Below are 57,671 nucleotides of genomic sequence, written 5' to 3'. Positions count from 1 at the left end.
TGTCACTTTCCAGCAGGGCGTAGAACAACGCGGTGCTGTCGTCGACGCGGTAACTGGCGTCGGCGTCCGGCGCGCTCAGCACCTGGCGATACAGGGGTTCGGCTTTTTCCGGCTGGCGCTGGTCGAGGTAGGAGGCGGCCACCCAACGCAACGCGTAAGTGGGCAATTGCACACCTTCAGCGTTGAAGGCCTGGTACTCGCGGATCACCTCGGCGGTACGTGCCCTGGCCTTCAGCGCGCCCAGGCGGTCGATGCGCCAGCGCACCACGTCGTCATGGGCGCTGGCGTCCGGGATCCAGCGTGCGATCAGTCGGTCGTAGTCACTGAGGGCGCGGTCGGCGACCACGTAGCGTTCTTTTTCGGTGCGCGTGGCGAACTCGGCGATGCGCACGCGCTCGGCGGCCAGATCGCCTTCCAGGCGGCGCTGGGTCACCGCGTTCACCAGGCCCGGGCGCTTGGCCGACAGGCGCAGCGCGGCTTCCGGCAGGCGGGCCTTTTGCAGGGCGACGAGGTATTCACGCGCCACGTCGGGTTTGTCGCCGGCACGGATGAACGCCTGGTCGAACTCGAACAATGCGTCGTAGTTCAGGCCGGCGCGGGTCAGCGCGTAGCCCAGCGCCATGCGGCGGTTGGGGTCATTCGGTTGCGCCGCCACCAGCGCGCGCAAGCGTTGCACCGCCTCGCCGGCTTTGCCGCCATCGGCCTGGGTGAGCGCCAGGCCCAGTTGCAGGTCGATATTATTCGGCTCACGCAGCAGCGCCTGGCGATAGACCGCCTCGGCCTGGGCCCACTGCTTTTGATTGCGATAGGTGCGCGCCACCGTGGCCAGTGCCTGGGTGGTGAGGTTGCGATGCTTGCCCTGTGCCTCATACACCTTCAACACTTCCGTGTCCTGCCCGGCCCAACCGGCAATCACCAGATGATCGCTGACCTGGCCTGGGCTCTGGCGCTCGGCGGACAGCTGGCGCAACTGAGTCAGTGCCGGCGTGAAGTGACCGTTGCGCGCCTGGATGATCAGGGCGTCATAGGCGGGATCGGCCACGGCATAGGCAGGCATCAGCAATTGGCTGCACAGGGCTGCTGCGATGAGCAGCCGCAACCGGCCTGAAGCGCTGAGTGGAGGGATTGGCAACATGTCGTCGGCTTCCTTACAAGGAAAGCCGCAACGATGGGTGATCCTGAGCGATGTGCATCAGGGTGTCGGCGTCTCGGGCCCCGACCTAGCTTTCCTGGGCGAACTATCCCTTAGCCAGGCAGGGGCAAGGGCAATTCAGAACAATTGTTCAGAATTGACCGGCAAGGATCTTTCGCCAGTCACAAAACAAAATGTGGGAGGGGGCTTGCCCCCGATAGCGGTGGGTCAGTTATAAATATACTGACTGACAATCCGCCATCGGGGGCAAGCCCCCTCCCACAGTTTTAACTGTATTCCAGGGTTACTGCGCGCCGCCCATTGCACCGGCTTTGGACATCACGAAGCTGATGAATTGCTCGACGGTCATCTTATGGCCGTTGAAGGTCACTTCGTTGTTGGCGTAGTGCAGCTTGGACACTACGTCGGTGCCCACCAAGGTTGCCAGTTGCGTACCCACGGCCACACCGCTGACCATCTCGGCCGCCATTTGCGATTGCTGTTCGATGGCTTTCGGGTCGGTCACGCCGCCGACCTGGGCTTGCAGCGTGGCCACGTCGCTGATCATGGGTTTGGACAGGGTGAGGTTGGCGTCCAGCAGCGCAATCATCTGCTTGCCCAGCTCAACGGGTGGCAGTTCCATGGAGGCCGGCTTGGCCAGGTCCAGGACAAGGTTGAACTTGCTCTCGCCATGGGTGGTTTTCAGCGACAGGTTTTCCACGGCCACTTGCGGCTTGGCGGCCAGCACCTGGTTGACGTTGGCTTCGGCCAGGGTCTGCTCGGCTTCGGTCAGTTGCAGCTCGGGCGCGGGTTGGCCGGCAGCGGCGGCGGCTTGCACCGGCTGCATCTTGTCCTGGTAGAGCTTGGTCAGCACCAGCATCGCCGGGATGTCGACGTTTTTCATGCTGACGGCCATGGCGGCCGAGCCGACAGGCTTACCCTGGTAACCGATTTCGTCGATCTTGTAGTCGACGCGGCCGGCCAGGTTGTTGTCCTGGGTCTCACTGGAGTCTTTCTGCTCGAAACCCTTGAGGGTCAGCACCGATTTCTGCGGGCCGAAGGTGACCTTGGTGTCGGTCAGTTCGATGGTGTTCTGACCGGTGTAGAAACCGAACGTGGATTTGGCCAGATTGCTGGCGACGGTCAGGCCGGCCAGTTGGGCTTCGAACGCGTCGCCATTGGCGTCGACGGCCGCAACCTTGAGGCTGTTCATGTAGCCGTCAGCCTTGACCTTCTGGCCCTCGGCGCTGCTGTCGAATTCCAGGTTGGCGCCGGAGAAGCTCACCGAGGACTTGTCGTCCTTGAACTCCAGGGGCAGCAGTTCGACGTTGCCGTTGACCGAACGGCTGTAACCGATATTGGCCACGCCTTTGAGCGGCGACACGTCTTTGGCGGCAGCGAACCATGGTTCGGTGGTGGCGTTCTTTTCCAGTGCGTAGTGACTGGTGGCCATCACCGGCAGCCATTTCAGGCTGACCAGGCGCGAGAACGGCAGCGGGCCGTGTTCGATATGGTCGACGAACAGCAGCTCGGGGTTCGGGTTTTGCTCGCCGAACACACTGCCCTGGCCCTTGAGACGGTAATGGGCAGTGCTGCTGAACACGCCACGGTCCAGGGAGACCAGCTCCAGGGAGACGGTACCGTCCACGCCGGCCATGGAGGTCTGCAGTTCCTTGTTGGCGTTCTGGATCGCGGTTTGCAGCACCGGCTCCAGTTGTTTACCGGTGTACCAGGCGCCGCCTGCACTGACGACGCCTACGGCGACAACGAAACCCAAAAGAACGACTGCTGGCTTATTCATGAAGTGACCTGATCAAATCCTGTGAGAAGTGGGCTGTCTTCCTTGAACCCCGGAGGGGTCCTTGTAGGAGCGAGCTTGCTCGCGAAGAACTCATAGGCACCGCGTTTATTCAGAATGCACGCGTTATCGTTGACGTTTTTCGCGAGCAAGCTCGCTCCTACAGTAGTGGCCCGTGTGGCCGAAAGGCTGGGGAAGATTAGCACTGGCGGGCGCAAACGGCCCAGCCTTTCAGAGGTATCAGTTGCGCAGGAGTTCAGGAGTTCAGGAGTACTCCAGTTCGATTTCATCCAACTGGTGATCGAAACTCTTCAGGCGTGCCGTCCAGGTGTAGACCAGCACCTCGAACTCGCGGTGTATCACCGCGTTGCCGGGGGTGTCGGCCTTGGAGTCGCAGAAGTCCAGCTGGTAGCGCTCACGGGCCATTTGCGTGGCGACATCGGACAATTCCCGCGCATTATTCAGCCAGTGCCTGCCGTCAGCGACCTGCCGGTCGAGCACGACACATTGCTTCTTCAGCACCTCGAGGCTTTTTTCCAGGGGCGTGCCGGTGAGGTCGCCCATGACTTCCTGGAACGTGCGGCCGGGTTGCCAGTAGCTGCCCCAGAAATAGCGGTCGAACACGGTTTCGACACGGCGCAGGGCCACCTTGGTGTCCCAGATCGCGACGCGGGTCTTGCCTTGTTCCAGCAATTTTCGCTTCACCCGTTGGTTTTGATAGGAGGCCCAGGCCACCACGCCGATGGACAAGGTGCCGATCACCAGACAGGCGCTGTCGAGAAACACCATGGCCTTGTCGAGTGGGTGGGCGAGCATGACCCCGTAGAAATACGCGGCCGATAACAGCACCAGTGCGAAGAGCACGCACCAGAAAGCGGGAGCATAAGGGTTTTTCATTATTCGAATCCCCATGAGCAAACGCGAGCAGTGTCGAGTAAGGCGTCACCACGCCTCACCTGACAAAGCATAGCCATAACCTCACGGTTTGCCGGGTTTTACCCCTTGCGTTCGTCCGCTTTCCCAGCCGCCGCCCAGGGCCAGGAACAGGTCGATCTGGCTCATCGCAACCTGGGTGTTGGCCGCCGCCAATTGCGCGCGCATGGTGGTGTAGGTGCGGGTCGCCTGCAGGTCTGCCAGGAACGACTCGCGCCCGGCCTGGAAGAAGCGATGGGTCTGGTCCGCCGCCTCGCGAGCAGAGCGCTCGGCGTCGGCCAACGCTTCACGGCGTTGCAACATGGCGGTGTACTGCGCCAGGCCGGTCTGGGTTTCGCGGATAGCATTGAGCACCACCCCGTCGAAATGCGCCAGGGCGCCCTGGGTCGCGGCCTCGGCTTCATGGATGCGGGCGCGGGCGCCGTTGGTCGGCACCGTCCAGCTGATCATCGGGCCAAAGCCCCAGCGATTGGTCGCCGGCTGGCCGAGGTTGTCGAGCAGGCCCACCGTGCCCACCGTGGCGCCGATGGCGATGTCCGGGTACAAGGCGCCGGTGGCCACGCCGATGCGCGCGGTCGCAGCGGCCAGTTGGCGTTCGGCCTGGCGCACATCCGGGCGGCGCTTGAGCAACGTCGCACCGTCACCCACCGGCAACAGCTGGGCGATGTGCGGCAACTCGGCGCAACTGGCGGTGCCGGCCGGCAGTTGATCGAGGGGTTTGGCCAGCAGCATCGACAGACGGAACAACCCCGCCTGGCGCGCCGCTTCATAGCGCGGCATATCGGCGCGCAGGGATTTGTACTGGGTCTGCGAGCGCGTGACCTGGGTTTCATCGCCACGGCCGGCGTCGCGCAGGCGTTGGGTCAGTTTGGTGCTCTGGGCTTGCAGGTCGAGGGACTCGTTGGCGATTGCCAGCTCTTCGTTGGCGGCGCAGACCTGGGTGTAGGCGCGCACCACGTCGGCCACCAGGGTAATGCGCGCGATATCGGCGGCCGCCTGGGCCGCGTCGGCGCTGGCCTGGGCGCTTTCGATGCCGCGTTGCAAGGTGCCGAACAGATCGAATTGATAGGAGGTGGTGATGCCCACGCTGCCGATGTTGTCCACCGGGACTTTGTCCGCCAGCAAAAAGGCTTCGCCGGATTCCTGCAACCGCTGCGCTTCAGCCTTGGCCCCGGCACTCCAGCCGCCGGCGGATTCGGCCTGCTGTGTCTGATAGCGCGCACGTTGCAAGTTGGCGGCGGCCACGCGCAGGTCGGTGTTGGAAGTCATGGCCTGGCGCACCAGTTCATCCAGGCGCGGGTCTTTGTACAGTTTCCACCAGTCGGTCGGCACGGGCGCCGACACCACGTTATTACCCTCCCCCGCGATAGTCCCTTGCAGGTCGTCACGGTTGACGGCGGCCGTGTCCGGCAGCTTGTAGTCAGGGCCTACCGCCTGGCAGGCCGACAGCAAGAACCCCAGCGCAGCGGTGGCCAGCAGTTGCTTCATGGCGGGTCTCCGGCGCCGGCCTTGTCATCGATGATCGACACCGTTGCAGTACGCCCGGCGATCATGCGGAAGTCCGCCGGCACGTCATCGAAGGCAATACGCACCGGAATCCGCTGGGCCAGACGCACCCAGCTGAACGCCGGGTTGACGTTGGGCAGCAGGTTGGAACCGCTGCTGCGGTCGCGGTCTTCGATACCGGCGACGATGCTCTGCACGTGGCCGTGCAGGCGGGCGTTGTCGCCGATCACGCGGATGTCCACGCCCATTCCGACGCGGATACCGTCCAGTTTGGTCTCTTCGAAATAGCCGTCGATATGGAAGGAGTTGCTGTCTACCACCGACAGCACCGGACGCCCGGCGGTGACGAATTCCTGGGCGCGCGGCGCGCGGTCGTTGACGTAGCCGTCCACCGGGCTGCGGATCACCGAACGGTCGAGGTTGAGCTGGGCGGAATCCACCGTCACTTGCGCCTCCGCCAGGGCCGATTGGGCACGGGCCACGCGGGACTGGCTCTCTTCCAGTTGCTCGCTGGGCACCAGGTTGCCCAGGCCACGGTTACGCTTGTACTCGCGCTGGGCCTGGGCCAGGGTTTCCTGGCGGTCGGCCACGGCGGCCCGGGCCTGGCGCAGCGCCAGCTTGAAACGGTCCTGGTCGACGGCGAACAGCACCTGGCCTTTGCTCACCAATTGGTTGTCGCGCACGTCCACGCGCTGGATCAGCCCGGACACGTCCGGAGCGATCTGCACGATATCGGCGCGGATGTGGCCGTCACGGGTCCAGGGCGCAAACATGTAGTACATGACCATGCGCCACACCACGACGACCGCGAAGCTCACGATCAACAGCGTCAGGACGACACGGCCGATAGTCAAAAAAGGTTTTTTCATGTCATCAGATATCGACTGAGTGAGTCCACCGCGCCCAGCAACAGCGCGTAGAGCCCCACATTGAACAATGCCCGGTGCCAGACCAGGCGATAGAAGTGCATGCGCGTCAACAGCCCGTGCACCACCAGAAACAACACATAGGTAATGCCCATCAGCACCAGCAGCGTGGGCAAAAATACCCCGCTGATATCCAGGTCACCGATCATAAAGGCGCTCCATCAGGTAACGGCGCTTCGATTTCCGTGCCGCCAATGAACTCCACGCCGGGCAACAGCGCCAGGCGCAGGCCGGCCAGGGCATGCAGCAGGTGCAGGCGCGTGTCATCGGCGTCTTGCAGGCCCTGGCCGTTGAGGGCGCGGCGCGTGCGGTCCAGGGTCATCAGCAGACCGCTGGGCGCGGGCAAGCGTTCACCGGCCTTGAGGCATGCCTTGAAGTAACCGCCCACCCCTTCCACCACCTGGTTGAGCAGCACACGCGGCACGCCGAGGATGCGTGGCGAATAGGCGAGCAGATCGAGCAGGTTCAGCGCCACGCGCAGGTCGCGCAGGGCGGTGCCGGTGTCCTGGCCGGTGAGTGCCAGGCGCGGCAGGTGCTGCATCAGACGGTCGAGCATTTGCGCGGCCATGTGCCGGTGTTCGGCCAGGGTGGCGGGTTCGGTGAGGCTGACGATGTCGCGCCAGCTGAAACGGGTCAGGCGCTTGGCCGCCAGTTCGGCGCCGAAGGGCCGGGCGATCAGGGTCCATACGAAGGCAAACAGCAGGCCCACGGGCCCGGCCAGGTTGACGTTGGCGAAGTTGAGAAAGTCCGCGTCATAGGCGCCCTGGATGCTGATGAACGACGAGGTGTTGACCAGCGTCAGCAGCATGCCCAGGTAGAAGCGTGGCTGTACGGTAAGGGTGCCGATGCAGATGAACGGCACGGCGAACGCCAGCACCAGCATGGGAAAATCGTGCAGGTTGGGCAGCACCAGGAACAGATAGAGACTGGCGAACAGCACCGACATGGCGGTCCAGAAAAAGAACCGGTAGATCTGCGGTGCCGGGTCGTCCATGGAGGCGAAAAAGCTGCACGCCACCGCCGCCAGGATCACCGCGCTGCCGCCGTCGGTCCAGCCCAGCAGAATCCACAATACCGAGGCGACGATGATCGCGGTGACGGTGGAAAACGCCGAGTAGAACATCAGGCCACGATCAAGGAATGGCGTGAGCCGGCCCAGGCGCCAATGGCGGTAGACGGCGCGCCAGGTGTCTTGGCTTTCACATTGAATGGCGGCTTGCAGGCTGCGGCAGTCCTGCCACAGGTCGACCCACTCACCGAGGCGATACAGGGCATTGGAGAACAGCAGCGTGTGACGGTCGTCCAGCGCTTCGCCTTGAGGTTGCGCGGCGTCGATCGTGTCACGCAGCACGCGCCAGCGTTCCAGGGGGGCGGTTTCGGTGGTGCTTTGCAGCCAGGCGTTGGCCTCATGCAGCAATGGCGTGAGCCGATCGAGAAACTCCGGTGCGCGATGTTCGATGGCGTACACCGCATCGTCCAGGGCATCGATGACCGGCAACAGGTGAATCATGCGTCCGCGCAATTCCTTGGTGTTGCGCACCGTCTGCGGCCGCGCGCCTTCGTGGGGCAACTGGCCGATCATCAACTCGAGGGTATTGAAGGTGGCGACCATGCCGCCGCGCAGGCCGCTGATGGCTTCAGGCTCCACATCGCGGGTGAGAAAGCGCTGGCTGTAGACCTGGGCGTCGCTGAACCACTTGGCAACCGAGCCATCGAACACCGGCATCAGGCGACGCGGCCAGAACATCGCACCCACCACGGCCGCCACGGCGATGCCGAGGAAGATTTCCTCGGTACGCGCCTCGGCCACATCCCACACCGCCAGGGGGTTATCCACCACCGGCAGGGCAATCAGCGGCAAGGTGTAGCCGGCCAGCATCAGGGCATAGCTGTTGGCTGTGCGCAGATGCAGGGAAAGGAACAGCAAGGTGCCCGTCCACAGAGCGATCACCACCACCAGAATGTAGGGTGACTGCACGAACATCGGTACAAAAAACACCGCCGCCGCCGCGCCCATCAAGGTGCCGATCGCGCGGTACAACGCTTTGGAACTGGTGGGGCCGACAAACGGGCTGGAGACGATATACACCGTGGCCATCGCCCAATACGGACGCGGCATTTGCATGAGCATGGCGATGTACAGCGCGATCATCGACGCGGCGAAGGTACGCACCCCGTAGAACCAGTCGCGAGCAGGTGGAAAGCCGGTAAGGAATCCGTTCAAGGCGACACTGCCTCGGCCGCTTCGAAGGCCCGCAGCACCCGCAGCGCGGCTTCCAGATCCGGCGTGGCAATATCCGCCAGGACTTCGTTACGCAGGCGCACCAGTTGCGCCTCCACCGCCTGCACCAGCTCACGGCCACGCTCGGTGAGGCTAAGGGCCTTGGCACGGCGGTCGTGGATGTCTTCGGTGCGGCAGACGTAACCGTCACCGCACAGCCGGTCGAGCAGGCGCACCAGTGATGGGCTTTCCATACCGGAAGCCTGGGCTACTTTGACTTGATGCACACCGTCGCCCAAGCGACCGATCATCAATAACGGCACGGCGCAGGCTTCGGAGATGCCATAGCTCACCAGCGTGGTCTGGCAGATCTTGCGCCAGTTACGGGCGCCCACCACCATGCTGCTGCTGAGGTTCATCTGGAGTTGCTCGAGGGATTGAGGCATTGGATAGCTTGCATACAGTTAGTTTGCTAACTATTAATATGATGGAGGGACGAGTCGTCGTCAAGTTTTGAAACAGTTTCTCGATGGATGGAGCGATTCAGTGGCACACCACAGCCTCCTCCCACATTTAGATCTGTGAGCAATCGCCCTTTTACTCGCCAATCAACCTCATGGTCTCCTCTTCAATAAACCCGAACACCTCTTCCGCCACGCTGTACTGAAACTGCTTACGCCGGTGCTTCGAGACCTTCCCCTCGTTATCCAGGCACATCATCACCAGCTTCGACAAATCACTCCCACGAACGTCGTAGCGTTGGTTCACCGCCTTGATCACACGGTCGTAGCGATCGAGGAATTCGGTTTCTTCGCGCAGTTCCACTTCCAAGGCACGGCGGGCCATTTGCAGGGTGAATTCGACGCAGCGGGTCGCATCCCAGTAGCGGTAGATCGAGGGATGGCCGATGAAGTCAAAGGCCATATGCTCCGCCTCCAGCCAGGTGACGTTCCAGAATTCACGGGTTGGCTGGGAAAAGGTTTTCAGCGCCTCCAGGTAGGCTTGCTCTTCGTGCTTCATGGCGACGGAGACCGGTAACAACAAGCCGTTTTCCAATGCACCGTAGTGGCAAAGCGTCTGGTGAATCAGGAAGCGAGACAGGCGCCCATTACCGTCCATGAACGGGTGCAGGAAGACGAAGCCGAAAGCGGTGACCGCCGCCGCAACCAAAGGATCGACGTCTCGCACGGGCTGGTTGGCGAAGGCCATCAGCTCCTCCATCAATTCCTGGCAAAGCGCGGGGGCGGGCGGTACGTAGCTCACACCGGCTGCGCCGCGCAGCCCGTTGTGCAGATGGTTCTGTTCGTGGCGAAACGCGACGGCTTTGTCGAAGGGGTTGGAGACGGTGCTGTTTTGCAGCTCGACCAAGTAGTCCTCGGTGAGCAAACGGCCTTCGTGGGCCTGGCGCAGGAGTTGAACGAAGCGACGGGATTTTTCTTCGCTGGGTTGTTCTTTTTCGATGGCAAATGAATCGCGGGTTTCGTGCAGGTACGCCCACTGGATGGCGCGGTCCATCATTTCGGGTGGGAGGGTGGCCATGAAGGATTTGGCGCGAGCCAATACATCAAGCGCCAACAACGCTTCCAGCTCAGGCGTTCGCTCTACGGTGGCGCAATAATGCAAAGAGCCCAAACCATTGAAATCCACTCGCCAACGACTGTTGCGAATACTGGGGCCAGTCACATAGCGCTGGGGGTCGAACAAGGGAACGACGCGCCCACGAACAGGAAGGGCGTGATCAAGCATTTTCCCGGTAAAGCCTTCCCAAAGAAAACAGGCTTTTCGGATAAACGCACCGTTGGGCGAGTCGGCCAGCGCCTCTAGGAACGGCTCTGGGCCGAGCTGTTCGAACACTTGGGCAAGTATCGCCAGATTCACCCCTTCATGCTTAAGTGCAAACAGTACGTGCTCAAACAGCGCATGCTGGGCAGGCGCCACCGAATGGGGCACCGCCAGGCAGCCACCGATCAGAGAAATCCTAGTCACCGGCTTGATCATCGCAGCCCGCAGCGGTGCGATCACTTTTAGATCCAGCGCCTCACACAGATGAGCGTATCCGACTGTCGGCATGGCGAGCCCTTCCAGAAAAAATTCACTTGAGCGATTAAAGCCCAGTTTTTTTTACCGCTCACCATTTTTTTTTTTATCCCTGCATTTCTTTGGATATTTTTTTACACCGCTCGCCCACCCTGGGACTTCAGATTCAACTCGCTGCACAGGGCGACTCCATGGAATGTTCCTCACAAGCCTGTTCAAGAGCGAGCCCTTTCAGGAGCGTCTAGCGACAGCCTTCAGGCTGCGGCGCCGGTACGTTGCATAACACGAACAACCGCGCCCTGGCGCCTCCGCCGTCCTGGCGACTGAGTTCGCGCCAGCCGTTCGGCAGCGGCGCGAATTCATCCGGCGCTTCGTTGCTGCTGATCAACCATACCCGCCGAGTTTGGACAGGCAGTGCTGACAGGCGATCCAGATAGATGCGTCCGCCGTCCTGGTCCACCAGCGTGCCGAAGCCATAGGCATTCGGTCGCGTCGAGGTGCCGTCGGGTTTGGGCGGGGTGTAAAGCTGCAACTGCGCGTCGGTCTGGTCGTAATACACGTAGCTGAGGTACCACATCATGTCGCTGAGGACGATGCGGTCGTCTTCCTGGTAATTACGATTGACGAACTCCACCGGCACGTTGAATTGATCCTGCTCATCCACCTCGAAGTTGTTCTTCAGGCCCAGCAGTTCCATGCCAACAAACAGCACCAACTGCGCTGCGCCCAACCATGACAGGCGTGACGGCAAGCGGTCGATGGCCATTGCCAGGACGATCGGCAAGCCCAGGGCGTACACCGTGAGATAGCGCTCGATAAAGACCGGCGAGATAAACGACACGCCGTACACCAACAGCAACGGCAGCAGGAAAAACAATGCAGGCAAATGAGCCCCGGGGTTGCGCCATGCCGTCACCAGGACCACCGCGACCAACCACAGCGGAAACATCCAGAACAGCGGCGCCCAGAGATCAACGCCTTCATCCTGCAACACGAACTGCCAGATCATCGAGGGCAGGGACAGCAGGCTGACCGGCTCTTCCCAACCAATGTCCCCGCCTACCTTGAGTTGTTCGACGTGCTGCACCAGGTCCAGGAGGTTCGGCAGCCAGGGCAGGTACAACACCACAATCGCGGCGTTGGCCACCCACCATGCCGGGCGCGTGATCAAACGCTGGCCGGGCGGCTGCAGCCCCAGGTATGTCCAGTGCACCAGCACGCACAGCGCCGTGAAGTAATGGGTGTAGAAACCGGCGCTCATCAACAGCACATAGGCGGCCAGATAACGTGTGCGCTCGGGTTGGCGCGTCCAGTAGACCAGCGCCAGCGTCGCCCCCAACAGCCATACACCGAGCAGCGAATACATGCGCACTTCCTGGCTGTAGCGCACCGCCGTCGGCAGCAGTGCCAGCAGGATGCCCGCCAGCACTGCGGCGCGACGGGTGGACAGTTGCCGCGTCAGCCAGATACCCAGGCCCACCACGACGGCACCGGGGATGGCGCTCATGCTTCTGATCGACCAGATGCTGTCGCCAAACATTTCGATCCAGCCGCGCAGCAGCAGAAAATACAGCGGCGGGTGCACATCGTGAGCGGCGTGAAACCACAGGTCGCTCACCGCGTATTCGCTGAGCAAGAGGCTTGAGCCTTCGTCACCCCAGATCGCCGCCGACGTCAGGTGATAAAAGCGCAAGACCATGGCCAGCGCCAGGATCGGCACCCACCAGAGGCGGCCAAGCCAGCCGGCGCCTTCCCAGGTCAGGCGATTGAGCGCAGGCAAGGCCCGGCTTTTTCCATTTTGCTCTACCACAGACCGACGCATATCGACTCCGTTACAACTGCCCTCTACAGGACAAACACTGCCCATGCGCAAACACCGCCACTTTAGGCCAAAAGCCCAGGGGCCGTTGCTGGAATCGGACAAATCAACAATTTGCGTAGGCCTTCACCGAAGCACTCGTAGGATCAGGCTATGATTGCCCTCCTCCACGGACTCAGGATCAAGGAAACGTTATGCGTATCGGTTTGCTGTCACCTCTGGCTCTGGCTCTGCTGGCCGGTATTCCCCTGGCGGCCCAGGCCAGTTCCGACGATTCGTGCTACCCCGACTGGCGGGTGTCGCGTGACAGTCTTGAACCCTGCAGCAACCAGCCTTTTCTCAGCCCGGGCAACGATAGCCGGGTCAACCTGCGCCTGTTGCTGGCCGATAAAAAAGCCGCGCCGCTGACCCCCAATGCCCTGGGCGAAGACGACTTGGCCCAAGGCTTCGGCCCGGTGCCGTTTCCGGTATACCGCCTGGTGCCGATCCCGGCCGCAAATGATGAGCCCGACAACCAGGCGGACGACTCACGCACCGCCGAGCTCGACACCCTGCTCCAGCCGCTGGGCATCAAGCGTGAGGAATACAAGACCGCCGGCGAAGCCTTCCTCAATGGTGAAGGCAGCCGCTGCCGCAGCAATGATGATGACAGCGCCATGGCGTTTATCAGCCAGGTGATCAAGGCCGATATGCCACCGGCAGAGCGGGATGTGTTGGTCAAAGCACGTTTACAGCTGCTGACAACCTGTGACTGGGACGGCCAGGTAGTGGACGCGCAATTGACCCCCTCGGCCAACGCCCAGGTGTTCCGCACTTATTTGCAGGCCGCCGCTGACTTCTACAGTGGCCGCTTCGGTGATGCCGAGCGCGGTTTCGCCGCCGCGACGACCAGCGATGTGCCCTGGCTGAAGGAAACCGCGCTGTACATGACCGCGCGCACCTCGCTGAACCAGGCCCAGGCCCAGGCCTTCGACGAATACGGCATGCCGCAGCGCGAGCAGGTGGATAAGCCCGCGTTGAACGACGCCGAACAAGGCTTTCTCGGTTACCTGAAAACGTATCCGCAAGGCGATTACGTGGCGTCCGCCCGTGGCCTGCTGCGTCGGGTGCACTGGCTGGCGAACGACGATGCCAGGCTTGCCGAAGACTTTACCTGGCAATTCACCGAGGCCAACGACGCCCAGCGCAATGTCAGCGTGGATGAACTGGTGGAAGAGGCCGACCTCAAGCTGCTGATGGTCGGCAACAAAGCGGCGAACAGCCCGATGCTGCAAGGCGTCAGCGACCTGATGGCGATGCGCGCCCACACCACGCCCCTGTTGAGCCGCGAAGACCTCGACAAGCAAAAGAGCACCTTCGCCAACGAGCCGGCCTTGTTCGACTACCTGCAAGCGGCGTATGCGCTGTACGTCGAGCATCAGCCCGACGCTGCTCTCAAGTATCTGCCCGCAGATGTACCATCGAATCTAAATTACCTCGCCTTCAGCCAACAAACCCTTCGCGCCCTTGCGTTGGAGGCCAAACAAGACTGGGCAGGTGCGCAAGCCCTGTGGCTGCAACTGCTGCCCCTGGCCAAGCAGCCGCTGCAACGCGACCAGCTGGAGCTGGCCCTGGCGATGAATTACGAGCGCAGCGGCCAATTGGCCAAGGTATTCGCCGCCGACTCGCCGATCAGCGCCAAACAGGTGCGCTACATCCTGCTGCGCAACGTCGCCGGTCCCGACCTGCTGCGCCAGCAGATCGCCAATGCCAGCGACCCGACGGAACGCCAGAGCGCGCAATTCGTGCTGCTCTATAAAGACCTGCTGCACAGCCAGTTCGCGACCTTCGCCGACGACCTCAAGCACGCCTCGTTCTCCGAAGACAAGCTCGGCACCAGCCTGGGCTACACCTACACCAGCGGCCAGACCTTGAAGCTGTTCCAGTGGAACGGCGACAAGGCCGAATCCGGCTACGCCTGCCCAAGCATCGCGCAAACCGCCGCGACCTTGCAGGACGACGCCAAAAACCCGCACGCCTTGAACTGCTTCGGTGAGTTCATCCTGCGCAACGGCCTGGACGGCATGCCCCTGGAACAACCCCGCGCCGCCGGCAGCCTGGGCAGCACCGCCTCGGACTTCAAGGGTGAAACCTTCTCGCGCCTGGACGGCTACAAGCAGGTGATCGCCAACGCCAAGGCATCGAAAACCGACAAGGCTTATGCGCTGTTCCGCGCCATCAATTGCTACGCGCCGGCCGGCTACAACAGTTGCGGCGGCGAAGACGTTGCGCCGGCCGTGCGCAAGGGCTGGTTCCGCCAGCTCAAGAGCGGCTACGCCGACACCCATTGGGGCAAATCGCTGCAGTACTACTGGTGAAAACCCTATGGCTGGGCTTGCTGTTGCTGGCAAACCCGGCCTTCGGCACCGTCGACGCCCGCGACTATGACGCCTTCTGGCTGTGGAGCGGTGTCACGCCCCAGCCGGTGATCAAGCAGGCCAGAACCCTGTACATCCTGCAAGGCCAGATCAACTCCACCCGCCGCGCGCCACAGCGCGGCGTGCAATTGATCGCTCAGGGCATCAGCGTACCGCGCCTCACCCAAGGCGAAGTCTGGGTGGTCTACCGCGCCCACACCCTGCGCTGGCCGGAACGGGTATACACCCAGGTGCTCGGCCAGGTGCAACGCTGGCGTGACGCGGGCAATCCCGTCATCGGCATCCAGATCGACTTCGACGCCCGCACACAATATCTGCATGAATACGCCGCCTTCCTGCGCGACCTGCGCCAACGCCTGCCCGCCGACCTGCGCCTGAGCATCACCGGCCTGATGGATTGGAGCAGCAACGCCGACCCGGCCGCCATCGCCCAGCTCAAAGGTATGGTGGATGAAGTGGTGGTGCAGACCTATCAAGGACGTCAAAGCATCCCGGATTACGCGGCGTATTTGCCGCGGATGAATCGGCTCGGCGTGCCGTTCAAGATCGGCTTGATTCAAGGGGGTGAGTGGCAAGCGCCGGGGTATTTGCAGGGGAGTGAGTGGTTTCGGGGATATGTAGTGTTTTTGCAGAACCGTTGACACGCTGGCTGATTGTATGCAAGAAAGTGTCCTCTGTCCGCGGACAGAGGACACTAACCTTTTGGGGCCATATGAAAAGTCAAGACATCCTAGTCCTCTTCAAACTGATCAGCCTCGAACTACAGGCAAAAGGGGAGCGCGTAAAAAAACGGGCGTTTTCTGTGGAAAAAGAGACCGCGGCCCTCGGTTTTCAAAGTCTTCCGGCCTATATTGAGAACTTCGAAACCGTTCAACTTTCAACCATGGAGGACTGGCGCGGCTGGGATGACGCAGACGAGGATTCTGAAGAACACGCTTCGCAAAACTACTCTGTGAGAGCTCTGTCCTCAGCTTTGGGTCTGAGCAAAACCGAAGTGTCTTCATCCCTGAATCGTTGCAGGGAAATCGGCTTGATTTATACAAGGCACATCGATGGAGTCCCGTTGGTAAGAAGCACAGCGCTGCTCGATTTAGTTACGCACAGCATTCGCTATATTTTTCCGGTTAAGCCTGGCGCTATCGTCCGAGGCATTCCAACGGCCTTTGCCGCACCGGTATTGGCAGGCAAAGTGATGAGCGGAGGCGACCTTATTCCCGTCTGGCCAGATGCCTACGGAAAAAGCAAAGGGCAGGCAATTACACCGTTGTACAAAACCGTTCCCGGCGCCGTGAAGAAAGACGAGCTTCTCTATCATTTCCTGGCCCTCGTTGATGCCATCCGCATCGGCGGACCGCGTGAGACCAAAGTCGCCGACGCCATGCTGCGGGAGTGGATACTGTGACGTCCAACCGAACAATGATGCTGCAAATGCTTGAGGAGGTTGCCGGGGCTCTGGGCGAAGAGTTATGCGAGCAAGTTGCCTTTGTCGGTGGATGCACCACTGTCTTGCTTATCACTGACGAATACACACTGGAGTCAATTCGTGGTACCGATGATGTGGACTTGGTCATTCATCTGACAGGCACCGCTGATTGGTATCGGCTGGAAGAAAAACTCAAACCTCGAGGTTTCAAAAACACTGGCCAAGACTCGGTAACCTGCCGTTTACGACTGGGCCAGTTGAAAGTCGATTTCATGCCGACGCAGGCAAACGTCCTGGGCTTCGCCAATACTTGGTTCGTGGGCGGGTTAGAACGCGCCATTGGCTACACCTTGCCCAACGGAACGCGGATCAGATTGTTCGCAGCACCTTGGTTCCTCGCAGCCAAATTGCAGGCTTATCAGGGACGCGGTCGTGGCGATGTACTGATGTCCAACGACATTGAAGACATCATCGCCCTGGTCGATGGCAGGGAAGAACTCATCGAAGAAGTGAAACTAGCGCCTATCGAACTGCGGCATTTCGTGAGCGAACAATTTACGGCACTGCTTGCGTTACCCGCATTTGAGGACGTGATCCAAAGCACCGCCCAGGATCCAGCTCGTGCGGCGTTGATTCACGAACGACTGACCGCGTTGATTGGATTTGGAGCGGCCGCTTGATCCTGCAGTTGAGCTTGAGTCGGCAAGGAACCGATAGGGTAGAGAACCGCGATGTCAGCGGCTCGGCACACAATGCTGGCACAGACCTGTATGTAATTGCCGACGGCACTTCAAAACCAAAGAGTGGCGAATTGGCAAGCGCTTTGAGTCACCACCTGCTTGAGTGTTTTCGCCATGCGCAACCCATTGTGGTGTCTCGTCCTGAACACGCCCTGATGCTAGTGCTGACTTCCCTCGACGAAGTGCATTCAAACATTTGTCCAGACTTTCCCTTCGCATCCACCAGCTACCTTGTATTGCTGGTAGTTGGTCACACAGCGATCTCCATTCACGCAGGTGATTGCTGCCTGGGCCATCTGGAGAAGTCTCAACGCCTGAACTGGGTGAATTCACCCCACTGTGGTCCAAATTGGAAAGGCGATCTGAGCCATTCGTTCATCGCCAATTCTCCAGCCCGCAAAAAACTGCTCAACTGCATGAGCCATCGACGGGCTCACGAGCCTCACATTCAATCCATGCAGATTGCCCAAGACACGACATGGATCATGGCGACAGATGGATTCTGGGCCGAACTCTCAGCCGAGGACCAGTTCAAGGCCATCGTAGAACGTACCCTTGACGGGTGCGCAACCGAAGACGACGTCACGTTCATGTTATTGCGTACGTAAAAAAGCTATTACCAATCGTAGATCACGCTCGACACCACCTTCGGCCATTCTGCGTAGCAGCAATCCAAATTACTGGTGCACAGCGAGACGTAGGCCTTGTTGGTACGCCCGGCTTCCTCCGATCATTTCTGAACGACTTGCAACGGATACACCGACTCCCACCCTCCTCCCAGCGCCTTGTACAAGCCGACCATGGCCAACGACACACCCGTGGAGCTTTCCACCCACTGCTTCTGGGTCGCCAGCAGCGCGCTTTGCACGGTGAGCACATTGACAAAATCGGCCACGCCTTCGACGTACTGGTGTTGTGCGGTGGTCAGTGCGATCTGGTTCTGGCGCACGGCTTCAGCCAGGCTGTCGCGGCGCAGTTGGCTGGCATTGTAGCGGGTCAGTTGGTCGTCGATTTCATGCCAGGCGCGCAGCACGGTTTGCTGGTAGGAAATCGCCGCCTCCTGTTGCTGGGCTTCACGTAAATCGACCATGCCTTGCAGGCGCCCGCCGTTGAACAGCGGCAGGCTCAGCTGTGGACCGAAGGCAAAGGCGCGGGAACCCCAGGAGCCGAAATCCGAGAGTTGCATGGCTTGGGAGCCCAGGCTGCCGGACAGGGTGATGCGTGGGTAAAAGTCGCCCTTGGCCACGCCGATGCTGGCAGTGGCGGCGTGCAGGCGGGCTTCGGCCTGGCGGATGTCGGGGCGGCGCTCGGCGAGTTCCGATGGCAGGCCGATCGCGACCTGGCGTTGGGTTTGCAGCACGGGAGCGTCTTTGGACAACTGCGCGTGCAGGGCCTGAGGCGGCTCGCCCATCAGCAGGCTCAGGGCGTTGATCAACTGGTCCTGGCGTTGCTGCAGATCCGGCAGGCGCGCTTCGATGGCGGCGACCTGGGCGGCGGCTTCGGCCACGTCCAGGTCAGTCGCCACGCCGTCGGCCAGGCGCAGTTGCGAGAGCTTGAGGCTGTGGCGGGCGACGTCGAGGTTTTGCTCGGTGACGGCGCGGGTGTTCTGTACGCCGCGCAGCTGGATGTAGTCCTGCGCGGTCTCGGCCAGCACCGACAGCAACACGGCGCGGCGGTCGTTTTCGGCGACTTCCAGGGTGGCGTCGGCGGCTTCGGTCTCACGCTTGACCCGACCCCAGAAATCCAGCTCCCAGGCAGCGGAAAAGCCCATGTCCCATTGGCTGAAGGCCGAGCGGCCGTTCTCGCCGGAAGGGTCGTTCAAGCCTTTGCCGCTGTTGCGCTTGCGCTGGTAACCACCGCCCGCATCGACGTCGGGGTAGCGCTCGGCGGTGGTCACCTGGCGCACGGCGCGGCTCTGTTGCAGGCGGCTGCCCGCCAGTTTCAGGTCGAGGTTATCGTTGAGGGCGCGGCGTGTCAGCGCTGACAACTGTTCGTCGTGGAACACGTCCCACCAGCGCTCCTGCAACGGGTCGCTGCTGACACGGCTGGCCGCCTGACGCCCCTGGGGCTCACTCCATTGGGCGACTTGCGGGCCTTGCGGCCGCTGGAAATCCGGGCCGACGGTGCAGGCACTCAGGCTGATGAGGCTCAAGGTGAGCCAGGCGAGCTGTCTCATTGCTGGGCCACCTCAGGGTGTGGCGCGACCGCCTGGGTGTCGACGCTGGCCTCCACCGACATACCGACGCGCAAGCGCTCGGTCAGCGGCTGATTGGGCTCCAGCACGATCTTCACCGGAATGCGCTGTACCACCTTGGTGAAGTTGCCGGTGGCGTTGTCCGGCTTGACCGAGGCGAACGTCACGCCTGTGGCCGGCGCCAGGCTTTCCAGGTGACCGTTGAGCGTCTCGCCGTCGAGGCTGTCGACGCGCACTTGCACGGCTTGACCGGCATGCATATGGGACAGTTGCGTCTCCTGGAAATTGGCCACGACATAGGCTTCGGCCAGCGGCACGACCGCGAGGATCTTGCTGCCCGGTGTCACATAGGCGCCGACCCGTACCGCCCGCTCACCGACCATGCCGTCGACCGGCGCGACAATGCGCGTGTAGGACAGCTGATAACTGGCCATTTCCAGCGCGGCCTGGGCGCGCTTGAGCCCACCTTCGGCGGCGTCGCGCTGGGCCGTGAGGATTTCCACTTGCTTGCGTTCGGCGGCCAGCACTGCGGTGGACTTGGCCAGGCGCGCGGTGGCCTGGTCGATGCGGGTCTTGGCTTGCTGGGCGTTCTGCACAGTGCCTGCGCCGACGCCGGCGAGGTGGTTGTAGCGGTTCAGTTCGTGTTCGGCAAACGCCACTTCGGCACGGTCCGCCGCCACGGTGGCCTGGGCCTGGGCGATCACCGAGCTTTGGCGCTCCAGGGTCGCGCTGGCGTTTTTCAGTTGCGCCTGGGCGACCAGGGTGTCGGCGTCGGCGGCCTGGGCGGCGGCGCGAAAGTCGCGGTCGTCGATCAGCGCCAGCAGTTGCCCGGCCTTGACACGCTGGTTGTCTTCCACCAGCACTTCCTTGATGAAGCCGGCAACGCGGGGAGCGACCAGGGTGAAATCAGCCGCGACGAAGGCGTCGTTGGTGGTCTGGTGCTTGCTGCCCAGTACGCCCGGCGCAACCAGGTAAACCAGCACACCGACGGCAAATACAGTAATAACGGAGACGGCAATTTTGTCTTTGCGTTTCATGGAAAGTCCTTGTGGTCAGGCCGGAGCGCGAGGCGGATAGATCCGCGTGGGCATCCAGAAAATCAGTAGGATCAACGCCACCGCGACACCGGCCATGACGACGTAAAGATCCGAAGAGGTCAGCACCACGGTCTGTTCGTGCAAGCGGTGGGCGAGGCCCGGCGCGTCAGCGTCGGCAAGGGGCGAGTTGCCCAGGCGGTCCACCAGCATGGTCGAGTGAAAATGCCCGCGCCGGGTGGTCAACGTATCCAGCACGGCGGTGGCGATCACGGCGGACAGGCCCTTGACGGTGTTGAACCAGGCCGAGGCGAACGGCCCTTCGATGGGCTGGATACTGCCGGTGGACAACATCAGCAACGGCAACACGGCCATCGGCTGACCGAAAATCTGCAGCAGGTACCAGCCATAAAAATCATCGCGGATCCACGCCGAGGTCAGGTGCGAACTGCCGATACAGCACAGCACCAGCATGCCCAGGCCTGTCCCCAGTACCCAGCGGCAATCGACCCAGCGCAGGTTGCACAGCGCCGCCACCAGCGGCAGCGCGATCAACTGTGGCAGCGCCATCAGCAGCATCACCGGCGCGGTTTGCAGGGGGCGGTAACCCTGGACCTGGGCGAGAAAACTCGACGGGATGATGATGACCGAGGTCAACACCATCAACACGCCGGCCAGCACGATCAACGCGAACGACAGGTTGCGCAGGCCGAGCATCTGCAACTTGAAGAACGGCAGCGGCTGCGACCATTCATTGAGCATGAACAGCACCATCAGCAGCGTGCCGCCACTGAGCAGGAAGGTGATCAGGCCCGACTCGAACCAGTCCAGGCGATTGCCTTGCAACAGGCCGATCACCAGCATGCAGATTGCCGGAAAGCCCAGCAGCAGGCCGCGCCAGTTGAAGTGTTTGAAACGCTCCAGGCGCAGCGGGTCCTGCGGCAAGCCGTAGGCCACGGCGGCCATCGCCAGCAGGCAGGGCCCGACGATCTGCCAGAACGCCCATTGCCAGCCGACATATTCGGTCCACAGCGCCGCCAGCGGCGTGCCCAGGCTCGGGCCGAAGGTGGCCGTCAGGGCATAACCGGCCAGGCCGTATAACTTGACGTTGGCCGGCAGGAACCGCAGCGCCACGGTCATCAGCATCGGCGGCAACGCGCCACCGGCCAGGCCTTGCACGGTGCGCAGGAGCAGCAGGCTTTCGTAGTTCGGTGCGAACGGGCACAGGATGCCGAGCAGGGTAAACAGGCCGATGGCACACAGGGTGAAACGGCGCAGCGAGAGCGTCACCGCACACCACGGCGCGAACGCCATCGCCGCCACGGAGGTGGCGGTGTAGGCCGCGACCAGCCAGGTACCTTCGTCAAAGCCGATGTACAGCGCACCACGGATATCGGCGAGGGCGACCTTGGTGACCATCTCGTTGAGGCCGGACACCAGCACCGCCAGCAACACACCGACCAGGCCGATGATGATGCGCGGGCCGAATACCGGTGGGCTGGGCGCAGTAGGTTTGGCTGCGGCCTCGAAGGCGGGGGCAGCGAGCGATGTCATGGACAGGTAACTCGGAATAGGAATACCCGAGCAGTTTAATCAGGCAAATGCATGACAAAAAGTGACTTGTTGGCAGGTTATAAGTGCGCCAGGCGCAATCCACCGGGTAATGCAGAGCTTTTAATGTGGGAGGGGGCTTGCCCCCGATTGCGGTGTTTCAGTTTCACATCAGGTGACTGTCACACCGCTATCGGGGGCAAGCCCCCTCCCACATTTTGATCGCGCATGGCTTGAGATTTCAGCCCGGTTGGGCTTCCAGCCAGGTGGCGTGGCAGCTCTCGCGCATGGTTTCGCGCAGCCATTTGTGCGCCGGGTCCTTGTCGAAGCGCGGGTGCCAGGATTGCGCCAATACCAGGGTCGGCAGCGAAATCGGCAAGGCGAACGAGCGCAGCGGCAGTTTCAGGCGCCGAGCACTCAGGAGGGCTTCCTTGGGCACCGGTAAAAGCAGGTCGGAGTCGGGCAGCATGAACATCGCACCGTGAAAGCCCGGGGCGATCATTGCCACGCGGCGCTCCAGGCCCTGGGCATTCAACGCAGTATCGATGGGCCCACGGGCGATGCCGCGCCGCGAGATGCTGATGTGGGAATAGCTGGCAAAGCGTGCGGCGGTGATATCTTCGTCGAACAGCGGGTGGTCTTGCCGCGCCAGCCCGACAAAGGTGGTCGAGAACAGATTCTGCACCTTCGCTTCCGGGCTGGCGGGCATGGTGTTGCTCACCCGCAAGTCTAATCGCCCCTCGCGCAGGGCTTCGTCGTCGGTGTCGCCTTCGGGCACGAAGCGCAGTTCGCAGAACGGCGCCGCGCGCTGCAGGGTGTCGAACAAGCGACCGCCATACACGCCGATGAAAAAGTCATTGGCGCGCACGCTGAAGCGGCGGCGCAGGGTGCTCAGGTCCACTTGATCGGCGGAGCGAAACAGCAACGCCGCCTGCTCCACCACATTGCGCACCTGGCCTTGCAGTTCCAGCGCCTTGGGCGTCGGTACCAGGCCGCGACCGGCGCGTACCAGGATCGGATCGCCCACTGCTTCGCGGATACGCGTGAGGGTGCGGCTCATGGCCGCCGGGCTCAGGTTCATCCGCCGCGCCGCGCCCACCACACTGCCCTCATCGAGCAAGGCGTCGAGGGCGACGAGCAGGTTCATGTCCGGTAGTTGCATGCCAAGCACTCTTGATTGATCGGGAGTGAACTGGACGCAATCCTAGCAGGCTTTATCGGTTCAGAACGGCGCGTCGCCCTGGATGGTGGTGCGGAATAACTTACGCCGCAGGTGGCTCGGGCAACCGGCGGCCAGGTGGATCAGTGAGCGGTTGTCCCAGAACAGCAGGTCGTGGGGCTGCCACTGATGGCGGTAGATATTTTCCGGCCGGACGCTGTGGGCATAGAGCTGGGCCAGCAGGTCGCGGCTTTCGTCATCCGGCAGGCCGACGATGCGGGTGGTGAAGCCTTCGCTGACGAACAGCGCCTTGCGGCCGTTTTCAGGATGGGTGCGCACGATGGGGTGTACCACTTCGGTCACCTGGGCAAGCTGCTCCGGGGTCAGGGTCGGCCGCCAGTTGCCTTCGAATTTGGTTTCGCTGTAACGCGCGGTGTAGGAATGCGCGGCGCAGCGCCCTTCGACGGCGTTGCGCAGGTGCTCGGGCAGTTGCTCCCAGGCTTTGTGCATGTCGGCAAACAGGGTGTCGCCGCCTTCGGACGGCAGTTCCTGGGCATGCAGCATCGAGCCCAGGCTGGGCAGTTCCTTGTACGACAGGTCCGAGTGCCAGAACTTGCCCGCATCGCCCAGGCCGATGGATTGGCCGTTTTCGATGATGTTGGAGACGATCAGGATTTCCGGGTGGTTGGCCAGCAGGAACTGCTTGAGTACATGAATTTGCAGCACGCCGAAGCGGCGGCTGAAGGCGATTTGTTGTTTAGGGGTGATGTGCTGGTCGCGGAACACGATGACGTGATGGTCCAGGTGCGCGCGGTGAATGCGGACGAAGTCTTGTTCGTTGACGGGTTGGGACAGATCCAGGCCGACGATTTCGGCACCGACACTGCCGGGGAAGGGGCGGATGTCGAAGGTTTGAAGGGTGGCGGGCATTGGGTTCACTTCCGGCGGACAGGGGAGTGAATTTATAGGCCTGAGAGAGGAAGTTTAAATACTGTTAGGGCATATCCATATGCATGGGGTGATGCTGATGGCCCTATCGGGGGCAAGCCCCCTCCCACACTTGATTGTGAACACATTCAAATGTGGGAGGGGGCTTGCCCCCGATAGGGCCGGAGCAGGCGATAGAGATCAACGCTCGTGCAACGCCTCCGCCCGCGCCTTGATGATCGGCTTGAGCAGGTAGCTGAGGATGCTTTTCTTGCCGGTGATGATGTCCACCGAAGCGACCATGCCGGGGATGATCAGCAGCGGCTTCTCATCGGTGCCCAGGTGGCTGCGGTCGGTGCGCAGGGTGATCATGTAGTAGGTGGTTTTCTTGTCTTCATCGGTGATGGTGTCGGCGCCGATGCGTTCGAGCTTGGCCTTCAGGCCACCGTAGATGGTGTAGTCATAGGCGGTGAATTTGACCACCGCTTCTTGCCCAGGGTGCAGGAAGGCGATGTCTTGCGGACGGATCTTGGCTTCCACCAGCAGGGTGTCGTCCAGCGGCACGATTTCCACCATGTCGCTGCCCGGCTGGATCACGCCGCCGACGGTGTTGACCAGCAACTGCTTGACGATGCCGCGCACCGGCGAGGTGACCAGGGTACGGCTGACGCGGTCTTCCAGGGCGCGGCCAGTGGATTCGGCCTTGTTCAGTTCGGTGCGCGCCTCGTTGAGCTGGGTCAGGGCTTCGCTGCGGAATTTGCCACGGGTCTCGTCGATCTTGCGCTGCACTTCCTTGATCGCCGATTCGGCGCGCGGGATCGCCAGGGTGGTGGCGTCCAGCTGGCCGCGGGTTTCCATTTCGGCGCGCTTGAGGCGCAGCACTTCCACCGGCGATACCGCGCCCTGGGCCACCAGCGGCTCGGACATGTTGATTTCCTGACGTTGCAGGGACAACTGGCTGCGGTACTGGCTCTGCTTGGAGGTGAACTCACGCAACTCCTGTTGGCGCTGCACCAGCTGCTCCTGCAAACCGCCGACTTCGTCTTTCAACTGCTGGCGGCGGCTCTCATACAGTGAGCGCTCGTTGGCGGCCTGGCTGGGTGCGGCCTTGAGTACATCGTCGGGAATATTCAGCGGGCGGTCGTCCACCTGCGCACTCAGGCGCTCAACGCGCAGTTGCATGGCCAGGCGCAGCGCTTCGGTTTCCCCGGCGTTGGACACGAACCGCGTGTCGTCCAGGCGAATCAACGGCGCGCCGGCCTCGACGATCTGGCCTTCCTTGACGTACAGCTCGGCGACGATACCGCCTTCCAGGTTCTGGATTTTCTGCAGCTTGGACGACGGAATCGCCTTGCCGTCGCCACGGGTCACTTCGTCGATTTCGGAGAAGCCCGCCCACACCACCAGGAACACAAAGAACGCGATGATCGCCCAGATGGTCAGGCGGATGACGCGCGGCGCATCTTCGATCAGCGCTTTGTTGACCTCGGGCAGCGGCTGGCCCTGCAGCGAGTCGGAACCTTTGAAGTAGCGCCCGACCGCGCTCTTGATGGCATTAAGCGACACTGATCTGCCCCTTCTTCAACGCTTCCATGACCACGGCTTTCGGGCCGTCCGCGAGGATCTGCCCACGGTCGACCACCAACAGGCGGTCCACCAGGGACAGCAGCGAGGCACGGTGCGTCACCAGGACTACGGTCTTGTTTTGCACCACGGCGTGCAGGCGTTGTTTCAAGCGTTCTTCACCAGTGTTGTCCATGGCGCTGGTGGGTTCGTCCAGCAGCAGGATGGGCGGGTTGAGCAGCAATGCACGGGCCAGGGCGACGTTCTGGCGCTGACCGCCGGACAGGTTCTGCCCGCGCTCGCCAACCTGCAACTCGTAGCCCTGCGGGTGCAGGCGGGCAAATTCGTGCACACCGGCCAGTTCGGCGGCTTGCAGCACCATTTCGTCTTCGACGTAGCGCGCACCGCTGACCAGGTTGTCGCGCAGGGTGCCGGCCAGCAGTTGGATATCCTGGGCGACGTAGCCGATGTTGTGGCGCAGTTCACTGACGTCAATCTGGCGTACGTCCACACCGTCTACCAGCAACGCGCCGGAGTCAGGTTGATACAGGCCGACGATCAGTTTGGCCAGGGAGCTTTTACCCGAGCCGCTGCGACCGATGATGCCGATCTTTTCCCCTGGCTTGATCACCAGGTTGATGTTTTTCAGCGCCGGATTCTGTTGGTTCGGGTAGGTGAAATTCAGGTTCCGGCACTCGATGGCGCCTTGGAGGGTGCGACGGCTCATGGGGCGCTCTTCGAAATTGCGCTCCTGGGGCAGCTCCATCATCTGGTCCACCGAGGTCATGGTGACCTTGGCCTGCTGGTAGCGCGTAAGCAGGCCCGACAGCGAGGCGAGCGGGCTCAAGGCGCGGCCGCTGAGCATGTAGCAGGCAATCAGGCCGCCCATGCTGAGGTTGCCATCGATGATCTGGTACACGCCGAACACGATCATGATCACGCCGGCCAGTTGCTGGATCAGCAGGGTCATGTTCATCGACAGGCCCGACAGCAACTTCACCCGCAGTTCGAGCCGGCTCAAGGTGCCGATGGTCTGTTCCCAGCCGTACTGGCGTTCGCTCTCGGCGTTGTTGACCTTGACCGCATCCAGCCCGGCGAGGGTTTCGATCAGGCTCGACTGGCGCTCTGCGGCCAGGGCCATGGTGCGTTCCATGGTCGCGACCAAGGGTTTTTGCAGGGCGTAGCCGATACCCAGGGCAATCGGGAATGCCAGTACCGGAATCCACACCAAATGGCCACCGAGCAGGGCGATCACCAGGAAGATGAGCAGCGTGAACGGCAGGTCGATCAGGCTGGTGAGGGTCAGCGACGCGAGGAAGTCGCGCAGGCTCTGGAACTCATGAATGTTTTGCGCAAAGCTGCCGACCCGCGCCGGGCGGTACTTCATCGACATGCCGACGATGCGCTCGAACAAGGTGGCGGAGATGATCAGGTCGGTTTTTTTACCGGCCAGGTCCAGGCACAGACTGCGCAGGCTCTTGAGCACCAGGTCGAACAGGTACGCACCGCAGATGCCCACGGCCAGCACCCACAGCGTAGAGGTGGCCTGGTTCGGCACCACGCGGTCATACACGTTCATCACGAACAGCGGCGCGGCCATGGCGATGATGTTGATCAGGAAGCTGGCGGCGATGGCATCGGTATACAGCCAGCGCGAACGCTTGAGCGTGTCACGAAACCAGGATCGCGCCCGGGGAATCAGCGTGCCATGGTTAACGTCGAATTTGTGCTGCGGCTGGGCAAAGAAGACTTTGCCGGTGTAGTCGTCGGCCAGCAGCTCGCGCTTGATCAGCACTTCGCCGCCATCGCTTTCACTGAGCAGCACCCGCGCCTGATCGTCACCTTCCCAGCCGACCAGCACGGTACTGCGTCCGTCCTTGAGCAGCAGCAGCGCCGGTAAGGCGATGGCCGGGATCTGTTCGAGCCTGCGTTGCAGCAGCCGGCCTTGCAGCCCGGCGCGCGCGGCGGCGCGCGCCAGCAACTCGGCACTCAGACGCTGCGAAGGCAGCGGCAGGCCGGTGGTGAGCATGGCCGCGCTGGCCGGTTTCTGATGCAGGGCGCAGAGTGCCAACAACCCGTCGAGTAACGGATCGTCGTGCAGCGTGCGTGGATCATGACTGAGATGAACTCGACTGACTTCGGATTCCACGCGGGGGCACTCTCAACTAACAGATGGGGCGATGGGGTGACTCAGTTCATCCCAGGCAGTTGGACTTTGGGCTTCACATCGTTTTGCACGATGGAGGCCATGGGAGCGACGACGCCTTGGCTTTTGAGCAATTCGCCCATGGTCGCCTTGATTCGGTACTGAGTAAATAACTGAATGTTCTTGATCTCTTCCAGGCGACGCGAAGCGGTGAACAATTCGTTCTCGCTGTCGAGCAAGTCCAGCAAGGTACGTTGGCCCAGGCTGAACTGTTGCTGGTAGGAGGTGCGCACGCGGGTGCTGTGGTCCACGTACTGCTGGGCCACCGGCAGTTGCGCGTTGGCGTTGTTCAAGGCGTTCCAGGCCAGGCCCAGTTCTTCATTGAGCTGGCGCAGGGCGTTGTTGCGGATGTCCAGGGCCTGGTTGGCCTGGTAGGACTTCGACTGCAGATCGGCCTTGTTGCTGCCACCGGCAAACAGGTTGAAGCGCATGCGCACCATGGCTTCCCAGCCGTTGCTGTGGTTGGCGTCACCGGAGACGTTGTTGTCGGCATTGGTGCCCAGCTCAGCGTCAAAGCGTGGATAGAAGCTGGACTTGGCAGCCGCGTATTGCTGCTCGGCGGCTGAGATGTCCGACTCGGCCGAGCGCAGCACCGGGCTGTTGTCGAGCATCTGGCGCCTTGCTTCATTCAGATCGGCGGGGAGCATGGCCATGAACGGCGCCGGACGCTCGAGCTGGTCGGGCATCTGGCCAACGGCGCTGAGGTAGTTGGTTTGCGCATCCGCCAGGTTGGTCTGCTCGGTGATCAGGTTGTTGCGGGCCTGGGCCAGGCGCGCTTCGGCCTGGTCCTGGTCGGCACCGTTACCGACGCCGCGCTGGGTGCGCAACTTGATCTGATCATAAATGCGTTCGTGGTTGCGCAGGTTGTCTTCGGCCAGGCGCACGAACTCGCGGCGGGTCAGCACTTCCAGGTAGACCTGGGCAACGGTCAGCGCGGTGCGCTCGGACGTACCGAGCAGCGAATAGGCACGGGAGTTGACGTTGGCTTGTTGACGCCCGACTTCGCTGGAAGTGGCGAACCCATCAAAGATCATCTGCTGCAGGCGCAGGCTGGATTCACCGCGATTGAGGGTTTCCCAGTGGTTGCCGCCCGTGCCATTGGCGGCGCGGGTGGACGCGTTGTCGGTGCCTGCACGGCCATAGCCGGCGTTCAAATCGACACGCGGAAGATAACCACCCTGCGCGGCGCGCAATTGGTAATCGGCGGCGATGCGGCTGTTTACACCGGCCTGAATTTCAGGGTGCACATCCAGTGCCTGCTGCATGGCTTGGGGCAGCGTCTGGGCTTGTACAAAGCTGGCGGCGAGAGCGAACGGTATTGCCTTGAACAGGTGCAGACGCATTAAAAATTCCCCAGGACTTTCTTGTCTCAAATCACAGCGATTGGCGCCGCCGCGTCGGATAATGGCTACCGTAATGACCGTACGTCGGAAAGTTCAAAAAGCGGAACTGCTTCACACATGTAGGACGGTTCGCCGCATAAATATCAATGTGACATTACAGGGGCGATTGTTTAGGATGGCGGCCATAAGGTCAATAGTTTGGCATAAACTAGATAGCCAAATAATCTAGCCAATAATTTGACGTCAGTAACTATTCAGACTACGCCCCCTCCAGTTTGGCCCTCCCCCTTGAGCGGCCACACGGAATCATCAGAAACGGATCGCCGGAGAAATATTTAATGAGCAATGTTGTTGCCATCGTCAAAAGCATTGTTGGTCAAGTGTTCGTTATTTCTCCGGAAGGCACGCGCCGTGTGCTGGTTGAGGGTGATCGCCTGTTCGCGGGCGACCAGATTGATACAGGCCTGTCGGGCGCAGTGAGCCTGGAACTCGCGGATGGGCGCACGTTGGACCTGGGCCGCGACACCCAGTGGAGCGCCGACATGCCGGACGCCACCGCCGACCTGGCCGCCGCTACCGAGCAGGCCGCGCCGTCGGTTGCCGAACTGCAGCAAGCCATCGCCGCCGGCGCCGACCCGACCACCGAACTGGAAGCCACTGCCGCCGGCGCCACCGCTGCCGGTAATGGCGCGGCGGGCGGCGGCCACAGTTTTGTGGTGCTGGACGCGACCGCCGGGCGTGTCGATCCGACTATCGGCTTTCCCACCGCCCCTATCGGCCAGGGCACATCAACCCTGAACACCTTTACGGGTGCCCAGGCTTCTACCGGCAACGGCAACCTGGCGCTGCAGCCTGCGACCTTGAGCCTGAGCGCCACGCCTAGCATCACCGAAGCCGGAGGCGTGCTGACCTACACCGCCACCGTGACCCAGGCCGGCACCAGCGACCTGGCCATCACCCTGTCCAACGGCGCGGTGATCACCATCCCGTCCGGCCAGTTGACCGGCACCGTCAACGTGCCCCTGGCGCCTAACGACAGCCCGTACCTCGACGCGAGCCAGATCAGTGTCAACGTCACCGGCACCACCGGCGGCAACAACCTGGTACTGACCCTCGACCCTAACCCGGCCGTGACGCAGATTACCGACACCCTCGACACCACCACCGTGACCTTGACGGCTGGTTCGAGCGTGACTGAAGGTGGCCAGATCACTTACACCGCGACCCTGACCAACCCGGCGCAGACGCCGGTGAGCGTCACCTTGAGCAATGGTTCGGTGATTACCATCAAGGCGGGTGAGTCGACAGGTACTGTTGTTGTCGATACCCCGGCCAATGATGTCTACGTTAATGGCTCGACCGTCAGCACCACCATTACCGGCGCAACCGGTGGCAACTTCGAAAACCTGGTGCCGAGCACGACGCCTGCGGTTACCACTATTACTGATTCGGTCGATGCCACCACTGTCACCCTGACGGCCGGTTCGACTGTGACCGAAGGCGGTCAGATCACTTACACCGCCACCCTGACCAACCCGGCGCAGACGCCGGTGAACGTCACCTTGAGCAATGGTTCGGTGATTACCATCAAGGCGGGTGAGTCGACGGGTACGGTGGTAGTCGATACCCCGGCCAACGACGTCTACGTTAATGGTTCGACCATCAGCACCACCATTACCGGCGCAACCGGCGGTAACTTTGAAAACCTGGTGCCGAGCACGACGCCTGCGGTTACTACAATCACTGATTCGGTCGATGCCACCGCCGTTACGCTGACTGCCGACACGACCGTGACCGAAGGCGGTCAGATCACCTACACCGCGACCCTGACCAACCCGGCGCAGACGCCGGTGAACGTCACCTTGAGCAATGGTTCGGTGATTACCATCAAGGCGGGTGAGTCGACGGGTACGGTGGTAGTCGATACCCCGGCCAACGACGTCTACGTTAATGGTTCGACCATCAGCACCACCATTACCGGCGCGACCGGCGGCAACTTTGAAAACCTGGTGCCGAGCACGACGCCTGCGGTTACTACGATCACTGATTCGGTCGATGCCACCGCCGTTACGCTGACTGCCGACACGACCGTGACCGAAGGCGGTCAGATCACTTACACCGCCACCCTGACCAACCCGGCACAAACCCCGGTGAGCGTCACCTTGAGCAATGGCTCGATGATTACCATCAAGGCGGGTGAGTCCACAGGTACTGTTGTTGTCGATACTCCGGCCAATGATGTCTACGTTAATGGCTCGACCGTCAGCACCACCATTACCGGTGCAACCGGTGGCAATTTCGAAAGCGTGGTGTCGAGCACCACGCCTGCGGTCACCACCATTACTGATGTGGTCGATACCACCACTGTCACGCTGACGGCCGGTTCGACCGTGACCGAAGGCGGTCAGATCACCTACACCGCCACCCTGACCAACCCGGCACAAACCCCGGTGAGCGTCACCTTGAGCAATGGTTCGGTGATTACCATCAAGGCGGGTGAGTCGGTTGGCAGCGTGATCGTCGATACGCCGCCGAACGACGTCTACGTTAATGGCAGCACCATCAGCACCACCATTACTGGCGCAACCGGCGGCAATTTCGAAAGCCTGGTGCCGAGCACCACGCCTGCGGTCACCACCATTACTGATGTGGTCGATACCACCACTGTCACGCTGACGGCCGGTTCGACCGTGACCGAAGGCGGTCAGATCACTTACACCGCGACCCTGACCAACCCGGCGCAGACGCCGGTGAGCGTCACCTTGAGCAATGGCTCGGTGATTACCATCAAGGCGGGTGAGTCCACAGGTACTGTTGTTGTCGATACGCCGGCCAACGACGTCTACGTCAACGGTTCGACCGTCAGCACCACCATTACCGGTGCAACCGGCGGCAACTTCGAAAACCTGGTGCCGAACACGACGCCTGCGGTTACTACAATCACTGATTCGGTCGATGCCACCGCCGTTACGCTGACTGCCGACACGACCGTCACCGAAGGCGGTCAGATCACTTACACCGCGACCCTGACCAACCCGGCGCAGACGCCGGTGAGCGTCACCTTGAGCAATGGCTCGGTGATTACCATCAAGGCGGGGGAATCGACAGGTACGGTGGTAGTCGATACGCCGGCCAATGACGTCTACGTCAACGGTTCGACCGTCAGCACCACTATCACCGGCGCAACCGGTGGCAATTTTGAAAGCCTGGTGCCGAGCACGACTCCGGCACTCACCACCATTACCGATTCCGTCGATACCACAACCGTTACGCTGACCGCGCCGGCTGCAGCGAACGAGGGTGGTCAGATCACCTACACCGCGACCTTAAGTAATAAGGCCGGTACTGACGTCACGCTGAAGCTGGATAACGGCTCAAGCATCACGATCAAAGCCGGCGATACCGTCGGCACCGTGACCGTGCCAGCACCAAGCGATGACGTGTTTATCGACAAGAGCACTCAGACCGTCCAGATCACTGAAACCACTGGCGGCAACTTCGAGAAGCTGGAAGTTGCTGGCAGCGGTGCGACTACCACGATCAACGACACCATCGATAAAGTCGACGTAGTCCTGAACGCCACCACCACCGTCGGCGAAGGCGGCAACATCGTTTACACCGCCAGCCTTGTGGATAAAAACGGCGCGCCGGTGACCAACACCACCAACCCGCTGACCGTCACCCTGGATAACGGCCAAAGCATCACTATTGGTGTAAACCAATCGAGCGCCAGCGTTTCGGTTATTGCACCGGATGACGTCTACAAAGGTGATCAGACCGTCACCACTGCTATCAAGACTGTCACTGGTGGCGAGCACTTCGAAAATCTGGTGCCAGGCACTACGCCCGTTAATACCACCGTTACTGATACACCAGGCACTGATAACACCACTACTGTCACCCTGACGGCTCCGGCCCAGGCGAACGAAGGTGGCCAGATCACGTACACCGCTACGCTTTCCAATAAAGCGGGCAGCGACGTCACGCTGAAGTTGGATAACGGTTCGTCGATTATCATCAAGGCTGGCGATACCGTCGGCACCGTCACCGTCCCTGCGCCAAGCGATGACGTGTTCATCGATAAGAGCACTCAGACGGTCAAGATTACCGACGCAACGGGTGGCAACTTTGAGAAGTTGGAAGTTGCTGGCAACGGCGCAACCACTGCGATCAACGACACCATCGACAAGGTCGATGTAGTTCTGACCGCCACCACTACCGTCGGTGAAGGCGGCAATATCGTCTACACCGCCAGCCTTGTGGATAAGAACGGCGTGCCGGTGACCAACATCACCAATCCGTTGACCGTCACCTTGGATAACGGCCAGAGCATCACCATCGGTGTAAATCAATCGAGCGCCAGCGTTTCGGTTGTTGCGCCGGATGATGTGTACAAAGGCGATCAAACCGTCACCACTGCTATCAAGACTGTCACTGGCGGCGAGCACTTCGAAAATCTGGTGCCAGGCACTACGCCAGTTAACACCACCGTTACTGATACTCCGGGCACCGACAACACCACCACTGTTACGCTGACCGCGCCAAGCGCAGTCAACGAGGGTGGCCAGATCACCTACACGGCCACGCTTTCCAATAAAGCGGGCAGCGACGTCACGCTGAAGTTGGATAACGGTTCGTCGATTATCATCAAGGCTGGCGATACCGTCGGCACCGTCACCGTCCCTGCGCCAAGCGATGACGTGTTCATCGACAAGAGCACGCAGACGGTCAAGATTACCGACGCAACGGGCGGCAACTTTGAGAAGTTGGAAGTTGCTGGCAACGGCGCAACCACTGCGATCAACGACACCATCGACAAGGTCGACGTGGTCCTGACCGCCACCACTACTGTTGGTGAAGGCGGCAACATCGTTTACACCGCCAGCCTTGTGGATAAGAACGGCGCGCCGGTGACTAACATCACCAACCCGCTGACCGTGACGCTGGATAACGGACAGAGCATCACCATCGGTGTTAACCAATCGAGCGCCAGCGTTTCGGTTATTGCACCGGATGACGTGTACAAAGGCGATCAGACCGTCACCACTGCTATCAAGACTGTCACTGGTGGCGAGCACTTCGAAAATCTGGTGCCAGGCACTACGCCCGTCAACACCACCGTTACTGATACCCCAGGCACTGATAACACCACTACCGTCACCCTGACGGCTCCGGCCCAGGCAAACGAAGGTGGTCAGATCACGTACACCGCGACGCTTTCCAATAAAGCGGGCAGTGACGTCAATCTGAAGTTGGATAATGGCTCGAGCATCACGATCAAAGCCGGCGATACCGTCGGTTCCGTCACCGTGCCTGCTCCAAGCGATGACGTGTTTATCGACAAAAGCACTAAGACCGTTCAGATCACCGAAACCACTGGCGGCAACTTCGAAAAACTGGAAGTTGCAGGCAACGGCGCAACGACAACGATCAACGACACCATCGATAAAGTCGACGTGGTTCTGAGCGCCACCACTACTGTTGGTGAAGGCGGCAACATCGTTTACACCGCCAGCCTTGTGGATAAGAACGGCGTGCCGGTGACTAACATCACCAACCCGCTGACCGTGACGCTGGATAACGGACAGAGCATCACTATCGGTGTAAACCAATCGAGCGCCAGCGTTTCGGTTGTTGCGCCGGATGATGTGTACAAAGGCGATCGAACCGTCACGACCGCCATCAAAACCGTGACCGGTGGCGAGCATTTCGAAAACCTGGTGCCAGGTACCACAGCGGTCAACACCACTGTTACCGATACCCCAGGCACTGCTGATACCACTACCGTCACGCTGACCGCGCCAACTGCCGTCAACGAAGGTGGTCAGATCACTTACACCGCTACGCTCTCTAACAAAGCGGGCAGCGACGTCACGCTGAAACTTGATAATGGCTCGTCGATCACCATCAAGGCCGGCGATACCGTCGGCACTGTGACCATCCCTGCGCCAAGCGATGACGTATTCATCGACAAGAGCACTCAGACGGTCAAGATTACCGACGCAACGGGCGGCAACTTTGAGAAGTTGGAAGTTGCGGGCAACGGTGCGACCACCACGATCAACGACACCATCGACAAGGTCGATGTGGTCCTGACCGCCACCACTACCGTCGGTGAAAGCGGCAACATCGTCTACACCGCCAGCCTTGTGGATAAGAACGGTGCGCCGGTGACTAACATCACCAACCCGCTGACCGTGACGCTGGATAACGGACAGAGCATCACTATCGGTGTAAACCAATCGAGCGCCAGTGTTTCGGTTGTTGCGCCGGATGATGTGTACAAAGGCGATCAAACCGTCACCACTGCTATCAAGACTGTCACTGGCGGCGAGCACTTTGAGAACCTCGTGCCTGGCACCACGCCGGTTAACACCACCGTTACTGATACGCCGGGCACCGACAACACCACTACCGTCACGCTGACCGCACCAAGTGCCGTTAACGAAGGTGGCCAGATCACCTACACCGCGACCTTGAGCAACAAGGCCGGTACTGACGTCACGCTGAAACTGGATAACGGTTCGAACATCACCATCAAAGCCGGTGAAACTATCGGCACCGTGACCGTGCCTGCTCCAAGCGATGACGTGTTTATCGATAAGAGCACTCAGACGGTCAAGATTACCGACGCAACGGGCGGCAATTTTGAGAAATTGGAAGTTGCCGGCAACGGCGCAACTACCGCGATCAACGACACCATCGACAAGGTCGACGTTGTACTGACCGCAACCACCACCGTCGGCGAAGGCGGCAACATCGTTTACACCGCCAGCCTTGTGGATAAAAACGGCGCGCCGGTGACCAACATCACCAATCCGTTGACCGTCACCTTGGATAACGGCCAGAGCATCACCATCGGTGTAAATCAATCGAGCGCCAGCGTTTCGGTTGTTGCGCCGGATGATGTGTACAAAGGCGATCAAACCGTCACCACTGCTATCAAGACTGTCACTGGCGGCGAGCACTTTGAGAACCTCGTGCCTGGCACCACGCCGGTTAACACCACCGTTACTGATACGCCGGGCACCGACAACACCACCACCGTTACCCTGACAGCTCCGGCCCAGGCGAACGAAGGTGGTCAGATCACGTACACCGCGACCTTAAGTAATAAGGCCGGTACTGACGTCACGCTGAAACTCGATAACGGTTCGAACATCACCATCAAGGCCGGCGATACCGTCGGCACTGTGACCGTGCCTGCTCCAAGCGATGACGTGTTTATCGACAAGAGCACTAAGACCGTTCAGATTACTGAAACCACTGGCGGCAACTTCGAAAAATTGGAAGTTGCAGGCAATGGCGCAACGACAACGATCAACGACACGATCGACAAGGTCGATGTGGTCCTGACCGCCACCACCACCGTCGGCGAAGGTGGCAACATCGTTTACACCGCAAGCCTTGTGGATAAGAACGGCGCGCCGGTGACCAACACCACCAACCCGCTGACCGTCACACTCGATAACGGCCAAAGCATCACTATCGGTGTTAACCAATCGAGCGCCAGCGTTTCGGTTATTGCACCGGATGACGTCTACAAAGGTGATCAGACCGTCACCACTGCTATCAAGACTGTCACTGGTGGCGAGCACTTCGAAAATCTGGTGCCAGGCACTACGCCCGTCAATACCACCGTTACTGATACACCGGGCACTGATAACACCACTACTGTCACTCTGACGGCTCCGGCCCAGGCGAACGAAGGTGGCCAGATCACGTACACCGCTACGCTCTCCAACAAAGCAGGCAGCGACGTCACGCTTAAGTTGGATAACGGCTCGAGCATCACGATCAAAGCCGGCGACACCGTCGGCACAGTGACCGTCCCTGCGCCGAGCGACGATGTATTCATCGACAAGAGCACTCAGACGGTCAAGATTACCGACGCAACGGGCGGCAATTTTGAGAAATTGGAAGTTGCGGGCAACGGCGCAACCACCACGATCAATGACACCATCGACAAGGTCGATGTAGTTCTGACCGCTACCTCCACCGTCGGCGAAGGCGGCGACATCGTCTACACCGCCAGCCTTGTGGATAAAAACGGTGCGCCGGTAACCAACATCACCAATCCGCTGACCGTCACACTCGATAACGGCCAAAGCATCACTATCGGTGTAAACCAATCGAGCGCCAGCGTTTCGGTTGTTGCACCGGATGATGTCTACAAAGGCGATCAAACCGTTACGACCGCGATCAAAGGCGTTACTGGCGGCGAGCACTTCGAAAACCTCGTTCCAGGTACCGACAAAGTCACTACAACCGTGACTGATACACCAGGTACTGACAACACTACGACTGTCACGCTGACCGCACCAAATGCTGTTAACGAAGGTGGGCAAATCACGTACACCGCGACCTTGAGCAACAAGGCCGGTACTGACGTCACTCTGAAACTTGATAACGGCTCATCAATCACCATCAAAGCCGGCGATACCGTCGGCACTGTGACCGTGCCTGCGCCGAGCGATGACGTGTTTATCGACAAGAGCACTAAGACCGTTCAGATCACCGAAACCACTGGCGGCAACTTCGAAAAACTGGAAGTTGCAGGCAACGGCGCAACGACAACGATCAACGACACCATCGATAAAGTCGACGTAGTCCTGACCGCCACCACCACCGTCGGCGAAGGCGGCAACATCGTCTACACCGCCAGCCTTGTGGATAAAAACGGTGCGCCGGTAACCAACATCACCAATCCGCTGACCGTCACACTCGATAACGGCCAAAGCATCACTATCGGTGTAAACCAATCGAGCGCCAGCGTTTCGGTTGTTGCACCGGATGATGTCTACAAAGGCGATCAAACCGTTACGACCGCGATCAAAGGCGTTACTGGCGGCGAGCACTTCGAAAACCTCGTTCCAGGTACCGACAAAGTCACTACAACCGTGACTGATACACCAGGTACTGACAACACTACGACTGTCACGCTGACCGCACCAAATGCTGTTAACGAAGGTGGGCAGATCACTTACACCGCGACCTTGAGCAACAAGGCCGGTACTGACGTCACTCTGAAACTTGATAACGGCTCATCAATCACCATCAAAGCCGGCGATACCGTTGGCACAGTGACCGTCCCAGCGCCAAGCGATGACGTGTTCATCGATAAGAGCACTCAGACGGTCAAGATTACCGACGCAACGGGCGGCAACTTTGAGAAACTGGAAGTTGCCGGCAACGGCGCAACCACCACGATCAATGACACCATCGACAAGGTCGATGTAGTTCTGACCGCTACCTCCACCGTCGGCGAAGGCGGCAACATCGTCTACACAGCCAGCCTTGTGGATAAAAACGGCGCGCCGGTGACCAACATCACTAACCCGCTGACGGTCACCCTGGATAACGGCAAAACCATCACCATCGGCGTGAACCAATCCAGCGGCACGGTCACCGCCGTGGCACCGAATGACGTCTACAAAGGCGATCAAACCGTCACGACCGCCATCAAAACCGTGACCGGTGGCGAGCATTTCGAAAACCTGGTGCCAGGTACCACAGCGGTTAACACCACTGTTACCGATACCCCAGGCACTGCTGATACCACTACCGTCACGCTGACCGCGCCAACTGCCGTCAACGAAGGTGGCCAGATCACTTACACCGCTACGCTCTCTAACAAAGCGGGCAGCGACGTCACGCTGAAACTGGACAACGGCTCGTCGATCACCATCAAGGCCGGCGACACTGTCGGCACCGTCACCGTCCCTGCTCCAAGCGATGACGTGTTCATCGACAAGAGCACTCAGACGATCAAAATTACCGACGCAACGGGCGGCAACTTCGAGAAGCTGGAAGTTGCAGGCAACGGTGCGAGCACCACGATCAACGACACCATCGATAAAGTCGACGTAGTCCTGACCGCCACCACCACCGTCGGCGAAGGCGGCAACATCGTCTACACCGCCAGCCTTGTGGATAAGAACGGCGTGCCGGTGACCAACATCACCAATCCGCTGACGGTCACCCTGGATAACGGCAAAACCATCACCATCGGCGTGAACCAATCCAGCGGCACGGTCACCACCGTGGCACCAAACGACGTTTATAAAGGCGATCAAACCGTCACGACCGCCATCAAAACCGTGACCGGTGGCGAGCACTTCGAAAACCTGGTGCCAGGCACCACAACGGTCAATACCATCGTGACCGACACCCCTGGCAGCACCGACCTGACCAGCGTCACGCTGACCGCGCCAAGCGCCGTCAACGAAGGTGGCCAGATCACCTACACCGCGACCCTGAGCAACAAGGCCGGCAGCGACATGGTGGTGCAGTTGGACAACGGTTCCAGCATCACCATCAAGCAGGGTGCGACCGTGGGCACGGTGACGGTTGCGGCACCAAGCGATGACGTGTTCATCGACAAGAGCACTCAGACCGTCAAGATCACCGGCACCACCGGCGGTAATTTCGAGGGTGTGACCGTCACCCCGGGCGGCGCGACCACCACGATCAACGACACCATCGACGATGTGACCGTGATGCTCAAGGCCACCGGCTCGGTCAGCGAGGGCGGGCAGATTGTCTACACCGCGTCGCTGGTCGACAAGAACGGCGCGGCAGTCACCAACCTCGGTTCCGACCTGGTGGTGAAGCTGGATAATGGCTCGACCATTACCATCGGCAACGGCAAGTCGAGCAATTTCACCACGGCCACCGCGCCTAACGATGCCTATGTCGGCGCCAGTGACGTCACGGCCAAAATCAGCGGCGTCGTCAGCGGCGGCGACAAGTACGAGCACTTGATGGTGGATGGCAGCACCGTGGTCACCAAAGTCACGGATGTGGTCACCAACACCACCCTCAGCCTCAGCGGCGACGCATCGGTGACTGAAGGCGGCACCGCGCATTACACGCTGAACTTGAGCAACCCGGCGCAAACCGATGTGACCGTCACGCTCAAGTACAGCGGCACGGCCACCGACGGCTCGGATTTCAATGGTGTGTACACCGTGAAGATTCCGGCCGGCGCCAGCAGCGTGCCGTTTGATATCCGCACGCTGGACGACAGAATCACCGAGCCGACGGAAAAAATCATCATCACCATCGACAAGACCACCGGCGGCAATTTCGAGAACCTGGTGATCGACAAGGGCACCGTCAGTACCGACATCCTCGACAACGATGCGCCACCGGTCATCGACCTGGACGCCAACAATTCCAGCGGCGCCAGCGGCAACGATTACAAGACCACCTTCACCGAAGGCACCGCCGGACCGGGTGTGTCGATTGCCGACACCGATATCAGGATCACCGACCCGGACAGCACACTGCTGACCGGTGCAACGGTCACCCTGACCAACGCGCAAGCCGGTGATGCCTTGAACCTGGGCAACAACGTCAATGGCATCAGCGTCAGCACCAATAACCAGACGGGCGTCATCACCCTGACGTTGTCGGGCAGCGCGACGCTGGCTGACTACATGCAGCGTATCCAGAACATCACGTTCACCAACAGCAGCCACGACCCAAGCACCACGCCGCGCACCATTACCGTGACGGTGACCGACGGCGGCAACTACTCCAACGTCGCCACCACCACCGTCAACGTGGTGGCCGTCAACGATGCACCTGTAGCAACGGGCGGGGCCGTAACCGGTACTGAAGACACTGCGCTCGCGCTGACCTGGGCCAACTTCGGCGTGACCGACGTGGACTCGTCACAAGCCAGCCTCGGCGTGAAAATCACCGACCTGCCGGTGGCCGGCAAGCTGCAATACCTGGCGGCCGACGGCACCACCTGGACCAACGTGACCAGCGGCCAGACCTTTACCAAAGCCCAGATCGATGGCGGGCAGTTGCGCTTTATGCCCAAGGCCAACGAGTCCGGCGCAGACGGTTATGGCGGCACCGGTATCGGTAACAAGCAGGCTGATTACGCACAGTTCAAATTCCAGCCCACCGACGGCAAGGACCTGGGCAGCAGCGCCACGGTGAAAGTCGATATCACCCCGGTGGCCGATGCACCGACATTGAACGTGGCAGATAACAACGTCACCTCGACCGGCCTGGTGAAACAGGGCTGGAACAGCATTGCCAACCTCGGCAACAGCGGCAACGGCGCTGCGCCCGACGTACTGAAAAAAGCCATCGACAATGCAGGCACACCGAACAACACTTCTGTGGTGACCAACGTCGAGTCCGTCGACAACGTCAACGCCGGCTCTGGTTCCAAGATCTCCGGCCTGATCTACATGGAAGCCGGCAAGAGCTACACCTTCAGCGGCATCGCCGATGACAGCGTGGTGGTCAACGTCGGCGGCAAAGACATTGCCAGCGGGCTGTGGGGCACCAACAGCGGCAAATTCAGCGGCTCGTTCACGCCAATGGTCAGCGGCTATTACAGCCTTGAGATCTACCAGGCCAACCAAGCGGGGCCTGGCAGCTTTGACGTCAACCTGTCGATCAACGGCGGGGCGGTGCAGAACCTGAGCACCAGCACCGTGCCGCTTTACACCGGCATCACTGACCTGACCAACGCCGGCGTCACCGTATCCGATCTGCATGGCAGCAATGGTGATGGTTATTACCTGGGCTACAAGCTCAACGAAGGCCTGGAAAACGGCAGCGTCAAACTGTCCAAGGTCACCACCGCGCTGACCGATACCGACGGTTCGGAAACCCTGAGCGTGAAGATCGGTGGTATCCCGGCAGGCTCGGTGCTGACCGATGCGTCGGGCCATACCTTCACCGCGACCAAGGCCGTGGGCGAAGTCAACGTCAACGGTTGGGACTTGGGCACCTTGACCATCAAGCCGCCGACCTATTACAGCGGCCAGTTCAACCTTACGGTCACCTCGACGTCTACCGAGAGCATCGGTGGGTCGGCGAGCACCACCGCGCAATTACCGGTAACCGTCTACCCCGCAATCTACAGTTCGGTCACCGGCACGTCGGGCAGCGACTCGATCATCGGCACCGATGGCAACGACATTGTTGTGGCCGATATCGGTGGCCTGAACGTGGTGCAGGGCAAGAACTACAACATTGCCTTTATGGTCGACAGCTCCGGCAGCATGAGCTCGGCGTCGATCGATGCGGCGAAGGCGTCGTTGACCACTGTGTTCAACTCGCTCAAGAACAGCCTGGGCGCCAACACGTCGGGCACGGTGAATATCTTCCTGGCCGACTTCGATAGCCAGGTGAACAAGTCGATTGCGATCAACCTCAACACCCCCAACGCGCTGACGCAGCTCAAGGCAGTGCTGGATTCGATGGTGTCGGAAGGCGGCACCAACTATGAAGACGTGTTCAAGACCACCGCCAACTTCTTCCAGAGCGACCTGGCGACCAAAAATACCGGTGCGACCAACCTGACGTACTTCATCACCGACGGCCAGCCGACGTTCTACCAGAGCGGCGAGCAGACCAACCTGACGCTCTACGGCAACGTCAAGTTCGATGATGTGGTGACGACCGTCAACTACACGCCCGGGACTTCGGTCGGCAAGTATCTGGATAACACCCACTACTTCAGCATCGACACCTCGGGTGCCGCTCAACTGCAGACCTGGAACGGCTTCTGGTGGACGGCGAACAACCTGGGCACGGTTCGCGCCCAGGGTGACGGCACCTATGAATTGTCCAATCTTGACGGTCGCGGCAACGGCACCGACACGGCAACAGTGGCCAATTCCAAGAGCGCCTTTGCGCTCCTGGGCGGGCTGTCGCACGTGGAGGCTATCGGCATCAACGGCGATGTCAGCCTCACTGATTTGAAGCCGTACGACAGCGATGGCAAGCCACAGAGCAACATCGATCCGAAGGACCTGGCCAATGCCATCCTCGGCCACACCGAGGCAACGCTGCCAGGCGCGGACACCGTCAGCGGTGGCGATGGCAATGACATTCTGTTTGGCGACCTGGTGAGCTTCAGCGGGGTGACCGGTGAGGGTTACAACGCCCTGCAGGCCTTTGTGGCACAGAAAACCGGTATGGCCGTCGCGTCGGTCACCACCTCGAACGTGCACCAGTACGTCACCGAGCATTACGCGGACTTCGACGTATCCGGCGCCAAGGACGGCAATGACACGCTGCTGGGCGGCGGCGGCGATGACATTCTGTTCGGCCAGGGCGGCAACGACGTGCTGGACGGCGGCAAGGGCAATGACATCCTCTTGGGCGGCACCGGTAACGACACGTTGATCGGCGGCCAGGGCAACGACATCCTGATCGGCGGTTTGGGTGCCGATACCTTCGTGTGGAAGGCCGGTGACATCGGCAACGATGTGATCAAGGACTTCAAGGCCTCGGAAGGTGATCGGATTGACCTGCGCGACTTGCTCAAAGGCGAGACGGACAGCACCATCGACAACTACCTCAAGATCACCACGGTAGAAGGCGTGTCGACCCTGCAAGTGAGCAGTGAAGGCAAGCTCAACACCGCTGGCGGCGTGGCCAATGCGGATGTGACCATCAAGCTGGAAGGCAACGATTGGTCCCATACCAGCATCAACTCTCTGATCAGCGGTGCCGACCCGACCATCAAGGTCGATCATACCGCCTAAGCTTGAGTGTATCGGCCGCCCTCGAGGCGGCCGATTTATCTGGGTGATACGTTGCTGGCCCTGGCGGCCGGTTGCATCGCATACTCGCGCTTATCAACACCCGGCCAGCCATGGGCCTGAAAGTGTGTGGCTCATTTTAGAGGGATTCTTATGTTTTACGTGCAACGTGATGCGCAGGGCGCGTTGAGTCGCGTAGAGGCCGCCGCCTTTGCCGAATCCACCGAAACACTGCCGGCCGATCACCATGAGATCCAGGCCTGGTACGCCAACGAAGTGGTCGAAACCAGCCTGGCCCAACTCAAGCAGAGTGACCTGGAGATGATCCGGGTACTGGACGACTTGATCCAGGTACTCACCCGCAAGGGCGTTATCAGCGTGACGGACCTGCCGCCCGCGGCCCAGGCCAAATTGATGGACCGTAACCAGGCGCGGGAAGCGTTGGGTGGGTTGAGTCAGTTGATCAATGATGATGAGAAAGGGCTTATCTGAGCCTGAAGCCGAACCGAATCCAAATGTGGGAGGGGGCTTGCCCCCGATAGCGGTGGGTCAACCAACGTCAGTGTTTGCTGGGCCGACGTCATCGGGGGCAAGCCCCCTCCCACATTTGATCTTCACTGCTTTAAGCATTTCGTTCGCTTAACTGACTGGCATTACGGCAAGCCCCCTCCCACATGTGTTCTGTGTTATTTCCAGGGCGCCGGTTCGCCGAACAACTGGCCCTGCACACCAAAAATCCCCATCTCGCGAATCACCTTCAGCTCACCCTCGGTCTCCACACGCTCGGCAATCAGCGGCAGGTCGATGCTGTGGGCCGCGCGCTGGATGGCTTCGATAAACAGGCGCTTGTCGCTTTCCTGGTCGATGGCGCGGATGTAGCTGCCGTCGATTTTCAGGTACGCCAGGCCCAGGCGGGCCAGGTTGCCGATCATGCTGAATCGTCCACCGAAACGCTGGAGGCTCAGGGAGAAGCCCAGTTCGCGCAGGCGCTGGGTCATCTGTTCCAGCACAGGCTGCTCCGGCAGTTGCTCTTCACCGATTTCCAGGGTGAGGCGCGGGCCGAGGTTGCTGTGCTGGCGCAGCAGGTCATAAATGCGCTGCAGGGCCTGGGGGTCCTGCAAAGTCGCGGCTGAGAGGTTCAGCGCCAGGTTATGGCTGTGGCTGGTCATCTGTTCAAGCACTTGCTCCAGCATCAAGCGGTCCAGGCGGGCCGACCAGCCGAAACGCTCAAGCCACGGCAGGAAACGCCCGGCGGGTAGGGTATGGCCGTCAACGTCGTGCAAGCGCGACAGTACTTTGTAGTGCAAGACCAGTTGCGGGTCCTGGCTGGAGACAACCGGCTGGAAGTACAGCTCGAAGCGCTGCTGGGTCAGCGCCTGGTCCAACAGCGTGTGCCAGGCGTGGTGATCGTCGCCGACTTTGGCGGTAGCACTGTGATCGAGGCACACCCAAGTGCTGTCACCCTGGGCTTCGGCTTGCGCCAGGGCCTGGTCGGCGCGGGTCAGCAGCGCCTGCGGCGCATCGCCATGGTTGAACGGTGCCAGGCCGATATAGGCCACGGGCGCGACGTCGCTGGCGCCGGTAGCCTGCAGGCTGAGCAAGGTGCTTTCCAGGCTCTGCGCCAATTGCAGCGCTTCTTCTCGCGTCAGCCCAGGCGCCAGCACCGCGAATTCGCCGCCACGGATACGGGTCACGAGGTTGTGGGTTTCCGGGTACGGCTCGCACTGGCGCAACAGCTGTTCGCCGACCGCTTGCAGCAGCTGGTCGGTACGCTGGCCTCCCAGGCGCTGATTGAGGCCGGCCAGGTCCTTGACGCGCAACACCAGCAGGTAGCCGGAGTTGGTTTCTTCGGGATTGCTGACACGGGCGTTGAGCTGCATCTCGAAGTAACGCCGGTTGGCCAGACCGGTGAGGTTGTCCTGATAGGATTCGGTGCGCAGCTTTTCGCTGCGCTCGGCCTGCTCCTGGAACAGTGCCTTGAGCTTTTCCACCATTTGATTCATTGCCTGCACTACCCGGCGCAGTTCCGGCGTGCGCGGCAGGTCGGGCAGGCTGAGGAATTCTCGGCGGGCAATCGCGTGGGACTGTTTGACCATGTAGTCCAACGGCTTCAATTGGCGGCGCAGCAGCAACCCGCCAAGCACCACGCTGACCGCGCCGCACATCAGCAACCAGCCAAGACTGCCCAAGGCGCTCTGCCAGAGTTTGGCCAGGGCGAACATCGGATGGCTGACCACTTCGACGCGCGCCGCCTGCTCCCAACCGCGGCTCACCAGCGCATCCCCACCGGCCGGCTCCAGGCCGATCAATTTAACAAACCAGTTGGGCACGCCGTTGTTGTCGGGTATGCCGCTGCGTTCGACGATGGTTTTGTCCGTGGCCAGGTCCACCACCCGGATGCTGGCGTAGTAACCGCTGTCGAAGATCGAGCTGACCAGCAGCTCCACCATGGCCGGGTCATCGATATTGGGGGTAAGCGACAGCGCCAGCGCCGTCGCGGCATCCTGCGCATGGGAGCGCAACTGGTTGACGTATTGCGTGCGCGAACTTTCCAGGCTGACCATGAAGCTGCCGCTGAAGGCGACCACCAGGAACAGACAGATTGCGATCAATAGCTGTTTGAACAGAGACATCCGATCAGTTACTCCTAGTTGGCAGGCTCGGCTGGAAAGCCTTCCGCACGCATTTTTCTCAACACATCCTGCCAGCGCGACAAGCGTTTGGTATCGCCGACCTTCTTGTTGCCCTTGGCACCGGGCAGGTACAGGCCCTCGGCGTTGAATGAATACACCGGGATCAAATCGGTACGGCGGGTTGCGGGCAGGATTTCATCCATCAGGCTGTCAAGCACCAGCGGGATCGCGTCGGGGGTCGAATAGTAGGTCAAGACCATGTGCGCGCGATTCTGACGCAAGGCCTTGACGTAGGTAATGCGCAATTTGTCGCTGGACACACCCAGGTGACGCAAACTGAAATACTTGGCGATGGCGTAGTCTTCGCAGTCACCGGCACCCTTCCAGAGGCCTTCGATGGGTGTCTCCCAATAATCGACCGCGTGCCAGAGATCGATGTCTTCCACGTAGGTCATTTGTTTGTTGAAAAACAGGTTAACGACCTTGAGCTGTTCTTGTTCGCTGACCTGCTTTTGGCTGGCCAACAGCCGCTGCCAGGCGTCAATACGCTGCTGGCCTTCGCCCAGTGGGCCATACAGGGCACTGGCCTTGCGGCTGATCTGCGAGAAATCCCAATCGGCATGCAGCCCGCCAAGCATCAGGCCGGCCAATAAGATCGCTGATAAAAACCAGCAAAGAACTCGATAGGGAATAAAACTTACCGCCAAGGCGTTCAGTCCATGAAGAGAGACGGAATTTCAGGGATGGTGAAGCTTCGCCTCGGAAAAAACAATGGCATAGTGAGATCATCGATCGGAGAGCGACTTTATAACCGCCTCCCGTGAGATGCGCAAAATACACGCTGTAAGCCCTTACAAACGGAAACTTTGGCTGTTTGACAAGCGCTTGGGCCATCTCTAGTGTGCATTGGATCCAATAAACATACTTTATATTCAACAAAGGAGGCCAGCGTAACCGTGACGCCAAAGCCGAACCCTTTAAGCAGCATCAAGGTCAGCGGGCCTATTCCCGCTCATCTTGCCCGCGCCGTTATTGAAGAAACGTTGCGCAACGCCATTCTCGATGGGCGGTTGCCCTGTGGCACCGCCATGCGCCAGCAGGAGCTCGCCAGCTTGTTCGGCGTCAGCCGCATGCCGGTACGCGAAGCCTTGCGCCAGTTGGAAGCACAATCGCTGCTGCATGTGGTGACCCACAAGGGTGCGGTGGTCGCCCCATTGATCGAGGACAATTCAGCAGAGACCTATGCCCTGCGCATGCTGTTGGAGTCCGAGGCTCTGCGCTTGTCGATCCCATTGCTCACTGAGGCTGATATTGCCGAGGCAGAGGCCTGTATCCATGCGCTGGAGTCTGAGAAAGACTACAGCGAGATTGGCCGCCTCAATCGGCTGTTTCACATGGTCTTGTATGGCAAGGCGCCTAACCATCGCTTGCTGAAACTGGTGGAGCATGGGCTGAATGAGGAAGAGCGCTTTCTGCGCTTCAACCTCGAGGCAATGGGACTGGGCGAGACGTCACAGGAAGACCACCGCGAACTGCTCAGCCTGGTGGTGCAGAAAAAAATCGACGAGAGCATCCTGACATTGCGTAATCACCTGATGCGCGGCATGGAGGTCATCAATACATACCTCAATGGCCTGGAAACTGCAGATAAAGCAGGCGCGTCGTAAGGCGTTCGCAGTTCTCTTTTAGCCTTTACACCGCGCGGCATCTTTCCTTGTCAGGAAACGTCCGCGCAGGTGACGCTTTAAACAACTCGCCAGTCTTAATAATCAGCTTTATATAAAGAAATCTCTCACACTTAAAACAACTATTTCTCTCGGACGCTTTTTCTAGAAAAAACATTTAATACATTTACAAGCTCATCCAAACGTTTAAACAGTTTATTATCACCCGCCAACTCCATAAACTTTTAAATCAGCCGGTCGCGTCTTGAACCCGCGTTTGTCGCGTGGCTACCCGTTAAATCAATCTTCTATTAACAACTACAAAACTCCATCACTGCAACTAGAGCAGTCGCAACAATTTTATAGGCGTCAACCATGCATCATCATTTGCTTGAACAAAAAAAACTACAACTGTGCAACCATCCGTTATTTGCAGAAATAACGTCGCTTGGCAAACTGCAACACTTCATGGAGAGCCATGTATTTGCGGTCTGGGACTTCATGACCCTGACCAAACGCCTGCAACAAGATCTTACCTGTACCCAGATCCCCTGGCTTCCGCCCACTGATCCGAAGGCCGCACGCCTGATCAATGAAATCGTACTGGCCGAGGAGTCGGATGATCACCCGACGCGAGGCCATTGCAGTCACTTTGAGCTGTACCTGGACGCCATGGCGGAAGTGGGCGCCAACACCCGCGTCATCACACATTTCATTGACCTGCAACATCAGGGAGTGGAAGTGAGTGCAGCGCTGCAAATGATCGGTGCGCCCCCCGGTGTACCCCGCTTCGTCGACAGCACATGGCAGATCGCACTCAGCGCCCCCACTCACTGCGTGGCGGCAGCTTTTCTGCATGGTCGTGAGGACGTCATTGCATCGATGTTCGAGCGTCTTCTGTGCAGCAGCGCCTTGATTGCTCGCCAGGCGACCACTTTGTGTCACTACCTCAACCGTCATATCGAGCTGGATGGCCAGGAGCATGGCCCGGCGGCGGAACAAGTGCTCCAGCGCCTGATCGGTGCAGACCCGGTTCGCCGGCAACAAGCCTATAGCATTGCCCTTGAGGTCCTGGAAAGCCGCATAACCTTCTGGGATGACGTACAGACCTCAATGCAAGAGGTTCATCCATGAGCGTTATCGAGTACCGCTCATTCGCCGAAGACTGGGAGCGTCGCGCAACCATTCGCACTCGCCCGCGCCGACTGTTGGAAAACGACGACAAACTGATCTTTCCCCTGTATCGCCAGCCGCTGGTACTGAGTGCAACCTTTCTCGAGCACTGCCCGCAGTGGCGCAATTTCGTACTGGCGCAAAGTTTTTATCGATTCATCCATGACATCGTGGTTTTCGAAACCGAGATCGTCGATAAGACTGCCCGCAGTATTGCCAAGAATCGCTTCTCGCTGCCTCTCCCTCTGGCCTGCCGCTACGACGCGATGACCGTCGTGGTGGATGAGGATTACCACGCGTTGGTAGCACTGGACTTCCTGCAGCAAGCCGTGGAGTTGACCGGTATCCAGCCACTCGACCTCCCTGGGCAGATCGAACTGAGCCGCGCCTTGCCGGCAGCTCAGGCGCAGGCACCAGAGCACTTGCGCGATGCGGTTGAGTTGATCGTCGTGGCCATCGCCGAAAACACCGTCACCCATGATGTGGCGGCCTTTTCCAAGGACGACAGTGTCAAGTCGTCCGTGCGCGGCTTTATGGCCGATCACCTGTCTGATGAGGGGCGCCATGCACAGTTCTGGACACAGTTGGTGCGCATCTATTGGCAGTCGGCGAGCGCGGAGGATCGCGACAGCATTGCCGCTGTGCTACCTACGTTCCTGGCCCATTACCTGACCAACGACCTACAGAAAAGCTTCGACCTGCAGTTGATCGAACACCTGGATATCAGTGCCGATATTCGCCTGGCGCTGGATGATGAAATCGTTGCGTTGGACTTTCCCGTCACCCGCCAGCATCCGCTGGTTGGCAACATCATGAGCTTCCTGCACCACAGCGGCGTACTGCACACGCCTGGCGTGGCACGCGCCCTGGACAGCTACCTGCCCGCGTCGGGGAGGTTGGCATGAAGCGCTTGACGATTGAATGCCGGGGAGCCAGCCAGGCGCTGCGGGACCTCAAGCTCGTGCTGGAACAATACGGGCATACGGCCGGGACGGAGTTGGTCGATCTGGTGATCGAGGACGGTAGTCAGCCATCGTCAGCCCTCACCGATGCTCCCTGGATGAGCCTGCGCGTGGGCATTGGTCCTCTGACCGACCAGGGGCTGCCCGGACTTCAGTTCCGCTGCTACGACCGCGAGAGGCGCCTGTTGGCTGTGCACGACGTTGCCGATGAACCCAGCGGCAACGGCCAGCGGTTGCGCCGTCGCGCGGAAAACGCCTTGGTGGAATGGGCAGCGTCGTTGGTCAGCGGATTCTCAAGAGACCCCGGTTTTTTCTGTGCAATGCCCCACTCCGACACCTCGCCCGAACAGGGCTTGCAAAGGCTGGAGGCACTGGCGTTCATGCATCGATTCAATCGTACGGCAGACCCCGCGCTGCTTCGCGCGGCACAGGTGCCCATGATCGAACGCCTGCAGGCCAGCCTTGGGGTCTTCGCCAATCGCACAGCGCTGAATATTGCGGGAGGCGCGGTGACTTATCGCCAACTTCAGGAAAAAGCCATGGCGATTCAGCAACGCTTGCTGCCCCTGCTGGAGAGCATCGAACCACCACCGGTGGTGGGTGTGTGCCTGGAAAAGTCTATCGAGCTCTACGCGAGCATTCTGGCGGTGCTGGGATGCGGCGCGGTGTATCTGCCGCTGTCTCCGGATCATCCGGTAAAACGCCAGCACAGCATGCTGACAAGCGCAGGCACCTGTCTATTACTTGCCAATGGCGTGCATCCGTTGCGCGATCATTTCGTTTCAATTGATGTGAGTACGCTTGTCTCACACGACATCGACCCGACTCAACCGCTGATGCGTCATCGTCCCCATGCCGATGCGCCGTGCATGGCACTTTTCACCTCCGGCACCACCGGGCAACCCAAGGGGGTGTTGCTCAGCCAATATAATCTGGCGCATTTCACTGCCTGGCTCAGTAGCTGCGTGGCGCTGGATGATACGAGTCGCGTGCTGCAATTTTCACCGCTGAGCTTTGATTCATCGCTAATCGATATTTTCCCCGCCTTGATTGCAGGCGCAGAGCTGATTGTCCCCAGCGCAGACCAACGTCACGATCCTCAGCAATTGGTCGAGTTGATCCGCCTGCAGCGAATCACCCATGCTTTTCTGCCACCGGCACTGCTCAGTATCCTGCCGCTGGATCAGCCTCTGGGCCTCTGCCACCTGCTCACCGGCGGCGATTTCTGCGAGCCCTACGTGATCGAGCGACTGGCAGGCCGATGCCAGTTGCACAATTTCTATGGCCCCACCGAAGCCACGGTACTGGCAACCCATCGGACGTTTCGGCTCGGTGACAGCAATCGCAACATTGGTCTGCCCATTGCCAACAGTCAGGTCTTGATTCTTGACGACCACTTGCAGCCGGTGGATGAGCAAGTGATGGGTGACCTGTACATCGCAGGTCCGGGGGTCGGCCAGGGCTATCTGAACGGACCAACGCAGGCCGACTCCCCATTCGTCACGCTGACGTTGCCCAATGGACAAGGGCTGCTGGCTTACCGCAGTGGCGACCTGGCGAAATGGACACCAGACGGTATCGAGTTGGGCGGCCGACGGGATGATCAGGTCAAGATCCGCGGTTTTCGAGTCGAGCCTCAGGAAATCGAGCAGTGCCTGCGCAGCAGTCGGCTGTTTCGCCAGGTAGCAGTGGTGATTGATAAGGCATGCAGAATCATTGGCTTTGCCGCTCAGCCCGAACCCGGCGCCACACTGGCCAGCCTGAAAGAACATGCCCGGCAGTGGCTGCCTGAGCATATGCAACCCATCGCCTGGAGCGAGCTGCCGAGCCTCCCCTCTTCGAGCAACGGCAAGATTGATCGCAAGGCGTTGCGGGCGACGCCGAACATCCGCGCGCAGAAGGCAATTCGTTGCAGCACACCAATCCAGGCGCAATTGGTGGACCTTTGGGCTGAGTTATTAGAGCTGTCTGCCGGTGACGTGTCGATCGACGACAGTTTTTTCGACCTGGGTGGCCATTCGATCCTGCTGTCGACCTTACTATTGCGCCTGCGCGGGCAGTTTGGCTGCAGCCTGTCATTGAGCCAGTTTTTCAAGGCTCCGACGATTCGTGCGCTGGCCTTACAGATCGAAGGTGGGGCGCTGCCCGACACGCCGTTTAACCAGATGAAAAAAGATGCATCTCGACCCCTGGACCTCAAGGTACTGCCTGAGGCCCGCGCCGGCGATCCCAGCAAGGCGATTGTCACGGGGGCCAACAGCTTTGTAGGGGTGCATATCGTCCAGGCCTTGCTGGCTGACGGGGCGAAAGAAGTCGCGTGCCTGGTTCGGGCCCTTCCGGGCCAGTCAGCGGCGGACCGGTTCACTCAGGCGTTGCGTGAATACCGCCTGGAACGGTTGGACCTGAGCCGAGTGCAGGTGTACGCCGCAGACCTGCGTCAACCACGCATGGGCCTGTCCTGTGAGGCGTACGAGCACATCGCCCGTCATCATGGCGTGCTTGTGCACAACGCGGCGCAGGTCAATCATGTGATGGACTACACAGCACTCGCCAAGGAGAACGTCGAGCCGGTGTTTGAATGCCTGCGCCTTTGCGAGACCCACTGTAAGAAAGTCTTCAATTTCATTTCTACGCTGTCCGCCTGCAGTAGCATCGACACTGATCGGTATGTGCTCGAAGCCCCCGCCAGCCACGCATTGCCGCTCTATGTAAAAAATGGCTACAACCTCTCGAAATGGGTGGCCGAGCGATTATTGGGGCGAGCCGTCGAACAGGGGGCCTGGGTGAATATTCACCGGCCGGGGAATATCAGCTTCAACAGTCAGAATGGCGTCTGCCAACCCCATAAAAATCGTTTGATGCTGATGCTCAAGGGGTCGCTGCAGCTGGGCATGGTCCCTCGAATGGAAGGGAACTTCGACTTGATGCCAGTGGACTTCCTGGCACGCTTCATCGCGTTTCACAGCATCCGTTTTGTCGCTGGGCGAAACGTGTTCAACCTGCACAATCCACAACCGTTGAACTGGGACCAGTACCTTGATGCGTTCAGCCAGGCCGGACATATCTTCGAGCGTATAAGCCTTCAACAGTGGCAACGGGCGTTGCGAACAGTAGGCCATGACAATGCGTTGTTCGGCGTACTGGGCTTCTACCTTGATGGGCTGGGTGAAGACATCGGCGACACGTCGATGATCCATTACAGCAATGCCCAGTGGGGGTTGGAAAAAATGGGCACACACTATCCGCCAAAGAGCCCTGCACTCTTGCGCAAGGGCTGTGACTACCTGAAGGCCATCGGCTTTCTTTGAACGGCCAGGCAGTCGGAGCGAGAGGCCGCGCTCCGATGCGCCAGGATCAGATTTTGAAGCTGTCGACCAATTGCTTCAATCGGCTGGCTTGCTGGGACAGCGCATCGCAGTCCTTGAGCGTCTCGTTGAGATTGGCCACGCCTTGCTGGTTCAGCAGGTTGATCTGGTTGATGTCGACATTGAGGGTTTCAACCACGGCTGTTTGCTCCTCGGTCGCTGCGGCGACCGATTGGTTCATGCCGTCGATCTCAACGATTCGCTGCGTCACGCTGACCAGACGCTCGCCGGCCTGGTTAGCCACTTCAACGCTTTCTTCGCTGGAAACCTGGCTGGCGTTCATGGTGGTCACGGCTTCACGCGAACCCACTTGCAGGGAAGTGATCATCTTGTGAATCTCTTCAGCCGACTCCTGGGTACGGTGAGCCAGGTTACGCACCTCGTCAGCTACCACGGCAAACCCGCGCCCAGCTTCGCCGGCACGGGCTGCTTCGATGGCCGCATTCAGCGCGAGCAAGTTGGTCTGCTGGGAGATGCCCTTGATCACATCGAGGATGTGGCCAATGTTGTCGGTGCTGGCGTTAAGGGTCTCGATCTGGGTGCAGGACAGGCTGATTTTCTGCGACAGTTCCGACATTGCCTGGATGGTTTGCTCCACGACCTTGCGTCCATCGTCAGCTTGCTCACTGGCACCGCTGGCATGCTGCGAGGCATCAGCGGCGTTACGCGCGATTTCCTGGGTGGCGGCGCCCAGCTCGTTGATCGCCGCAGCCACGCTGTTGGTACGTGCACTTTGTTCGTCAGAGCCGATGATCGACGCGTTGGACGACGCCATCACGCGCTGGGACAAGTCATGCACCTGGCGTGTCGCCGAGGACACTTCGGAAATCGAGGCGTGGATACGCTCGACAAACTGATTGAATGCGCTACCGACTTCGCCGAACTCGTCTTTGCTCGTAACGTCCAGGCGTCGAGTCAGATCACCTTCGCCTTGAGCAATGTCCTTCATGGCCACGCCCATGGTGGTCAGCGGACGTAACAACACCTGAATCAATAAACTCAACAGCACGGCAATCGCTACAACGGCGATGAGCATCGCTATCAATGCTGAAGTGCGAAATTTCCCCAATGCGGCATAGGCTTTGTCTTTGTCGATAGAAAGACCGATATACCAGTCAGCCCCCGGCAAACCGCTGATAGGCGTAAACGAGAGGATACGGTCCTGTCCATTGAGTACAACGTCCTGGTTAACCTTCTCGATACGCAACTGGGTGCCTGGGTAAATGTCTTTGAGGTTTTTCATCACCTGGTCCTGGTCAGGACTGACGATGACCTGGCCATCACCACTGACCAGGAAAGCATGGCCAATACCGCCGAAATCCACCGAGTTGATGATCTTAACCAGGGTTTGCAGGCTCAAGTCTCCCCCCACAACGCCCAACAATTCGCCGTTCTTCTTCACCGGCATGGCGATCGTCACGATCTGGCCGCCCACAGCCGCCATATAAGGCGGGGTAAGCATGGTTTTGTCCGCTGCTACGGCTTGCTTGTACCAAGGACGCTGACGTGGGTCATAGCCTTCGGGCATCTTCGCATCGGGACGCTGGGTGAACACACCGTTGGTTTGACCCACGTAGGTAAACTGGAAGTTGGCGGTGAACGCCGGTTGATCGACCAAACCAGGCAGATCGGCGCCACTCCCTTGATGGGCAACGTTTTGTGCCAGGTTTTCCAGGACCAGGATGCGGCCGCTGAGCCAGTTCTGCACACTGCTGGCGGTAAGCTCGCCGGATTGCTGGATGGAGGACGCCAGGTTTTGCCTGATCGTGTTGCGCTGCAGGTAATCGTTATAGAGCGTGAACAGCGCAAAGGCCAGAACCACGACGCCTGACGCCGCCAACAGAATTTTATGACTGAACTTGAGATTCATTTCATCGACTTCTTTTGCCAAAGGGGGGTGAGCGTGCCGAGTGGAACATTCCATGTAACGCGATAGGCGGACTCTGCGACCGCTCTATTTCGGTGCACGCATGGCTCGTCAGGCTTTCGGCCAGAAAGCGATAAATCTTAGAGTTTTGTGTGAATCTTCCTCTTTTAGAGCAAGCCGCCGACAGGCGGTAGAGACGCAGTCGATTATCAGCCTGTTGCGGCCTTAAACGACAAAACCCCTGTCTGCGTTAGCAGACAGGGGTTTCGGAATTCAATCTTGACGATGACCTACTCTCACATGGGGAAACCCCACACTACCATCGGCGATGCATCGTTTCACTGCTGAGTTCGGGATGGGATCAGGTGGTTCCAATGCTCTATGGTCGTCAAGAAATTCTGTGTACCAGACCGTTGCGCTGGCAACGTCCCGGTGAAATTCATGAGCTTCTACATAAACAAAACCCCTGTCTGCGTAAGCAAACAGGGGTTCTGGAATTTAATCTTGACGATGACCTACTCTCACATGGGGAAACCCCACACTACCATCGGCGATGCATCGTTTCACTGCTGAGTTCGGGATGGGATCAGGTGGTTCCAATGCTCTATGGTCGTCAAGAAATTCGGGTACTGAGTCGTGACCTGTTGGCCTCGCTTCAGCAAATTGGGTATGTGATAGTTTTCGGTGTTTTGTGAGCGTCGAACTTTCGGTTCATCTCGTCTTCACACACCGCAATCTGGTCTCTTTCGTCTTTTCAACTAGGAGCATCAAATTGCTTGGGTGTTATATGGTCAAGCCTCACGGGCAATTAGTATTGGTTAGCTCAACGCCTCACAGCGCTTACACACCCAACCTATCAACGTCGTAGTCTTCGACGGCCCTTCAGGGAACTCAAGGTTCCAGTGAGATCTCATCTTGAGGCTAGTTTCCCGCTTAGATGCTTTCAGCGGTTATCTATTCCGAACATAGCTACCCGGCAATGCCACTGGCGTGACAACCGGAACACCAGAGGTTCGTCCACTCCGGTCCTCTCGTACTAGGAGCAGCCCCTCTCAAATCTCAAACGTCCACGGCAGATAGGGACCGAACTGTCTCACGACGTTCTAAACCCAGCTCGCGTACCACTTTAAATGGCGAACAGCCATACCCTTGGGACCGGCTTCAGCCCCAGGATGTGATGAGCCGACATCGAGGTGCCAAACACCGCCGTCGATATGAACTCTTGGGCGGTATCAGCCTGTTATCCCCGGAGTACCTTTTATCCGTTGAGCGATGGCCCTTCCATACAGAACCACCGGATCACTAAGACCTACTTTCGTACCTGCTCGACGTGTCTGTCTCGCAGTCAAGCGCGCTTTTGCCTTTATACTCTACGACCGATTTCCGACCGGTCTGAGCGCACCTTCGTACTCCTCCGTTACTCTTTAGGAGGAGACCGCCCCAGTCAAACTACCCACCATACACTGTCCTCGATCCGGATAACGGACCTGAGTTAGAACCTCAAAGTTGCCAGGGTGGTATTTCAAGGTTGGCTCCACGCAGACTGGCGTCCACGTTTCAAAGCCTCCCACCTATCCTACACAAGCAAATTCAAAGTCCAGTGCAAAGCTATAGTAAAGGTTCACGGGGTCTTTCCGTCTAGCCGCGGATACACTGCATCTTCACAGCGATTTCAATTTCACTGAGTCTCGGGTGGAGACAGCGCCGCCATCGTTACGCCATTCGTGCAGGTCGGAACTTACCCGACAAGGAATTTCGCTACCTTAGGACCGTTATAGTTACGGCCGCCGTTTACCGGGGCTTCGATCAAGAGCTTCGCGTTAGCTAACCCCATCAATTAACCTTCCGGCACCGGGCAGGCGTCACACCCTATACGTCCACTTTCGTGTTTGCAGAGTGCTGTGTTTTTAATAAACAGTCGCAGCGGCCTGGTATCTTCGACCGGCATGAGCTTACGGAGCAAGTCCTTCACCCTCACCGGCGCACCTTCTCCCGAAGTTACGGTGCCATTTTGCCTAGTTCCTTCACCCGAGTTCTCTCAAGCGCCTTGGTATTCTCTACCCAACCACCTGTGTCGGTTTGGGGTACGGTTCCTGGTTACCTGAAGCTTAGAAGCTTTTCTTGGAAGCATGGCATCAACCACTTCGTCGTCTAAAAGACGACTCGTCATCAGCTCTCGGCCTTAGAATCCCGGATTTACCTAAGATTCCAGCCTACCACCTTAAACTTGGACAACCAACGCCAAGCTGGCCTAGCCTTCTCCGTCCCTCCATCGCAATAACCAGAAGTACAGGAATATTAACCTGTTTTCCATCGACTACGCTTTTCAGCCTCGCCTTAGGGACCGACTAACCCTGCGTCGATTAACGTTGCGCAGGAAACCTTGGTCTTTCGGCGTGGGTGTTTTTCACACCCATTGTCGTTACTCATGTCAGCATTCGCACTTCTGATACCTCCAGCAAGCTTCTCAACTCACCTTCACAGGCTTACAGAACGCTCCTCTACCGCATCACTTGCGTGATACCCGTAGCTTCGGTGTATGGTTTGAGCCCCGTT

Annotated in this window: 32 protein-coding genes and 3 rRNA genes (2 of these 35 running past the window's edge); 11 read left to right on the top strand and 24 right to left on the bottom strand. The window is 59.8% G+C overall.

Going from position 1 to position 57,671, the window contains the following annotated elements; genetic code table 11:
* The 10 genes from pgaA to MRY17_RS00705 all read right to left on the bottom strand — a co-directional run.
* A protein-coding gene (gene pgaA, locus MRY17_RS00750; RefSeq protein ID WP_243353117.1) for a poly-beta-1,6 N-acetyl-D-glucosamine export porin PgaA crosses the window boundary here: on the bottom strand, positions 1 to 1,135 show its beginning. It extends 1,346 nt beyond the left edge of the window; only the first 1,135 of its 2,481 coding nucleotides appear in the window; its start codon is at positions 1,133 to 1,135; its stop codon lies off the left edge, out of view.
* A gap of 301 nt (positions 1,136 to 1,436) precedes the next feature.
* Positions 1,437 to 2,933, bottom strand: a complete 1,497-nt coding sequence (locus MRY17_RS00745) for a YdgA family protein (RefSeq protein ID WP_243353116.1) — start codon at positions 2,931 to 2,933, stop codon at positions 1,437 to 1,439.
* A 261-nt stretch (positions 2,934 to 3,194) separates the two neighbouring features.
* A complete protein-coding gene (locus MRY17_RS00740; RefSeq protein ID WP_181284771.1) occupies positions 3,195 to 3,827 on the bottom strand; it encodes an NADH:ubiquinone oxidoreductase subunit N in 633 nt (210 codons plus the stop codon).
* Between the two features lie 81 nt (positions 3,828 to 3,908).
* A complete protein-coding gene (locus MRY17_RS00735) occupies positions 3,909 to 5,351 on the bottom strand; it encodes an efflux transporter outer membrane subunit (protein ID WP_243353115.1) in 1,443 nt (480 codons plus the stop codon).
* The gene (locus MRY17_RS00730; RefSeq protein ID WP_181284773.1) at positions 5,348 to 6,238 is read right to left on the bottom strand and encodes an efflux RND transporter periplasmic adaptor subunit; all 891 of its coding nucleotides are present in this window, start codon (positions 6,236 to 6,238) and stop codon (positions 5,348 to 5,350) included. Before MRY17_RS00730 ends, MRY17_RS00735 begins: the two co-directional genes overlap by 4 nt.
* Entirely contained in the window at positions 6,235 to 6,444 is a 210-nt protein-coding gene (locus MRY17_RS00725) for a DUF1656 domain-containing protein (protein WP_003187469.1), read from the bottom strand. Before MRY17_RS00725 ends, MRY17_RS00730 begins: the two co-directional genes overlap by 4 nt.
* Complete coding sequence (locus MRY17_RS00720) at positions 6,441 to 8,519, bottom strand: FUSC family protein (protein WP_243353114.1); 2,079 nt, start codon at positions 8,517 to 8,519, stop codon at positions 6,441 to 6,443. Before MRY17_RS00720 ends, MRY17_RS00725 begins: the two co-directional genes overlap by 4 nt.
* Entirely contained in the window at positions 8,516 to 8,935 is a 420-nt protein-coding gene (locus MRY17_RS00715) for a MarR family winged helix-turn-helix transcriptional regulator (RefSeq protein WP_057725314.1), read from the bottom strand. Before MRY17_RS00715 ends, MRY17_RS00720 begins: the two co-directional genes overlap by 4 nt.
* A gap of 178 nt (positions 8,936 to 9,113) precedes the next feature.
* Entirely contained in the window at positions 9,114 to 10,586 is a 1,473-nt protein-coding gene (locus MRY17_RS00710) for a Fic family protein (protein WP_181284775.1), read from the bottom strand.
* A gap of 208 nt (positions 10,587 to 10,794) precedes the next feature.
* Positions 10,795 to 12,375 (bottom strand): glycosyltransferase family 39 protein, encoded by a 1,581-nt coding sequence (locus MRY17_RS00705; RefSeq protein WP_243353113.1) that lies wholly within the window; start codon positions 12,373 to 12,375, stop codon positions 10,795 to 10,797.
* 191 nt (positions 12,376 to 12,566) lie between these two features.
* Between MRY17_RS00705 and MRY17_RS00700 the strand changes: the two genes are divergently transcribed.
* From MRY17_RS00700 to MRY17_RS00680, 5 genes are all read left to right on the top strand, one after another.
* Positions 12,567 to 14,729 carry an outer membrane assembly lipoprotein YfiO gene (locus MRY17_RS00700; protein WP_243353112.1) on the top strand — a complete coding sequence of 721 codons (2,163 nt, stop codon included), beginning with the start codon at positions 12,567 to 12,569 and terminating at the stop codon, positions 14,727 to 14,729.
* Positions 14,726 to 15,430: a DUF3142 domain-containing protein gene (locus MRY17_RS00695; RefSeq protein ID WP_243353111.1), complete on the top strand. Its 705-nt coding sequence runs from the start codon at positions 14,726 to 14,728 to the stop codon at positions 15,428 to 15,430. Before MRY17_RS00700 ends, MRY17_RS00695 begins: the two co-directional genes overlap by 4 nt.
* Positions 15,431 to 15,501: 71 nt before the next feature.
* Positions 15,502 to 16,191, top strand: a complete 690-nt coding sequence (locus tag MRY17_RS00690; protein ID WP_243353110.1) for a hypothetical protein — start codon at positions 15,502 to 15,504, stop codon at positions 16,189 to 16,191.
* 14 nt (positions 16,192 to 16,205) lie between these two features.
* Positions 16,206 to 16,892: a hypothetical protein gene (locus MRY17_RS00685; protein WP_191952734.1), complete on the top strand. Its 687-nt coding sequence runs from the start codon at positions 16,206 to 16,208 to the stop codon at positions 16,890 to 16,892.
* Positions 16,889 to 17,560, top strand: coding sequence for a protein phosphatase 2C family protein (locus MRY17_RS00680; protein WP_191952583.1), 672 nt, complete (start codon positions 16,889 to 16,891; stop codon positions 17,558 to 17,560). The genes MRY17_RS00685 and MRY17_RS00680 overlap by 4 nt, the downstream gene beginning before the upstream one ends.
* A gap of 122 nt (positions 17,561 to 17,682) precedes the next feature.
* Here MRY17_RS00680 and MRY17_RS00675 read toward each other — a convergent pair whose 3' ends face one another.
* The 8 genes from MRY17_RS00675 to MRY17_RS00640 all read right to left on the bottom strand — a co-directional run bounded on the left by MRY17_RS00675 (position 17,683) and on the right by MRY17_RS00640 (position 28,929).
* Positions 17,683 to 19,128, bottom strand: coding sequence for an efflux transporter outer membrane subunit (locus MRY17_RS00675; protein WP_191952582.1), 1,446 nt, complete (start codon positions 19,126 to 19,128; stop codon positions 17,683 to 17,685).
* Complete coding sequence (locus tag MRY17_RS00670; protein WP_181284780.1) at positions 19,125 to 20,183, bottom strand: HlyD family secretion protein; 1,059 nt, start codon at positions 20,181 to 20,183, stop codon at positions 19,125 to 19,127. Before MRY17_RS00670 ends, MRY17_RS00675 begins: the two co-directional genes overlap by 4 nt.
* 15 nt (positions 20,184 to 20,198) lie before the next feature.
* Entirely contained in the window at positions 20,199 to 21,734 is a 1,536-nt protein-coding gene (locus tag MRY17_RS00665) for an MFS transporter (RefSeq protein WP_181284781.1), read from the bottom strand.
* Between the two features lie 238 nt (positions 21,735 to 21,972).
* Positions 21,973 to 22,893: a LysR family transcriptional regulator gene (locus tag MRY17_RS00660; protein ID WP_181284782.1), complete on the bottom strand. Its 921-nt coding sequence runs from the start codon at positions 22,891 to 22,893 to the stop codon at positions 21,973 to 21,975.
* Between the two features lie 60 nt (positions 22,894 to 22,953).
* Positions 22,954 to 23,820, bottom strand: coding sequence for a TauD/TfdA dioxygenase family protein (locus MRY17_RS00655; RefSeq protein ID WP_243353109.1), 867 nt, complete (start codon positions 23,818 to 23,820; stop codon positions 22,954 to 22,956).
* A 198-nt stretch (positions 23,821 to 24,018) separates the two neighbouring features.
* Positions 24,019 to 25,383 (bottom strand): HlyD family type I secretion periplasmic adaptor subunit, encoded by a 1,365-nt coding sequence (locus tag MRY17_RS00650; protein WP_065949910.1) that lies wholly within the window; start codon positions 25,381 to 25,383, stop codon positions 24,019 to 24,021.
* Positions 25,373 to 27,529, bottom strand: coding sequence for a type I secretion system permease/ATPase (locus MRY17_RS00645; protein WP_191952580.1), 2,157 nt, complete (start codon positions 27,527 to 27,529; stop codon positions 25,373 to 25,375). Before MRY17_RS00645 ends, MRY17_RS00650 begins: the two co-directional genes overlap by 11 nt.
* A gap of 41 nt (positions 27,530 to 27,570) precedes the next feature.
* Positions 27,571 to 28,929 (bottom strand): TolC family outer membrane protein, encoded by a 1,359-nt coding sequence (locus MRY17_RS00640; protein WP_181284785.1) that lies wholly within the window; start codon positions 28,927 to 28,929, stop codon positions 27,571 to 27,573.
* 338 nt (positions 28,930 to 29,267) lie between these two features.
* On the opposite strand from MRY17_RS00640, the gene MRY17_RS00635 reads away from it, so the two are divergent.
* Both MRY17_RS00635 and MRY17_RS00630 read left to right on the top strand, forming a co-directional pair.
* Positions 29,268 to 43,454: a retention module-containing protein gene (locus MRY17_RS00635; RefSeq protein ID WP_243353108.1), complete on the top strand. Its 14,187-nt coding sequence runs from the start codon at positions 29,268 to 29,270 to the stop codon at positions 43,452 to 43,454.
* 150 nt (positions 43,455 to 43,604) lie between these two features.
* Complete coding sequence (locus MRY17_RS00630) at positions 43,605 to 43,943, top strand: hypothetical protein (protein ID WP_057725300.1); 339 nt, start codon at positions 43,605 to 43,607, stop codon at positions 43,941 to 43,943.
* Between the two features lie 194 nt (positions 43,944 to 44,137).
* Here MRY17_RS00630 and lapD read toward each other — a convergent pair whose 3' ends face one another.
* The gene (gene lapD, locus MRY17_RS00625; RefSeq protein ID WP_243353107.1) at positions 44,138 to 46,084 is read right to left on the bottom strand and encodes a cyclic di-GMP receptor LapD; all 1,947 of its coding nucleotides are present in this window, start codon (positions 46,082 to 46,084) and stop codon (positions 44,138 to 44,140) included.
* A gap of 14 nt (positions 46,085 to 46,098) precedes the next feature.
* Entirely contained in the window at positions 46,099 to 46,722 is a 624-nt protein-coding gene (gene lapG, locus MRY17_RS00620) for a cysteine protease LapG (protein ID WP_243353106.1), read from the bottom strand.
* Positions 46,723 to 47,040: 318 nt separating this feature from the next.
* Here lapG and MRY17_RS00615 point away from each other — a divergent pair, with 318 nt between their 5' ends.
* From MRY17_RS00615 to MRY17_RS00600, 4 genes are all read left to right on the top strand, one after another.
* A complete protein-coding gene (locus MRY17_RS00615) occupies positions 47,041 to 47,751 on the top strand; it encodes a GntR family transcriptional regulator (RefSeq protein ID WP_181284668.1) in 711 nt (236 codons plus the stop codon).
* Positions 47,752 to 48,123: 372 nt separating this feature from the next.
* Complete coding sequence (locus MRY17_RS00610; RefSeq protein ID WP_191953710.1) at positions 48,124 to 48,882, top strand: DUF3050 domain-containing protein; 759 nt, start codon at positions 48,124 to 48,126, stop codon at positions 48,880 to 48,882.
* Positions 48,879 to 49,826: a diiron oxygenase gene (locus MRY17_RS00605; RefSeq protein WP_243353105.1), complete on the top strand. Its 948-nt coding sequence runs from the start codon at positions 48,879 to 48,881 to the stop codon at positions 49,824 to 49,826. The genes MRY17_RS00610 and MRY17_RS00605 overlap by 4 nt, the downstream gene beginning before the upstream one ends.
* The gene (locus MRY17_RS00600) at positions 49,823 to 53,191 is read left to right on the top strand and encodes an amino acid adenylation domain-containing protein (RefSeq protein ID WP_243353104.1); all 3,369 of its coding nucleotides are present in this window, start codon (positions 49,823 to 49,825) and stop codon (positions 53,189 to 53,191) included. The genes MRY17_RS00605 and MRY17_RS00600 overlap by 4 nt, the downstream gene beginning before the upstream one ends.
* A gap of 46 nt (positions 53,192 to 53,237) precedes the next feature.
* On the opposite strand, the gene MRY17_RS00595 is transcribed toward MRY17_RS00600, so the two are convergent.
* The 4 genes from MRY17_RS00595 to MRY17_RS00580 all read right to left on the bottom strand — a co-directional run.
* Complete coding sequence (locus tag MRY17_RS00595) at positions 53,238 to 55,118, bottom strand: methyl-accepting chemotaxis protein (protein ID WP_181284664.1); 1,881 nt, start codon at positions 55,116 to 55,118, stop codon at positions 53,238 to 53,240.
* Positions 55,119 to 55,392: 274 nt separating this feature from the next.
* Positions 55,393 to 55,508, bottom strand: a 5S ribosomal RNA gene (gene rrf, locus MRY17_RS00590).
* A gap of 109 nt (positions 55,509 to 55,617) precedes the next feature.
* Positions 55,618 to 55,733 (bottom strand): 5S ribosomal RNA (gene rrf / locus MRY17_RS00585).
* Between the two features lie 169 nt (positions 55,734 to 55,902).
* Positions 55,903 to 57,671 (bottom strand): 23S ribosomal RNA (locus MRY17_RS00580); it runs 1,123 nt beyond the window's last position.

This window comes from Pseudomonas orientalis (assembly GCF_022807995.1).
Lineage (GTDB): Bacteria > Pseudomonadota > Gammaproteobacteria > Pseudomonadales > Pseudomonadaceae > Aquipseudomonas > Aquipseudomonas orientalis_B.
This window is presented reverse-complemented; position numbering and strand designations above follow the sequence as displayed.

Coding starts and splice junctions, on each gene's coding strand:
- MRY17_RS00745 (WP_243353116.1), bottom strand. CDS start 2,933: ATGAATAAGCCAGCAGTCGTTCTTTTGGGTTTCGTTGTCGCCGTAGGC.
- MRY17_RS00740 (WP_181284771.1), bottom strand. CDS start 3,827: ATGAAAAACCCTTATGCTCCCGCTTTCTGGTGCGTGCTCTTCGCACTG.
- MRY17_RS00735 (WP_243353115.1), bottom strand. CDS start 5,351: ATGAAGCAACTGCTGGCCACCGCTGCGCTGGGGTTCTTGCTGTCGGCC.
- MRY17_RS00730 (WP_181284773.1), bottom strand. CDS start 6,238: ATGAAAAAACCTTTTTTGACTATCGGCCGTGTCGTCCTGACGCTGTTG.
- MRY17_RS00725 (WP_003187469.1), bottom strand. CDS start 6,444: ATGATCGGTGACCTGGATATCAGCGGGGTATTTTTGCCCACGCTGCTG.
- MRY17_RS00715 (WP_057725314.1), bottom strand. CDS start 8,935: ATGAACCTCAGCAGCAGCATGGTGGTGGGCGCCCGTAACTGGCGCAAG.
- MRY17_RS00710 (WP_181284775.1), bottom strand. CDS start 10,586: ATGCCGACAGTCGGATACGCTCATCTGTGTGAGGCGCTGGATCTAAAA.
- MRY17_RS00705 (WP_243353113.1), bottom strand. CDS start 12,375: ATGCGTCGGTCTGTGGTAGAGCAAAATGGAAAAAGCCGGGCCTTGCCT.
- MRY17_RS00700 (WP_243353112.1), top strand. CDS start 12,567: ATGCGTATCGGTTTGCTGTCACCTCTGGCTCTGGCTCTGCTGGCCGGT.
- MRY17_RS00690 (WP_243353110.1), top strand. CDS start 15,502: ATGAAAAGTCAAGACATCCTAGTCCTCTTCAAACTGATCAGCCTCGAA.
- MRY17_RS00685 (WP_191952734.1), top strand. CDS start 16,206: ATGATGCTGCAAATGCTTGAGGAGGTTGCCGGGGCTCTGGGCGAAGAG.
- MRY17_RS00675 (WP_191952582.1), bottom strand. CDS start 19,128: ATGAGACAGCTCGCCTGGCTCACCTTGAGCCTCATCAGCCTGAGTGCC.
- MRY17_RS00670 (WP_181284780.1), bottom strand. CDS start 20,183: ATGAAACGCAAAGACAAAATTGCCGTCTCCGTTATTACTGTATTTGCC.
- MRY17_RS00665 (WP_181284781.1), bottom strand. CDS start 21,734: ATGACATCGCTCGCTGCCCCCGCCTTCGAGGCCGCAGCCAAACCTACT.
- MRY17_RS00660 (WP_181284782.1), bottom strand. CDS start 22,893: ATGCAACTACCGGACATGAACCTGCTCGTCGCCCTCGACGCCTTGCTC.
- MRY17_RS00655 (WP_243353109.1), bottom strand. CDS start 23,820: ATGCCCGCCACCCTTCAAACCTTCGACATCCGCCCCTTCCCCGGCAGT.
- MRY17_RS00640 (WP_181284785.1), bottom strand. CDS start 28,929: ATGCGTCTGCACCTGTTCAAGGCAATACCGTTCGCTCTCGCCGCCAGC.
- MRY17_RS00635 (WP_243353108.1), top strand. CDS start 29,268: ATGAGCAATGTTGTTGCCATCGTCAAAAGCATTGTTGGTCAAGTGTTC.
- MRY17_RS00630 (WP_057725300.1), top strand. CDS start 43,605: ATGTTTTACGTGCAACGTGATGCGCAGGGCGCGTTGAGTCGCGTAGAG.
- lapD (WP_243353107.1), bottom strand. CDS start 46,084: ATGTCTCTGTTCAAACAGCTATTGATCGCAATCTGTCTGTTCCTGGTG.
- lapG (WP_243353106.1), bottom strand. CDS start 46,722: ATGCTTGGCGGGCTGCATGCCGATTGGGATTTCTCGCAGATCAGCCGC.
- MRY17_RS00610 (WP_191953710.1), top strand. CDS start 48,124: ATGCATCATCATTTGCTTGAACAAAAAAAACTACAACTGTGCAACCAT.
- MRY17_RS00605 (WP_243353105.1), top strand. CDS start 48,879: ATGAGCGTTATCGAGTACCGCTCATTCGCCGAAGACTGGGAGCGTCGC.
- MRY17_RS00600 (WP_243353104.1), top strand. CDS start 49,823: ATGAAGCGCTTGACGATTGAATGCCGGGGAGCCAGCCAGGCGCTGCGG.
- MRY17_RS00595 (WP_181284664.1), bottom strand. CDS start 55,118: ATGAATCTCAAGTTCAGTCATAAAATTCTGTTGGCGGCGTCAGGCGTC.